Raw genomic sequence first — 57,671 nt, 5'->3', positions numbered from 1 at the left:
CTGGCGCACTCGGCATCTCCATATTGAGCGTGCGTGATGGTCGTCTACTGGGTGCTCGGCACCATACGCCAAAGAATGATCTAGACCTGCCGCCAGAAATGCTGCTGACCGAAGTGGTTAGTCAATACTATTTTGGCCAGCCGCATAACGTACCCGGAGAAGTAATTACTAGCCTCCCGCTGGAAGATAGCACTCTGATTGCCGATGCCCTCTCTCAGCAAGCAGGCAAAAAAGTCAGAGTAGCAAGCCAAGTGCGCGGGCATCGCGCCCAATGGCAGCACCTCGCCATGACCAACGCCGAGCAGCAGCTTGCATCACAGCTGGCCAATAAAACCCAGCTCACTCAGCGGTTTGAGGCACTGCAAAAAGCGCTGGGACTGGAAAAACTGCCAGAGCGGCTTGAGTGTTTCGATATCAGCCACAGCCAGGGCGAAGCCACCGTGGCGTCTTGCGTGGTGTTTGACCATCAAGGCCCGCGTAAAAGGGACTATCGCCACTTCCGCATTGAAGGCATCGCAGCAGGGGATGATTACGCCGCCATGCAACAAGCGCTGACGCGGCGCCTGAAGCGGGTAAAAAGCGGAGAAGCAGTGGCCCCCGATATTCTGATTGTGGATGGCGGCAAAGGGCAGCTCAATATGGCACGCGGGGTATTAAACGACCTTTCGGTCACCAATATCATTCTACTAGGCGTTGCCAAAGGAACCACTCGCAAGGCCGGGCTGGAAACTCTCTTCTTAGAGACCAGCGATAACCCGCTACCTTTAGATCCGGCTTCGCCGGCACTGCATTTAATCCAGCATATCCGCGATGAGTCCCACCGCTTTGCGATTGCAGGCCACCGGGCAGCGCGAGACAAAGCGCGACGCACGTCTACTTTGCAGGATATTCCTGGCATAGGCCCTAAACGGCGGCGTGAACTTCTGCGCTTTTTTGGTGGCCTACAGGGCGTACAAAAGGCCAGCCGTGATGAACTAGCCAGGGTGCCCGGAATTAATGCAGCCCTCGCAGAGAGCATTTATACGGCACTGAATGGATAAACTTGTTCTTAACATGGATGCAATGCGCTAAGGGGGATAGAATAACCCGCACATTACACTCCGACTTTCATGATTCTCCGGCAAGGATCGCGCCCTGCGATGAACATACCCAACATACTCACACTGGCAAGAATCGTCTTTATCCCGCTACTGGTAGTACTGTTTTATCTACCTTTCAGTTGGAGCATGCCGGTTGCCGCTGGTTTATTTGCCCTAGCATCGGTCACCGACTGGCTCGATGGCTATCTGGCCCGCCGCTGGAATCAGTCGACACCCTTCGGTGCCTTTTTAGACCCTGTGGCAGACAAACTTATGGTCGCCGTGGCGCTTGCACTGTTAATTGAGCGTTTTGACACGCTGATCCTGACGCTGCCCGCACTGGTGATTATCGGTCGTGAGATCGTTATTTCAGCCCTGCGGGAGTGGATGGCCGAAATGGGTAAACGCGGCATGGTGGCAGTCTCTTGGGTTGGCAAACTAAAAACCACGCTGCAGATGGTCGCCATTCTGGTGCTGCTGGCCTTCTCGCCAGGGCACGAAATCGCGCTACTGGGCGTGGTTGTTCTGTACGCTGCCGCTGCTCTCACGCTTTGGTCAATGGCTCAGTATCTAAAAGCTGCTTGGCCGCACCTTAGTCGCTCAATGTAGGCAGCATAAATGTCAGCAGCACAGTAGCTCTTTGAACCCGTTGATAAATTGATTGTTTGACAAGCGCGCAGCGATGCGTATAATTCGCCCTCGAGTCGAGCGGGAATAGCTCAGTGGTAGAGCATCGCCTTGCCAAGGCGAGGGTCGAGAGTTCGAATCTCTTTTCCCGCTCCATTTGGTTAACGCCAATGACTTGTTAGGCTGGATGGCAGAGTGGTTATGCAGCGGACTGCAACTCCGTGTACGCCGGTTCGATTCCGACTCCAGCCTCCACTTTCAGTGTAGCGATTGCTGCTAAAGCGCCGATACACTGCCCGGATGGCGAAATTGGTAGACGCAAGAGACTTAAAATCTCTCGGAGGCAACTCCGTGCCGGTTCAAGTCCGGCTCCGGGCACCATGAATTGTTAGTAAGAACATGACGCTGCGAGATCTTCTGATCTACGCGGCTTTTTTGTGTTTAACGCCCACCCGATCAGTTACCTTTCGCTTTTTTGCCTACACCATCGCTAAGCGCCAGTGGTCACGCTATGATGCCATCCTCCCTGTGAAAGCGTGTTGCGCGCGCAGCTTTTGATAGCAAAAAGAAGGAGCGGGCCCCTATGAGCACGCCAACAACCGACCTACTTATTATCGGCGGAGGCGTCGCCGGCCTCACCCTAGCGCTAGAAGTTGCTGACCACTTGTCAGTCACGCTGGTACGTCCGGCAATGGATGATCAAGGAGCCAGCCGCTGGGCACAGGGCGGCATTGCGGCAGTGCTCTCTCCGGATGACAATCTCGACGACCATGTACGCGATACCCTCATCGCTGGCGATGGACTATGCGATGAAGACGCCGTTCGTTTTACCGTCACCCATGGTCCTGAGGCGATTCAATGGCTCATTGACAACGGTGTGCCGTTTACGCCCGATCCGGATCCAAGCGCCCGCTACCCCTACCACCTGACCCGAGAAGGCGGGCACAACGCGCGGCGCATTATTCATGCCGATGACGCCACCGGTCGTGCGGTAGTTGAAACCTTGGTCAATAAAGTCTCTGCCCACCCTGGCATTACTCAGCGCAGCGACCTGACGATTCTCACCCTGCTGAGCAACGCTGAGGGCCACTGCATTGGCGCCCAAGGTGTCGATAGCGAGCAACGCCTACAAGCGTTTTATGCCCATCACACCATTCTCGCTACCGGCGGCGCAAGCGGGTTATACCGGCACACCACCACCCCAGCACCCAGCAGCGGCGAAGGTATGATGATGGCGGCTGAGCTGGGAGCAACTCTTGCCAATCTTGAGTTTCAGCAGTTTCACCCTACCTGCCTATTCGACCCGGATGGCCCAGCCTTTCTGATTAGCGAGGCGGTGCGCGGTGAAGGCGGCCACCTGCTTAACGAAGCTGGCCATCGTTTTATGCCCGAGCTCGATCCACGTGCCGAGCTAGCGCCTAGAGATGTGGTGGCAAGAGCCATTGATGCACAGATTCAGCAAGGCACGCTGGGGCACGTCTGGCTAGATATACGCCATTTAGGTGAAGCCTCTATACGCCATCACTTCCCTACAATTTTGGCTCATTGCGCCTCGCGGGGAATGGATATTACGCGCCAACCGATCCCCGTTGTGCCCGCCGCCCATTATAGCTGTGGCGGCGTCGCTACCGACCACGCTGGCGCTACCAACGTTGCCAACCTTTATGCCATTGGCGAAACGGCCTATACCGGCCTCCACGGCGCAAACCGTATGGCTAGCAATTCGCTGCTTGAGTGTTTGGTTTATGCGCGTAGCTGCGCCCGGCATCTGCTCTCCTTGCCCTCGCCACCCAATGAGCCGCTGAATACAGGAGGTGATCATCAAGCACCTATCATTCAGCCCAGCATTAACGTGGAACTAGAGGCACTTAGAAAGCTCCGCTTTAAGATGCGCAGCGTCATGAGTCAATACGTATCGATAGTAAGAAGCGACCAAGGCCTTGCTGCCGCCAGTGAAGCACTGGCAGAAATCAAAAAAGAATTGGAAAAGCTAGATAAAGCGATGTCGCACCCAGAAAGTATGCGACTAAGGCAAGCCATTATGCTTGCTCAACTCACTGTGCTGGCCGCCTCTCAACGCCACGAGTCTCGGGGCTTGCATTACTCTATTGACTGGCCAGAACATCAGGCCACCTCCGGCCCTTCTCAACTGACACTAGATAGTTTGCGTTTAGCAGGGCTTCCGCACTAACGCCCTGCCAAACTATCGACCAGGCCGATGGAAACATCGGCGCAGGGCGCGCTGACTGTCGCCTGGGAGACTGTCTGGCCATAACCAGAGACGCTGTGATCCCATACGAAGCCCTACTAGCCAAGGCCCTAGATAGTCACAGCTAACTCCTAATGTCGGCCCCGCCTCTCCAGTGGCTAGCAACCAGCATCCCTCTATCTGGCTGCCGTTCTTGGTGAGCTGCAGCGCCCCACATGGCTGCGCACTATAGGAGCAATACACCAACGCCATCCCAATGCTTAGCGTTAATACCCCTAACCAATGGCCTATCGCCCAACCTGCTAGTATCGCCAGCCCCAGCATCAACGCCCCGTAAAGCCCGCCTGCCAGCTTAGAGCGTGCGATAAGCAGTGTTATCGGTGGTTTCAGCATGCTCAACGATCATTTGCACAAGATGGCGCAAGTCAGGGTCTTCAGGCCACTCACGATGCATCAGCCAAACGAACAAATCTTGATCCTCTTCTTCAATCAAACGCTGATACGTCAACTGCTCCTCTTCGCTCAGCGTGTCGAAGCGTTTTTCTAAAAAGGGAATTAACAGCAGATCCAGCTCCCACATACCGCGCCGGGAGTGCCAGTAAAGCCGCTTACGAAGCACAGCGGCGGGGGAAGTATCGTCGCTCAACGTCAGCCTCTCCGAGTAGATGAAAATGAAAAGCCAGTATACCGAAGCTGTGGGGTCGCGCCAGGGCCAAGCTTCGCCTATGCTGTTAATCAGCTTCGTACTAACTTGCCTAGTACCTTGTTTTATCTGAATTGTTTTATGCGGTTATGCGCAGTATGCTGATTTCGAAGTTATCGAGGTCGCATGTGCATTACGGCCTTTAAACGCAGGGAGCCAACCGATGACCAAGTCTGAACTAATCGAACAAATTGCGATGCGTCAACCGGAGCTATCCGCCAAGGATGTCGAAACAGCGGTGCGTATTATCCTAGATGATATGACCGATGCTCTCGCCACTGGAGGACGAGTAGAGATCCGTGGTTTTGGCAGCTTTTCGCTTCATTATCGCGAGCCGCGCACGGGGCGTAATCCTAAAACCGGCGACCCGGTAGATTTAGACGGCAAATACGTACCGCACTTTAAACCGGGCAAGGAGCTGCGCGAACAAGTCGATGCGAGCCGCGCTTTAGGTTACTAAAGCGAGTTAATAGCGCCATCCGACCTTCTGCGGGATGACGTCGCGCCCAGACTCAGACACAATAGCATCATCGTGAACGTCACTGACTAGGAAACTCTCATGCGTTGGATCAAAGGGCTGATTCTGGCCGTCATTTTATTGGTAGTGCTGCTGGTGGGCATTCTGTTTGCTGTGAACAACCAGCAAGCCATTGCCTTAAACCTAATTTGGGCTGAACTGCCTGCCGTATCACTCTCCGTATGGCTACTAGCCACCCTAGCGGTGGGCGTCATTGTTGGCATGCTGGCCATGCTGGGTGTTTATGTTCGCCTGAAAGCACGGCTTGCCCGCAGTGAGCGTCACAATAAACAGCAGCGCAAAGAGCTAGACCGGTTACGCACTCAGGGGTTGAAGGAACTGGCGTAAATGCATGATGCTGTGCTGCTAGGCGTACTCTTGGCAGCCATTGCCATCGGCTTTGGCCTAGGCATCCGTTACGCCTACCGCCGCCAGCAGCACTCCCCCGCCTCGCGTACTCCCGGCTTATCACGGGAATACTTCGTCGGGCTGAACTATCTGCTGAACGAGCAGCCCGACGAAGCGATTAACACCTTTATCCATGCATTGGATGTTAATAGCGACACCATTGATACTCATATTGCCCTTGGCAAGCTTTTCCGTGCCCGTGGTGAAACAGATAAAGCCGTTAGCATTCATCAAAACCTGCTAGCCCGCCCAGCACTCTCTACCACGACTAATGAAACCATTCAGCTTGAGCTCGCCCGCGACTTTATCGCCTTGGGTGTGCACGACCGAGCCCAGCGGCTACTGCGCAGCCTGCTAGAACACTCGGTGAACGAAGCGCTCCGTCTAGAAGCGAAGCGGCTGCTGATTGATTTACTTGAGCGAGAAAAAGAGTGGCAAGACGCGCTAGACGTCGTTCAACCGCTGATTAAGCAGCAACCCGCCATGCGCCGCCCTGCATCACACTGGCTCTGCGAACTTGCCCAACAGGAAATTGATCAATCTAGCCGCGCAATGGCGCGTAAGCACCTCAAAAAAGCGCTCCAGTTGGATGAGCGCTGTATTCGCGCCACCTTAATGCTGGCTGAATTAGAGATGGATAATGGTCACTATGCAAAAGCTATCGAGCGGCTTGATCATATACCCCAGCAGGATATCGCTCACGTACCGACCATGCTACCAGCACTCCAGCGCGCTTATACCCGCAATAACAACTTACCCGGTCTGGAAAGCCACCTGTATAAACTACTAGGCCAAGCGCCGTATACCAGCGTCATTGTGACGCTAGGGGAACTCGTTCATCAAAGAGATGGAGTAGACAGCGCTATCGAGCGAACCGGCGAGTGGCTGAGTGAAGCGCCCAGCCTAGGAGGGCTTGATTACCTAGTTGATCTCTACCTGGAAAGTGAACGGCTCGCTGGTAAAGCCACACCGGATACCCGACTCCTCTTACTAAAACACCATACCGATGCCCTGCTGAAGGGACGCCCCCGCCATCGCTGCCGCCGCTGTGGGTTTAGTAGCGACAGCCTGGCTTGGCAGTGCCCCAGCTGCCGCCGCTGGGGCACTATTAAACCAATTACCGGCGTCGAGGGCGAATAGCTATTGCCCACCTGCCAGCTCGGCCTCAATAGCCGCTAATGCTGCCATAGGGTCTTCTGCTTGCGTGACCGGACGACCTACCACTAGATGCGTGCTACCCGCCTGCATTGCGTCAGCAGGCGTCATGATGCGCTGTTGATCGTTCGCCGCCGCAAAGCTAGGACGAATACCGGGCGTTACTTTTAAGAATGCGCTGCCGCACTGCGCTTTGATCTGCGCCGCCTCCTGCGCCGAGCACACCACGCCGTCTAATCCGCTTTGCTGGGTCAGGGCTGCCAAGCGCATGACGTGCTCAGCAGGGCTTGCAGTAATGCCCACATCCGCCAAGTCTTCCGCCTGCATGCTAGTCAGCACCGTGACCGCAATTAAGTGCGTAGTAAGCTGATGGTCGGATAAGCGCTTTGCCGCTGCCTCCATCATTTTGCGCCCGCCAGAGGCGTGAACGTTTACCATCCAAACGCCCTGCTCTGCCGCCGCCTGAACAGCACTGGCCACGGTATTAGGAATATCGTGAAATTTAAGATCCAGGAACACATCGAAACCACGTCCATGGAGCGCTTCCAGTACGGCAGGGCCACTTCGCGTAAACAGCTCTTTACCGACTTTGAGACGGCACCGAGCAGGGTCAAGCTGGTCTGCCATGCACAGAGCTGCATCAAGCGAAGGGTAATCCAGGGCAATAATCAGTGGGGAATCGGTGGACACGCGCTTACTCCGTGTTCGTGAACGCTTAAAGGGAAATTGCGCCATTGACGCGATGGGTATTGATTAGTGTACCAGCCCCACAGAGCTTGCAGTGTAAGCGATTGGCCATTTCCCTGTAGCAAAAGGCTTACAAAAACCATCGTCGATGACTTACAGCATTCACTGTTCTAAAAAGCTAATTTCACTAAGGCGGCGAATAAAGCTTCACTCCTATCGCTGCGCTCATGGCCTTTCGTGCTGAGTACGCGACTGGCTCAATGGAAAAAAACAGAAGGATGTTAACGATGCAGACAACGTTTAAGCGTATCGCAGCCGCACTACTTATTAGCCTCAGCCTTGGCCTATCAGGAACAGCGCTGGCGCAAGCCATTGCGCCGATTAACGTCAACAGTGCCGATGAGGAACTGCTTGCTGAGCTGCCCGGTATTGGCCCAAGCCGCGCGACAGCGATTATTGAAGAGCGCGAAGCCAACGGTGCCTTTGAAAATGCCGATGATCTGACCCGCGTGAACGGCATTGGGCCAGCCACCGTTGACCGTATGCGTGATCAAATCAAATTTGAAGAGTAAATTTAAAAAGCAACCCACCACATGCCACCGCACGGTTACACATCGGCGGTGGCAGTGCTGACAAGCCGCTTAAATTGTATCGCCGGGCACTCGCACTCGCCCTTCCATTAACACTCGTGCACTGCGGCTCATTACCGCCTGATCAATCTGCCAGCGCCCGTCTACCAGGCTGGCTTTCGCCCCCACCCGAAGTGACCCTGAAGGATGGCCAAACGTCACCGCTTCACGCTCAATGCCACCGGCCGCTAAATTCACCAACGTACCCTGAATCGCCGCAGCAGCACCAATCGCCACCGCCGCTGTGCCCATCATGGCGTGGTGTAGCTTGCCCATCGAGAGCGCACGCACCACCAAGTCAATATCTTCAGCATTGACGGCTTTCCCACTCGATGCCATATAGCTAGCCGCGGGGGCCACAAAGGCCACTTTGGGAGTATGCTGACGGCTGGCAGCCTCCTCCACATGGCTAATCAGCCCCATGCGGACGGCCCCGTGGGCGCGAATCGTTTCAAACATCTCCAGCGCCTTGGCATCCCCGTTAATCGCCTCTTGCAGCTCACACCCGGTGTAGCCCAGCGCCTCAGCATTGACGAACACCGTTGGAATACCGGCATTAATCAACGTTGCTTTCAGCACACCAACACCCGGCACCTCTAGGTCATCGACCACGTTACCGGTGGGAAAAATAGCGCCCTCGCCATCAGCAGGGTCCATAAACGCGACGGGGATTTCTGCTGCTGGAAAGGTCACGCCATCCAACTCAAAATCACCGGTTTCTTGCACCTCACCATCAGTTATGGGCACTTGGGCAACAATGGTTTTCTGAATATTGACCTGCCAAATACGCACTTCTGCGATGCCGTTTTGCGGCACCTTCGCGGGGTCCACTAAGCCGTTGGCGATAGCGTAAGGCCCTACCGCCGCGGATAGATTGCCGCAGTTACCGCTCCAGTCCACGAAGGGCTTATCGATGGAGACTTGGCCGAAAAGGTAATCCACATCGTGATCGGGCGAGTCACTCTTCGAGAGAATCACCGTTTTGCTGGTGCTGGAGGTTGCACCGCCCATGCCATCAATCTGCTTTTCATAAGGGTCGGGGCTACCAATCACCCGCAGCAGCAGCTTATCCCGCGCCTCACCTGGCACCTGAGCGGCGGGGGGTAGATCGCTCAGGGTAAAAAACACACCCTTACTGGTACCGCCCCGCATATACGTAGCGGGAATACTGATTTGTGCCCTATGAGCCATGATTCACCTCTTAAAAAATAGCCTGGCAACCGCCAGGCTATTCGCTATCAATCACACCCTTACCATTGCGCTGAGACCACTAGGCAACGGAGGATTCCAAAAAGTCCTGGGCAAACCGCTGCAGCACGCCACCGGCTGAATAGATGGTCACTTCTTCAGCCGTATCCAATCGGCAAACCACCGGCACGCGCTCGGTGCTGCCACTGGTGCGGTGAATGACCAGCGTTAACGTGGCGCGCGGATCGGGCGTGCCTTCCACATCGAAGACTTCCGTGCCGTCCAGCTCAAGGGTTTTACGGGTAGTGCCCTCTTCAAACTGCAGGGGCATGACGCCCATACCAATCAAGTTCGTGCGGTGGATGCGCTCGAAGCCTTCGGCAACGATCGCCTCTACCCCCGCGAGTGCGACGCCCTTAGCCGCCCAGTCACGGGACGAGCCTTGGCCATAATCCGCACCGGCGATAATGATCAGCGGCTGCTTACGGGCCATGTAGGTCTCGATGGCTTCCCACATGCGGGTCACTTTACCCTCCGGCTCAATACGCGCCAGCGACCCCTGCAGCACCTTGCCCTGCTCGTCGTGGACCATTTCGTTGAACAGTTTCGGGTTCGCCAACGTTGCCCGCTGGGCGGTCAGGTGATCGCCGCGGTGGGTAGCGTAGGAGTTAAAGTCCTCCTCCGGCAGGCCCATTTTGTGCAGGTACTCCCCCGCTGCGCTATCGAGCATGATGGCATTGGAGGGCGAGAGGTGGTCGGTGGTGATGTTGTCCGGCAGAATCGCCAGCGGGCGCATGCCCTTCAGCCCACGCTCTTTCGCCATGTTGCCTTCCCAATAGGGCGGGCGGCGAATGTAGGTGCTCTGGGGCCGCCATTCGTAGAGCGGGCTTACCTGCGTGCGCGCACTCTTATCCAGATCAAACATCGGGATATAAGTTTGGCGGAACTGCTCGGGCTTCACCGACGACTTCACGATGGCATCGATTTCGCTATCGTCGGGCCAGATATCCTTAAGCGTGACCGGATTGCCCTGCTGGTCATACCCCAGCACATCTTTTTCAATATCAAAGCGAATGGTGCCCGCAATGGCATACGCCACGACCAACGGCGGTGAGGCCAAAAATGCCTGCTTGGCGTAGGGGTGAATACGCCCATCGAAGTTACGGTTGCCGGACAGCACCGCCGTGGCGTACAGGTCGCGGTCAATGATTTCCTGCTGAATGTGCGGCTCCAGCGCACCAGACATCCCGTTACAGGTGGTACAGGCGTAGGCCACCACACCAAAGCCGAGGTTTTCCAACTCATCCATCAAGTGCGCTTCTTCTAAGTACATCTTGACGGTTTTGGAGCCAGGGGCCAGCGACGACTTCACCCACGGTTTGCGGGTCAGCCCTAACCGGTTGGCGTTGCGGGCAATCAACCCCGCCGCCACCATATTGCGTGGGTTAGACGTGTTGGTGCAACTGGTGATGGCGGCAATAATCACCGCACCATCCGGCATTCTGCCTGCCTGCTCATCGGCCCGGGCTTTATCCAAGTCGATGGCGATACCCCGCTTTGCCAGCTCGGAAGTAGGCAGGTGGGCATGAGGGTTAGAAGGGCCAGCCAACGTGCGCGCCACGCTTGAGAGATCAAAGGTCAGCACCCGCTCATACTCGGCGGTTTTCAAACTCTCCGCCCACAGGCCGGTATGCTTAGCGTAAGCTTCCACCAGCGCGACCTGCTCATCTTCCCGCCCGGTAAGCTTGAGATACTCAATGGTTTGGTTATCGATGTAGAACATCGCCGCCGTAGCACCATACTCCGGTGTCATATTGGAAATCGTGGCGCGGTCGCCCACGGTCAGCGCGTCAGCCCCCTCGCCGTAGAACTCTAAGTAAGTGCCCACTACCCGCTCTTTACGCAGAAATTCGGTAATCGCCAGCACCATGTCGGTGCCGGTAATGCCCGGCTGTAGTTTGCCGGTAAGCTCGACCCCGACAATATCCGGCAGGCGCATCATGGAGGCGCGACCAAGCATGACGCTCTCTGCCTCTAAACCACCCACCCCCACAGAGATTACCCCGAGCGCATCTACCATGGGCGTATGGCTGTCGGTACCCACACATGTATCTGGATAGGCAATACGCACGCCCTGCTCATCAGGGCGGCACTGCACCACTGGCGACATCTTCTCCAGGTTGATCTGGTGCATGATGCCGTTGCCGGGAGGAATCACGTCGACGTTTTCAAACGCCAGCTTGGTCCAGTTAATAAAGTGGAAGCGGTCATCGTTACGACGATCTTCCACTTGGCGGTTTTTCTCGAAAGCGTCCTTCTCAAAGCCCGCATGTTCGACGGCCAACGAGTGATCGACGATCAACTGAGTGGGCACGACCGGGTTGACCTTGGCCGGGTCACCGCCTTTGTCAGCAATAGCATCACGCAGGCCGGCTAAATCTACCAGCGCGGTCTGGCCAAGAATGTCGTGACATACCACCCGTGCCGGGTACCAGGGAAAATCTAAATCCTGCTTGCGCTCAATGAGCTGTTTTAGAGCATCGGTGAGCAGCTCAGGGTCACAGCGACGTACCAGCTGTTCGGCCAATACTCGCGAAGTGTAGGGCAGTTTGGCATAGGCGCCGTGCTGGATATCCTCGACCGCTTGGCGTGCATCGAAGAACTCTACCGGCTCGCCCTCTACCAGAACGCCCGGTAGCGGCTTGCGATAATTCGTGTTCATAACGCCTCTCACTTAGTCACCGCGCAACCGATTAGTCACGCGCTTCGATGGGTACCCATTCGCTCTTCTCAGGACCGATATAATCGGCGCTGGGGCGAATAATGCGGTTGTTGGCACGCTGCTCAAACACATGTGCAGCCCAGCCCGTCAGCCGAGACATCACAAAAATCGGCGTAAACAGCTTGGTCGGAATATCCATAAAGTGGTAGGCGCTGGCATGGAAGAAGTCTGCGTTGCAGAACAGCTTCTTCTCCCGCCACATTACCTCTTCACAGCGTACCGACACCGGATAGAGCACCGTGTCGCCTACATCTTCAGCTAATTTTTTGGACCACTCTTTGATAATAGCGTTGCGCGGGTCCGACTCACGATAGATGGCGTGACCAAAGCCCATAATCTTCTCTTTACGCTCCAGCATGCCCAGCATTTCCCGCTCTGCTTCCTCTGGCGATGCCCAGTTCTCAATCATCGCCATGGCAGCTTCGTTGGCACCGCCATGCAAAGGGCCGCGCAGTGAGCCAATCGCGCCGGTGATACAAGAGTGCATATCGGAAAGCGTAGAAGCGCATACCCGAGCGGTGAAAGTTGAAGCATTGAACTCGTGCTCGGCATAGAGAATCAGCGAGACGTTCATCACGTGAGCATGAAGCTCGGAGGCTGGCTCGCCGCGCAGCATATGTAGGAAGTGGCCACCTACCGAGGCATCATCAGTTTCGGTATCAATACGCACGCCGTCATGGCTGAAGCGATACCAGTAGCAAATAATCGAGGGCAGCACCGCTAGCAGGCGATCCGCCACGTCCTGCTGCTCGTCAAAGCTCTCTTCGGTTTCCAGGTTGCCCAACATGGAGGCCCCAGTACGCATCACGTCCATCGGGTGAGCGTCTTTAGGAATCTGCTCCAGCACGGTTTTCAGCGCATCAGGCAGGCCACGCAGGCCTTTTAGCTTAGTAATGTAGTGGTCAAGCTCCGCTTGGTTGGGCAGCTTGCCTTTCAACAGCAGGTAAGCGACTTCTTCAAATTTGGCTTTTTCGGCCAGCTCTTTGATATCGAAACCACGATAGGTCAGACCGGAACCGGTTTTACCCACGGTACATAGAGCCGTCACGCCTGCGCTCTGCCCCCGAAGTCCTGCGCCTGCTAGCGGTTTATCAGCCATGTTATCTCTCCTGACGTACTTATTAATTTTATAAGTGTTGTTAGTAAATTAGCGCTGTTAGCTAAAGAGCTCGCTTTCGTTAAGCGTCTTTTTGCTCGGCAAACAGCGCGTCAAGCTTTTGCTCAAAGTCGTGGTAATTCAAAAAGTCGTACAGTTCATCGCGGGTCTGCATGGTGTCGACCACCTCACGTTGATGACCGTTATCTAGGATGCTCTGGTACACCTTCAACGCGGCGGCATTCATGGCCCGGAACGCCGAGAGCGGGTAGAGCACCATACGACAGCCAACCTCGCCCAGCTCCTGCTGACTAAACAACGGCGTCGCGCCGAACTCGGTAATGTTGGCCAAAATGGGAGCATTTACTCGCTGGCAGAACGCCTTATAGTCATCCAGCGTATGTACCGCTTCGGCAAAGATAGCGTCGGCACCTGCTTCCACGCAGGCGTTCGCCCGCTCGATGGCCGCATCCAGCCCCTCTTTTTGGAACGCATCGGTGCGGGCAACCAGGTAAAAATCCGGGTCTAGCTTGGCATCGGCGGCGGCTTTGATGCGGTCTACCATTTCCTGCTGGGACACAATGGCTTTGTTCGGCCGGTGGCCGCAGCGCTTTTGCGCTACTTGGTCTTCCAAGTGAACAGCCGCCACGCCTGCCCGCTGCATCTCTTTCACAGTGCGGGCAATATTAAACGCACCGCCCCACCCTGTATCGATATCCACCAGCAGCGGCAACTCAGTGGCGCCACAGATGCGGTGTGCATCTTCCACCACGTCATTCATGGTGGTCATACCTAGATCCGGCAGGCCAAACGATGCATTCGCCACACCACCACCCGAAAGATAAATGGCTTGATGGCTTACACGCTCAGCCATCATGGCCGTATAGGCGTTGATGGTGCCTAAAATCGGCAGCGGGCGATTGGCTTCAAGCGCGGCACGAAAGCGTGCCCCAGGGGTAAGCTTGGATGATGGTGTGGTAGACATGGGCGTTAGCTCCTTTAGTCGGCAGATGTTGTTGATTGTTGTTCGAGAATGGCGGCATAGCGGTCAGCGACATTGGCACGAGAAGCGCTGACATGGCGGCGCATCAATAGCTCGGCAAGTTCAGCGTCACCGGCTTCAATAGCGTCCACAATACGGTGGTGCTCTACAAATGCCCGCTGGGGGCGCGTACCGCTGGCGCTAAACTGGGTACGATAGAGGCGCACTAGGTAGTAAAGGTCATCGCAAAGCAGGTTCATCAGCATCTTGTTGTGGCTGCCTTGAACAATGCAATAATGGAAATCCAGGTCGCCTTCACGCTGGTAATAGGCTTCACCGCGCTTTAAGTCGCCCTGGCTTTCATGCACCGCCAGTACATCGCGTAAGCCCTGAATCTCCTCAGGTGACATATGCTCGGCGGCCAAGCGGGCAGCCATGCTCTCTAAGGCTTCGCGTACGTCGAAGAGCTCTAGCAGCTCTTTCATGGAGAGTTTGACCACCCGCGCGCCTACGTGGGGCACGCGTTCAATCAAGCGGTGAGCTTCCAGACGTCGCATGGCTTCACGCAGCGGCCCACGGGAGATACCGTAGGTTTTGGATAGCCCTGGCTCGGTAATTTTACTGCCTGGCGCTAGCTCGCCGCGCACAATGGCGCTTTGCAGCTGATGAAACACGCGCTCTGCGAGCGTACGCACCTCAGGTGACACGGGCTCTTGAAGAGTTTCATCGGAAGGCGAGGAGGTTGTAGCAAGTAACGTCATGGCTAATTGTCGACAATTAAGGAATAGAGGAACTTTAGCCCTCTCTATTTCCCTCGTCAACCATGCAAAATAGGCGTTTTTATACGTCTTTCGTTGCAAGCGGGTATGGACCCGGGAAACAACTGTCAACAATCAAATAAATTAGGATAGCTCGCACCTCAAGCGTGAGAAAGTCGTCGATGGCTTCTGCTGGTGCGATGGTGGTACGACCTCTAAAATATGGCGCCCTCACTGGCCTGGCGTTTGCTTCATGACAACGGCGTTGACGATTACAGCCCTGCCCTACTCTTCCGACCCTTTGGCACTGTTTGCCAAACTCAGGCAACGCCCCGGTGCGGTGTTGCTCGATAGCGGCCGTCCGAAGGCCACCACCGGGCGTTACGACATCCTTAGCAGTGACCCCCTCGCTACGCTAAAAATATCACCAGATGGCCACACAGCGTTTGAGTCTGACACGCTGACACTCCCCCCATCGTTGATGGGCAACAGCCATGCACAGCAGCAGTGGCTTTTAGAGCAGCTACCCACAGCCAACCTCAAGAGCGAGCTCCCCTTTTTAGGTGGCCTGATGGGTTACTGGAGCTATGACCTTGGCCGCAACCATGCTGACATACCCAGCCAGCACCCGCCCGTCACCCAGTTACCTTTAGCGCGTTTAGGGCTGTTTGATTGGTGTATCACATTTGACCACGTCACCGAACAAGCGTGGCTGGTAGGCAGCGAACAGCGGCGCAGGCAGGTAATGGAGTGGTTAAGCGAACCAGCAACACCTAGCCACGCCTTTCGGCTCACACAGCCGTTTATAGCCGAACTTAGCCAGGCAGAATATACCGAGCGTTTTGCGGCGGTACAGCGCTATATCCTTGCGGGGGACTGCTACCAAATCAATTTGGCCCAGCGCTTTTCGGCCCGCTATCAAGGAGACGAGTGGCAGGCATACCTTAAACTGCGTGAAGCGACGCCTACGCCCTTTTCAGGCTTTATGGCATGGGGTAGCCAAGCTGTTTTATCACTCTCTCCTGAGCGCTTTATCCAGTGCCGTGACGGCTTGGTGGAAACCCGCCCGATAAAAGGCACCCGCCCACGAGGAAGAACCCCAGAAGAGGATCGTGCCCTGTCGGACGAACTGCTCAGCAGCACTAAAGATCGCGCGGAGAACGTGATGATTGTGGACTTGCTGCGCAATGACCTAGGGCGCGTATGCACACCTGGCTCTATTCGCGTGCCGCAGCTGTGCCAGCTTGAGAGCTATCCCAACGTGCACCACTTAGTCAGCGTGGTACAGGGCCAACTTGCTGCCCAGCACTCACCGCTTTCGCTGCTCACCGCCGCGTTTCCTGGCGGCTCGATTACCGGCGCGCCAAAAATACGGGCGATGCAGATTATTGATGAGTTGGAACCCTGCCAGCGCAGCGTTTACTGCGGCAGCCTGGGTTATATCGATGTTCGCGGCAGCATGGATACCTCCATTGCCATCCGTACCATGGTGGCAGATGCAGGCACACTGCACGTATGGGGTGGCGGCGGGCTGGTGGCGGATTCAAAAGCAGATGAAGAGTACACCGAAACGCTGGATAAGATCCGCCACTTAATAGGCGCTTTGGAATAAGCGATTAACGCTCTTACATCAAAAAGAAATATAAAAGCCTAACCAAACGGTATTGGGGAGAAGCCCCCCGCCTTTGGTAGCCTAGGGGCATTGCACGCTTTTTCACTTAGGAGGCCGCATGTCCTCAACGCTTGAACAGATTAATCGCGACTTTGCCAACAACCCTCAAGAACTGATTGAGTGGGCGTTCAGCCAGGGCGAACGCCCTATCTGCACCACCAACTTCCGCCCCTTCGAAGCGGTCATTCTGCATATGGTGACGCAAGTACGCCCTGATATCCCCATTGTCTGGATGGATAGCGGTTACAACACCGAGGCGACTTACCAGTTCGCCGATGCGCTGATCCAGCGCCTCAACTTAAACATTGTCAGCTTTTTGCCAAAGCGTACTCGCGCCCACCGCGAAGCGCTGGAAGGCCCCATGCCCGGCATTGATGACCCGCGCCATGATGCCTTTACTCAAGAAGTGAAGCTTGAACCATTTGAGCGCGCACTACGCGAGATGCAACCCGATGTATGGTTTACCGCGCTACGTGCCGAAGACACGCCCGAACGGGCTAAAATGCAGGTGGTTAGCCGCAATAGCGACGGCTTACTAAAAGTCGCCCCACTGCTGCAGTGGACCGCTAAAGATATGTACTACTACTTAGAGGCCCACGACCTACCCAACAACTTCGACTACTTCGACCCCACCAAGGTAGAAGAGAAACGCGAATGCGGGCTGCACCTTCAGCACTAAGCTACCAATAAAGCCACCAATACCCAGCACGACGCCCAGGCTCCCCGCCTGGGCTTAAAATGAAATAGTACTTAATACTCAGGCAGTTCTACACCCTCAAACAGCGCTTGCTCAAAGCGCGGGCCGGCCATGAGTGCTTCGTCCACCCGGTCACGGGTTAAGTGAGGCGCAAAGCGAGCCAGGAAGTCGTACATGTAGCCGCGCATAAAGGTGCCACGCCGAATGCCGATTTTAGTGGTGGAGCTGGCAAATAAATGGCTGGCATCCAGAGCCACTAGGTCACTATCTAGCACTGGATCTACGGCCATGTGAGCGACAATGCCAACGCCCATACCTAGGCGAACGTAAGTCTTGATCACATCGGCATCGGCAGCGGTTAGTACCACATTGGGTGTTAAGCCCTTCGCTTTGAATGCATCGTCTAACTGTGAACGCCCGGTAAACCCGAACACGTAAGTCACCAGCGGATGCTCGGCTAGGGCCTCAAGCGTTAGCTGGCCATCCAGCATTGCCAGTGGGTGCTCTTTGGGCACCAGTACGCAACGGTTCCAGCGGTAGCACGGCAGCAGCACTAAATCGGTAAATAGCTCTAATGATTCCGTCGCAATAGCAAAATCTGCCAGCCCTTCGCTCACCATCTGGGCAATCTGCTTAGGCGTGCCTTGCTGCATATGCAGCGCCACTTCGGGGTATTTCAGAGTAAATTCACTGATAATCGGCGGCAGCGCATAGCGAGCTTGAGTATGGGTCGTGGCAATCGCCAGGCTCCCGCGGCGCTCGTCGCTATGCTCTTGCGCAACCTGCTTGATATTTTCGGTCAGCTTAAGTACCTGGCCTGCTAGCTCGATAATCGACTGCCCAGCAGGGGTGACGCGGGTTAAATGTTTGCCACTGCGAGCAAAGATTTCAACGCCTAGCTCATCCTCCAGCAAACGAATCTGCTTTGAGATACCCGGTTGAGAGGTAAACAAACTCTGCGCCGTTGCCGAGACGTTCAGGTTGTGTCGATTGACTTCCCAGATATAGCGAAGTTGCTGTAGCTTCATATCCTCACCCTATAATCTATGCAGGAAGCACGTAAAAGCGCATCCTCACGCTGCCACTGTGTGCTTAGCCAAGCGCGCGGTTTCATGGCTCAATGAGCACATTTTTGAATAAAAAAACGTCTTGTAATTCACTTATAGTATAAAAAATAGAGGCTATGAACATCTATTAATTTTTTCTATTTAAGGACAAATCGCATCAGGAATTTGCCAGCACCCTTCGCGCCCGCTAACATCTGGCAACTTGGCGCGGTGAAAATGCGCTAATATTTCGCGTAATGACCGTTGCTCCATTTGAGGCAACGAAACAGTAAGAGCAACGCAAACGGGAGAAGCAAATGGCTAATAATGTTGATGTCACCAACGCCAATTTTGAGCAAGAAGTCCTCAACGCCGAACAGCCTGTCCTGCTGAAATTCTGGGCCCCCTGGTGCGGCCCGTGTAAAGTCATGGCACCTGTTGTTGATGAAGTAGCAGCAGAGCGCGGCGACAAACTGAAAGTTGTCAGTGTGAACGTTGACGATGCACCTGAAATTGCCGCCGAACAGGGCGTGCGCGGTGTACCCACCGTCATGCTGTTTAAATCCGGCACCAAAGTCGCTTCACTGGTTGGCGCGCAATCTAAGTCGCAGTTGACCCAGTTTATCGACCAAAACGCCTAAGCTGGTAACGTTACCGCTGGCACTGCCAGCGGTATCTCTCTTCTTATTGGCATTGCCTGCCTAAGCGTCGCTTTTTTCTCGCTTCGCCCACTCTCCCCGCTTCCAAGGCGGCCGACGTGCGTCTCCAGGGCGTCTCATCTGCACATTACGCTGCTTACCCGGCCCTAATAGATGGGCTATCCAGCGCGTTTGAGGGTGGCTATCCAAAGCAATCTTTAGCGTCATCGTTAGCACCACCGACAGCAGCATGCCCGCCGCGCCAAAGATCCACCCCCACACCACCAGTGAAAGAAACGCCACAAAGGTGGATAACCCCAGCGCCTGCCCCATCACTCTAGGCTCAATCAAATTGCCCAAAATAAAGTTGATGACCAAGTACGCCGATGCCAACAGCAACGCCTGCAGCACACCGCCATCCTGAGAAACCAACAGCAGCAGTACCGGCGGAATCGCGGCCAACGCCGAGCCAATATTAGGAATAAAGTTAAGCGCAAATGCCAATACGCCCCACAGCAGCGGAAACTCAACGCCCACCAGCAGGCACGAGAGCCAGACCAACACACCGGTTGCCAAACTAATCACGGTTTTAACCGCCAAGTAGCGTTTTAGCGTTAGGCTAAATTCACTAAACCGTTTCAAGCTCGGTGCCGGATTTTCAAGCGCCCGGGACACCTTATCGCGAAAATTCAGCGTCTCGAACAGCATGAAAATCACCAGCAGCGCGACGATACTGCCCTGCATAAACAGCGAGCCAATCTCACCCAGCAGTGTGGCCACCCAGGAGCCGTCCTCCTCCATGGCAAACATCGAACTGAGCTGGTCAGGGTCGATAGCCAACCCACGAGAAGCCAGCGCATTGAGCAAGTCCCAGTAGTGCTCGTAAAGCCTGGATTCAATATCAGGTAGCGCTTCAACAAAGGTACTAAAGCTATTGACCACCAACAGGCCAATCAGCGATATAAAACCCACCAACACCAGTAGCGTAATCAACGCCGACATCCGCCGACTCAAACCGCAGCGATGCAGCCACTGCACGGGTGAGGTGCACACCACGGCAATAAACACCGCCAGCAGTAGCGGCACCAACAGGTCCGCGCCCACTTTCATTCCCGCAATAATCACTACCAACGCGGCAAGCGCTAGTGTGGCATTGAGCGGGATACTTCGATAATCCTCATCCGACAACTTCGACATAGCCCTTTCCTTAGCGTGTTATCCATACATAATGGCTGCTTGCCTGTTATTGCACAAACCATGCAAACATTAAGCAACTGTTTTCCGTCTACTCTTTGCCAGTGAACTTTATGGCAACCTTTCCTTCCAAGCAGCGATACACAATATTAGTTAGCCTACTCTACTCATTGGCTCTCTTAGCAAGGAAGTGACCTATGAATACAGCAACGCAACACTTTAAACGCCTCCGCTACGGCATCGTGGGCAGCGCTTTGTTTGCCCTATTGGCTGCCCCTATGGCTTACGCCGCGCCGCCTGCTCCGCCAAGCCTTCACGTTCAGGCGCAGTCATGGGTGGAAGTTGAACCCGATAAAGCCACGCTCTCTGCGCGTTTGTGGGAAAACACCCCAGCGGTTTCAACCTTAGAAGACACCGATAGCGAAGCCCTGGGCAGCGCCCGCGAGCGGCTTGAGCAGCGTGCCAGCGAGTTGATTGCCGCCATGGAAGAGATTGGCATTGAGCAACGCGCCATCAATGCAGGCTCCCTGAACGTGTATCCTGAGCATGTCGCAGGCCCGCGCAACGACAACGGCGAACAAGAGACGCTGATGCGCACCCGCTTAGAACGTCCCTTCAGCGTTGAGCTAACTAATATAGACCAATTAGGCGATGTGCTGGACGCTTTGATTGGCGCTGGTGTAAATGCGTTAGATGGTGTGCAGTTTGACCTGCAGGATCGCGACGCCGCCACCGACGAAGCATTGACAAAAGCGTTAGAAAAAGCCCGCCATAAAGCCGACCTTATGGCGAGCACGCTAGATGTCACGCTTGGCCCTGTTCAACGCATTGAAGAGACCCAAGCGCCGGTTTTTCAACCCCGCATGATGGCCATGCGTGCTGAAAGCGACGCCATGAGCAGCGGCTCAGCCAGCGACTACCGCCCCGGCACCATTCGTATTGATGCCGGGGTAAGCGTTGAGTGGGCGCTTAGAGGGCAAGACGCTCGAGGCCGCCCAGGTAGGGTTGCAGGGGAGCTGGAACAGTAATCGACCCATCCGCCTGCTGGTGGTTTTCAAGCACCGCCAGTAGGCAGCGCCCTACCGCAAGGCCCGAGCCATTCAACGTATGCAGCAACTGCGGCTTTTTAGCATCCGGATGGCGGTAACGGGCCTGCATCCGACGCGCCTGGAAATCTTCGCAGTTAGACACGGAAGAGATTTCCCGGTAAGTGTTTTGGCTTGGCAGCCACACTTCCAAATCGTAGGTTTTCGCCGCGCCAAAGCCCATGTCGCCCGTACACAGCGTCACCACCCGATACGGCAACTCAAGCGCCTGCAGAATGGCTTCTGCGTGGCCGCGCATCTCTTCCAGCGCTTCGTAGCTCTTCTCCGGCTCCACAATTTGCACCATCTCGACTTTATCGAACTGGTGTTGACGAATCATGCCACGGGTATCGCGCCCATGGGAGCCCGCTTCCGAGCGGAAACACGGCGTGTGGGCGGTCAGCTTCATCGGCAGCGCCGCTAATTCTACAATCTCATCGCGCACAAAATTCGTCAGCGGGACTTCCGACGTGGGAATCAGGTGGTACTCCCGCTCATCGTTCAGCTTGAACAGATCCTCGCCGAACTTGGGCAGCTGGCCCGTACCCATCAGCGAATCCCGATTCACCATATAAGGCACATAGCACTCTTCATAGCCGTGCTGCTGGGTTTGCGTATCCAGCATAAACTGCGCCAGCGCGCGATGCAGGCGAGCGATGGGCCCGCGCATCACTGCAAAGCGCGCGCCGGTTAGCTTGGCCGCCAGTTCAAAATCGAGATAGCCGGACTTCTTACCCAAATCCACATGGTCCAGCACCTCAAAGTCGAACTCACGCGGCGTGCCCCAGCGGTGCAGCTCCACGTTATCATCTTCGCTCTTGCCTTCCGGCACGCTCTCATGGGGCAGGTTGGGAATACCGCTAATTGCGTCATCCCACTCGGCCTGAACTTCCGCCAGCTCGCGCTTGGCAGCATCCAAACGGTCACCTAAGTCGCTCACCTCATCCAGCAGCGGTTGGATATCTTCGCCATTGGCCTTGGCCTTACCAATCGATTTGGAGCGCGTATTCCGCTCGTTCTGCAACTGCTCGGTCTGGGTTTGCAACTCACGACGGCGCGACTCTAGCGCCTGCAATGCCGCTTTATCGAGTTCGAAGCCCCGGCGGGCCAGTTGTTGCGCAGTTGCATCAAGATCGCCGCGCAGCAGTTTCGGATCGAGCATGAGTTATCCCTTGGCCAGAATTCAGTGAAACACGGCTCTCAAAGGCCGTGACAAAGGGGCCTATTGTAGGCAAAAGCGCGAGTTGGGGCTATGGCAGCGCGCCACCATGCTGAACTTAGTCGTTGGCGGGTATACACCATGACCCTTGCGCATGTCCCTCCCCCCTTATTAGCCAAAAGTGATAGAGTGCCCGCCGCTTTAAAGCAAGAACCACTAACAACGGGTTATAGAAAAGGAGAAAGTTTATGCAGGAGACCGCAACGCAAGGAAAATTTGGTTGGTGGCGACGTATCGCTCTATGGCAGAAAATCCTGGCTGGTTTGGCGCTCGGGGTGCTGGCAGGCGCACTGCTCGGCGAAACAGCGAGTGTATTTAAGCCACTAGGCGACATCTTCATTAATGCCATTATGATGCTGATTGTGCCGCTGGTCTTTTCGACGCTGGTGGTGGGTATTACCTCCATGCGCGATCCACAGAAGATGGGCCGTATTGGGGCTCGCACCATTATCCTTTACTTAGTGACCACCGCCTTTGCCATCAGCATTGGCCTTGTGCTCTCTACCCTGCTGCAGCCTGGGGTGGGTGTCGGGCTAAGTTTCGACTCTGAAGTCTCGGCTAACGAAGCACCGTCGCTGATGTCGATTCTCATTAATCTCGTGCCGCGCAACCCGATTGATGCCCTGGCTAATGGCAACATTATGCAGATCATTGTGTTTGCCATTGGCTTGGGCATCTCGCTAACGCTTATCGGTGAAAAAGGCGAGCCGGTGATGAAGGTCTTCGATAGCTTCGCGGAAGCCATGTATAAACTCACTGGCCTCGTGATGGCGTTTGCGCCATTCGGGGTGTTTGGTTTGATTGCCCATGTATCGGGTCAGTATGGCTTAGAAATTTTGCTCCCACTCGCCAAACTGATCGGTGTGGTCTATCTCGCCAGCATTTTGCATGTACTCGTTATCTACTCTGGCTTTATTTCTCTGATGGGTCGTTTGAACCCGGTGCGCTACTTAAAAGGCAGCCTGGATGCCATCGTGGTGGCGTTTTCTTCTGCTTCCTCAGCAGGCACCCTGCCCGTCTCAATTCGCTGCGCACAGAAAAACCTGGGCGTATCGGAAGGGGTGTCCGGCTTTGTACTGCCCGTAGGCGCCACCATCAATATGGATGGCACCGCACTGTATCAAGGCGTGGTGGTGCTGTTTATTGCTCAGATGACCGGCACTGATTTGAGCATGATGGATTACGGCATGATCGTAGCCACCGGCACGCTGGCCTCGATTGGTACCGCAGGCGTTCCTGGTGCAGGCCTGATTATGCTCTCCATCGTGATGGCACAAATTGGCCTACCCCTTGAAGCTATTGCCGTGGTTGCGGGTATTGACCGCATTCTGGATATGGCGCGTACCAGTGTTAACGTCGCAGGAGATCTTATGGTCACCACGCTGGTAGGTAAAAGCGAAGGCGAACTCAACGAAAAAATCTACAACACCAGCCGCTCTTAATAATCGATTAGGCTATCCCTCGCGCCCGCTGCCCTTGCTAGCGGGCGCTTTTTTATACCGAACTACAAGCTGCTAGGATGTCACCTTGACCACTGAACTAAGCGAGCCGATATGTCTTCTGCCTTTGAACACACCCTTGCCGCTATTGATGCGCTTCATGCTCAAGACCCCCGGCCAACCACTCTCGCAGATGGCACTTCTCAGCCACAAGAGCTTATCTATGCCCAGCGCATGAGCCGATGGTTAGAACAATTGCAGGATGCCCCTAACGAGCTGTTAAGCATAGCCGTGCGCGCCCAGCATCTGCAGCGCTGGCAACTGCCGCGAAGCGATTACCCAGAAGGCCGCATTGGCTACTTAACTTGGCGGCGGGACCAAAGTGCCCAGGCAGGTGATACCACGGCGGCACTCATGGAAGAGGCGGGCTATTCCCAAGAGGAGGCCAAACGCGTCGCCAGCATGATTCGCAAGCAAGGCCTGGGGCGCGATAGCGATGTGCAAGCCCTGGAAGACTGCGCCTGCCTAGTGTTCTTAGAAAACTACTTCGCCGATTTCTCACGCAAGGTGGAGCACGACCACATGGTGCGCATTGTGCAAAAGACCTGGGGCAAGATGTCGCCGCAGGCGCATGCGCTAGCCCTGACGCTGCCCATGAACGACGCCTGTGCAACGCTCGTCAAAGAGGCGTTAGACAGCCACTGAGATGCCCCATCAAGATGCACCGCCGCAGTAGCTGCGGTAAAGTAGCGCTATCCCCTACCCGCTTCCAGCAGTGACGGCTTAACCCCCTATGATTGCATCCCTGGATTCTCGCACGGCCCCTTTTGAACGCCTGAACAGCCGCTATGTACGTTTTCTCGACGTCCTCCGCGCCCGCGGGTTCGAAGGTGAAATAGCGCCGGATTATGCCAACCGCACCGTGCTGGCGACGGATAACTCGATTTACCAGCGCCTTCCCCAGGCGGCGGTGTTTCCCAAACACGCCGAAGACTTAGAGCGCCTTGCCAAGCTCGCCTCCGAGCTGCCCCACCGGGATATCGTCCTGACCCCGCGGGGCGGCGGCACCGGCACCAACGGCCAGTCGCTGACCGATGGCATCGTGGTGGATGTCTCCCGCCATATGAACCAAATCAAAGAGATTGACGTGGAAGCCCGCCGTGTGCGGGTACAGGCAGGCGTGGTCAAAGATCAGCTCAACGCCGCGCTGAAGCCCCACGGGCTGTTTTTCGCCCCCGAACTCTCCACCTCTAACCGCGCCACCATTGGCGGCATGATCTCCACCGACGCTAGTGGCCAAGGTAGCTGCCAGTACGGCAAAACCCGCCACCACGTGTTAGAGCTGGATACGATTCTGCTCGGCGGGCAGCATTTACACAGCCGCCCACTCAACGCGGAAGAGGAGCAGCAGGCGTTAGCGCAAGCAGGCGTGCTGGGTAAAGTACACCAAACCGCCGCTGCGATTATCGATCAGCAGCGCGAATTGATTGAGGCGACGTTCCCGCCGCTCAACCGCTGCCTGACCGGCTACGACCTGGCGCATCTACGCGAAGAGGGCCAGCTCAACCTGAATAGCCTGCTGTGCGGTTCAGAAGGCTCTCTGGGCTTTTTGAGCGAAGCCGTGCTCAACGTCTTGCCGATTCCCAAGCACTCTACGCTAGTGAATGTTCGCTACCCGAGCTTTATGGATGCCTTGCGGGATGCCAAGGCGCTGATGACCGCCAGCGCATCGCCCACCTCCATTGAAACCATCGACGACACCGTGCTGCAACTGGCGATGGACGACTTCGTTTGGGACAGCGTGGCGGAATTTTTCCCGGCGGGCAGCACGCCCATTCAGGGCATCAACCTGATCGAGTTCAACGACGATGACCCCGAACAGCTCGCAGCGCGTGTAACGGCGTTTACCCAGCACCTGAGCCAGGATGCCACCGTAGAGCGATTGGGCTACACCCTGGCGGAAGGCCGCCCGCAGATCCAGAAAGTCTACGCTATGCGCAAACGCTCGGTAGGTCTGCTGGGTAACGTTCAGGGGGAGAAGCGTCCGCTGCCGTTCGTGGAAGACACCGCCGTTCCGCCGGAACACTTGGCCGACTTCATTACCGAGTTCCGCGCCGCGCTGGATGCACGCAAGCTCTCCTACGGCATGTTCGGCCATGTGGATGCGGGGGTGCTACACGTGCGCCCGGCGCTGGATATGAAAGACCCCGCCCAGGAAGCTCTGATTCGCGAGATTTCTGATGAAGTCGCTGCGCTCACCCAGAAGTACGGCGGGCTGCTGTGGGGCGAACACGGAAAAGGCGTGCGCTCCGAGTACGGGCCGAAGTTTTTCGGTGAGCTTTACCCCTGCCTACAGCAGGTCAAGGCGGCGTTCGACCCGCACAACCAGCTCAACCCCGGCAAGATCGCTTCACCTTCTGAAAGCACCACGCTGATTGCGAAAGAGAGCGACCCGGAACTACTCACCGTCGATGGTGTTCCCATGCGCGGCCAGCTCGACCGCACCATTGACGAGCGGGCCTGGCAGGCCTATGACGCAGCGGTGTACTGCAACGGCAACGGCGCTTGCTACAACTACGATGTGGACGACCCCATGTGCCCCTCGTGGAAGGCTACCCGCGACCGCCGCCACTCCCCTAAAGGCCGCGCCAGCTTGATTCGTGAGTGGCTGCGCTTGCAGTCGCAAGCGGGCATCGACGTGGTGGAAGAGTCGCGCAAAAAGAAAGCCGAGCGCACCTGGGGCTTTATCAAAAGCTTCCCCAAGCGGGCGATGAACACCGTTAGCCGCCAGCAGCACCACGACTACTCCCATGAAGTCTACGACGCCATGGCGGGCTGCTTGGCGTGTAAATCCTGCGCGGGCCAGTGCCCCATCAAAGTCAACGTGCCCCAGTTCCGTTCGCAGTTTTTGGAGGTGTACCACGGCCGCTACCTGCGCCCGCTGCGCGACTACGTGATTGGCGGCACCGAATTTATGCTGCCTGCGTTAACCAAGATGGCTCCGCTGTATAACGCCGCCCTTGGCCAGCGCTGGGTCGAGCAACTCATGCAGAAAGGGCTCGGCATTAGCGACTCCCCCGCACTCTCCCGTGCTAGCGTGAAAAAGCAACTGCGCGCCTGGGGCGTTGCGGAAGCCACGCCCACATCGCTTGCGCTACTCACCGAGCAGCAGCGGGCCAACAGCGTCGTGATTGTGCAAGACGCCTTCACCACCCACTTTGAAGCCAAGCTGGTGATGGATGTGGTAGAGCTGCTATCGCGGCTGAACCTGCGCGTGTTTGTCATGCCGTTTTCCGCCAACGGCAAGCCGCTGCACGTACAGGGCTTTTTAGGTGCCTTTGAGCGCACGGCAGAGAAGCAGGCCAAACGCCTTCGCGCACTCAGCGAGTTCGAGGTTCCTATGGTAGGCATCGACCCCGCCATGACGCTGACCTACCGCCAGGAGTACGTCAAAGCGCTGGGCCCTGAGCAAGTGCCGAACGTACTGATGCTGCAGGAGTGGCTAGCCACCCGCGTTAACACCCTCGCCCTCGGCCAGCTAACGCTCAAGGACCCAGGCTTTAAGCTGCTTTCCCACTGCACCGAAAAAACCAATGCGCCGGGCAGCCCAAAAGCGTGGCAGCAGGTATTTGCAGCGTTTGGTTTGCAGTTGGAGCTGGCCACCACGGGCTGCTGCGGCATGTCCGGCACCTACGGCCATGAGACCCGTAACGTCGCCACCTCTAAAACGATTTACGCCCAGTCCTGGCAGCCCCAGGTCGAAGCTGAGGAGAACAGCGGTAAGCTACTGGCCACCGGCTACTCCTGCCGCAGTCAGGTGAAGCGCTACTCAGCGCAAACCCTGCCCCATCCTCTGCAAGCTCTGCTGACCAGTATCAAACAGGCCAGCCGCTAACGCGGCTGGCCTGCTGGGGCTTGCTGGTATCCGTGTGGGCGTTTAGAAAAACAACCGCTTGAGGGCCAAACCAGGGTCCTCTTCGCGCATAAACGCTTCACCCACCAAAAAGCCATTGACCTCGTGGTCACGCATTAGCTCTACGTCATCACGCGTGTGAATGCCGGATTCGGTGATCACGGTCACGCCTTCAGGGATACGCGGCAGCAGGTCCAAGGTGGTATTCAGGCTGGTATCAAAGGTGTGTAGGTTGCGGTTGTTAATACCCACCAGCTTCAAATCCAACGCCAGGGCGCGCTCTAGCTCCTCTGCATCGTGAACTTCCACCAGCACATCCATCCCCAATGCGTTGGCCTGCTGGTGCAGGTCGCGCAGTTGAGTGTCATTGAGCGCCGCCACAATTAATAGGATGCAGTCCGCACCGATGGCGCGCGCTTCAGTGACCTGATAACCGTGGGTGATAAAGTCTTTGCGGATCACCGGCAGGTCGCAGGCATCGCGAGCGGCAATTAGGTAATCCTCATGGCCCTGGAAGAAGTCGGCATCGGTCAGCACGGAAAGGCACGCTGCGCCGCCCTGGGCGTAGCTTTTGGCAATATCCGCTGGGTGAAACTCTTCCCGCATCACGCCTTTAGAGGGCGAGGCTTTTTTCACCTCGGCGATCACTGCTGCGTCGCCTGCCGCAATACGCTGATTCAATGCATCAATAAAGCCACGGGGCGCGCTCTGCTTCTCCGCCAGCGCTAGCAGATCAGCCTCAGATACCGCCTGCTGACGCTCAGCGACTTCCTGGTCTTTACGGGCCAAAATGCGCGTTAAAATAGTCGGCGTTGCCTGGTCACTCATTGGAAGTTTTACCCTTTAAAGACGCTAGTGAAGTGCGAAAGCTCTCTGAGCTTTTCAAGCGGTAGTTTGGAGGCCTGGGCATCCTGGGCCACCATCACGCCCTCTTTCAAGCTATCGGCCACGCCCGCGCAGTAAAGCGCAGCCCCGGCGTTGAGTGCCACCATATCTGCCGCCGCTCCTTCACCGCTAAGTGCGGCTTTCACCAAACGCAGGCTATCTTCCGCGCTGGACGCTTTAAGGGTGGCGAGGCTTTGGCGCTCGATGCCCAGGGATTCCGGGGTAATGGTGTACTGGGTAATCTCGCCCTCTTTTAGCTCCGCCACCAGAGTGGGCGCCGCCAGGGAGATCTCATCCAGGCCATCTTCAGAATGCACCACCATGACATGGCGGCTACCCAGCTTGCGCAACACTTCGGCCATCAGCGGCACCAGCTCCGCTGAATATACGCCCAGCACTTGATTGGGCGCACTGGCGGGGTTGGTTAACGGGCCAAGAATATTAAACAGCGTACGCACGCCCATTTCCCGCCGTGGCCCAATGGCATAGCGCATGGCTGGGTGGTGGTTAGGTGCGAACATAAAGCCAACGCCGACCTGCTCAATGCAGCGCGCCACTTGTTCAGGCTTGAGGTCGAGATAGATGCCAGCAATATCGAATAAATCGGCGCTGCCAGAAGAAGAGGAGACGCTGCGATTGCCATGTTTAGCCACATGGGCACCGCCAGCAGCGGCCACAAAACTAGACGCCGTGGACACATTAAACAGGTTCGCGCCATCGCCGCCGGTGCCGACGATATCCACCACGTTCTCGGTGTGTAGCTCGACGCGTTTCATTAAATCGCGCATCACCTGGGCGGCGGCGCTAATCTCTTCAGCGCTTTCGCCTTTCATGGCCAGCCCCACCAGCAGGCCGCCAATTTGCGCGTCGGAGGCTTCGCCGGTCATGATCTGGCGCATCAGTGCGTGCATCGCATTGAAAGAGAGGTCTTCGCGGCGCATCACCGCGTTAATTGCGTCTCGCATTTGCATGAGCAGGAAAGCCCCTAAAGCGTATGAATTTGGCGATCAGCCGCGTTGTAAAAAATTGGCCAATAACGCATGGCCCTGGCGCGTGAGTATCGACTCAGGGTGAAACTGTACCCCTTCCACATCAAGGGTACGATGACGAAAGCCCATGATCAGCCCGGGCGTTACGTCATCCTCGGCGGTCCAGGCGGTCACTTCCAAGCAGTCGGGCAGGCTCTCCTGCTCAACCACCAATGAGTGATAGCGCGTCACTTCCAGCGGGTTTTCCAGCCCGCTGAACACGCCCTGCCCACGGTGTACAACGGCCGAGGTTTTGCCGTGCATCACCTGGGGTGCCCGCACCACTTTGCCGCCGTACACCTGGCCGATGGCTTGATGCCCCAGGCAAACGCCCAAAATAGGCAGTTTGCCCGCAAAATGCTCGATGGCCGCTAGCGAAATGCCCGCCTCGTTGGGTGTACACGGGCCGGGCGAAATCACCAGATGGGTAGGCGCCAGGGCACGCATCTGCTCCAGGGTAATCTCATCGTTGCGATAGGTCATCACCTCGGCATCCAGCTCACCCAGGTACTGGACGATGTTAAACGTGAAGCTGTCGTAGTTATCCAGCATCAACACCCGTTGCACTGCCTGCGCTTGCGCCATCGCCCCGCTTACTCCATCACATAAATAAAACCGCACTGGCAGGATGATACCCCAACCCAGACACTCCTTGCAGGGGCAGCAAGCGCTTAGTGGGGCTGCGGCACTGCTGCCCGCTCCAGTCGGCAGGCAGCGTACTTGAACTCGGGTATTTTACCATAGGGGTCCAGGGCCGGGTTGGTGAGCAGATTGGCGGCGGCCTCGGCATAGGCAAACGGCACAAACACCATCCCATCGGGGATTTTATCGTCCACTCGGGCGGTCAGCGTAATCGTTCCACGCCGCGTGGTTATGGTGAGCTTCTCGCCCGGTGCCACCCCCAGGCGGTTGAGTTCGCCCGGTGAGAGACTGGCAACCGCCTCTGGCTCTAGGGCGTCGAGCACCTGGGCACGCCGCGTCATGGAGCCCGTATGCCAATGCTCCAACTGGCGGCCGGTGGTCAGTACCGTGGGGTACGCGTCATCCACCGGCTCGTCCGGCGGGAGCGGGCGCGTGGGGGCGAATTTAGCCAGCCCGCCAGCGCGCGGAAAGGCGTCGCTAAAGACCACGTCCTGGCCGGGGGCATCCTCGGCTGGGCAGGGGTATGTGACGGAGTTCTCCCGCGCTAGCCGCTCCCAGCTAATGTGATTGAACGAGTGCATGCCCTGCTGCATTTCGGCAAACACTTCTTGCGGGTGCTGATAGCGCCAGCCCAGCCCAAAGCGATTAGCGATCTCTTGGATGATCCACCAGTCCGGCTTAGCTTCTCCTGGCAGCGGTAAGGCCGCCCTGCCCAGCTGTACTTGGCGGTTAGTGTTGGTCACGGTGCCGTCTTTTTCGGGCCACGCAGAAGCAGGCAGAATCACGTCCGCGAACTGAGCGGTTTCGGTGATAAACAGATCCTGCACCACCAAATGCTCAAGCTTACCCAGCGCGGCGCGGGCGTGGGTAAGATCCGGGTCAGACATCGCTGGGTTTTCACCCAAAATGTACATACCGCGCACCTCGCCTGCGTGAATCGCATTCATCACTTCCACCACCGTCAGCCCAGGCTCATCGCTCAGCGGCGTGTTCCATAGCTCTTCAAACGCGGCACGCAGCTGGCTATCGCCCACAGGCTGGTAGTCCGGCAGCACCATGGGAATCAGCCCCGCATCCGAGGCACCCTGCACGTTATTTTGACCGCGCAGCGGGTGCAGGCCTGTGCCGGGGCGACCGGTGTGGCCGCAGGCCAGTGCCAACGAGATCAAACAGCGGGCATTGTCGGTGCCGTGGGTGTGCTGAGAAATACCCATGCCCCAGAAAATCATCGCTTTCTCGGCGTTGGCGTAGCGGCGCGCCACCTCACGAATAGTGTCGGGGGCTACGCCGCACAGCGCGCTCATGGCGTCCGGTGTGCTGTGCGCCACGCTCTGCTTGAGCGCTTCAAAGCCTTCGGTGTGGGCGTCGATATAGGCTTGGTTATACAGGCCTTCCGCGATGATCACGTGGAGCAGCGCGTTGAACAGCGATACATCCGCCCCCGGTGTAAAGCGCACGCTCATGGTTGCGTAAGCATCCAACGCCTGCCCGCGAGGGTCGAGAATAATGATCTCGGTGCCCTGCTTGGCTGCCTGCTTGAAGAATGTTGCCGCTACGGGGTGATTCACCGCCGGGTTGCAGCCGGTGAGAATCACCACATCGGCCTCCAGCGCCTGCATAAACGAAGCGGTCACCGCGCCTGAACCCAGGCACTCCATCAGCGCTGCGACAGAACTGGCATGGCAAAGCCGCGTGCAGTGGTCCACGTTATTGCTGCCAAAGCCGGTACGCACCAGCTTCTGAAATAGCCACGCCTCTTCGTTAGAGCACTTGGCGCTGCCAAAGCCCGCCAATGCTTTGGGGCCTTGCGCCTGCTTAATCGCCATTAGGCCGCCCGCCGCGATTTCCAGCGCTTCGTCCCAGCTGGCTTCGCGGAAGTGGCTAAATGGATTGGCAGGGTCAAAGGTAGAGTCGAGCGTCTTAGGAATACCCGGTAAGCGTATCAGCGGCTTGGTCAGGCGTGTCGGGTGGCTCACGTAATCAAACCCAAACCGGCCTTTCACGCACAGGCGGTTCTGGTTAGCGGGGCCGTTGCGTCCTTCCACATAGGCCAGGGCATCGTCGTTAATATGGTACGTCAGCTGGCAGCCCACCCCGCAGTAGGGGCACACGGAATCCACCTGTCGCTGGCTTTGAGAATCGCCCTGACCTGCGGCATTGACCACGGTGGCGGGCATCAATGCGCCGGTGGGGCATGCTTGCACGCACTCGCCGCAGCCCACGCAGGTGCTCTGGCCCATCGGGTCGGCAAAATCAAATACCACGGTGGCGGCGGCGCCCCGCTGCGCCATGCCGATGACATCGTTACTCTGCACCTCGCGGCAGGCGCGCACGCACAGGTTGCAGGTAATGCAGGCGTCCAAGTCGACGTGCATCGCCGGGTGGCTGGTATCTGGCTGGCTCACCGTTGGCGCAGCCGCTGCATGGTTGACGGCTGCTTTACGGCGTGGCGGCAGCCACGACTTAACGGCCGCTTCGTCGACCGCCAACTGGTCGGCTACTTCCCAGAAGTGGCTGGAGCGGTCAGGGCTTTGGGCGCGGCTGGGCTGGTCGGCCATCAGCAGTTCCAATACCGTTTCACGCGCTTGTGTGGCACGGGGCGAGTGGGCGCTGCGCACCACCATGCCGGGTTTGGCCTCGCGGATACAGCTTGCTGCCAGCACGCGCTCGCCTTCCACTTCCACCATACAGGCCCGGCAGTTGCCATCGGCGCGGTAGCCGGGGGCATCTTTGAAACAGAGGTGGGGAATGGTCTCTCCAGCGCGCTTGGCCACCTGCCAAAGGGATTCTCCGGGGTAGGCAGTGACTTCTTGATCATCCAAGACAATAGTGAACGAAGCGGTCATGGTGCACTCCCTTCAGCGGCATCGCTGACGATAATCTGCTGCTGGGCAAGCGCAGGGCGGAAATCCTTGAGTAGCCCTAACACAGGGTTCGGTGCCGCCTGCCCCAGGCCGCAAATCGAGGCGTCCTGCATCACCTGCGCCAGTCGAGTGAGCGCCTGCACATCCCATGTGGGTTGCTCTAGCAAACTGAGCATTTTCTCGGTGCCTACCCGGCAAGGCGTACACTGCCCGCAGGATTCATCGGCAAAAAAAGCCAGCAGATTGGTGGCCACCGCCTGAAGGTTATCCTGATCAGACAGCACGATAATCGCCGCTGACCCAATAAAACTGCCGTGTGCCTGCAGCGTGTCGAAATCCAGCGGCACATCGGCTTTGCTGGCGGGCAGAATGCCACCCGAGGCGCCGCCGGGCAGGTAAGCGGCCAGCGAATGCCCTTCCGACATGCCGCCCGCATACTCCTCTATCAACTCGCGCAGCGTAATGCCTGCTGGCGCTAAGTACACGCCGGGCTTGCTCACTCGCCCAGAGACAGAAAAACTGCGCAGGCCTCGTCGACCGTTGCGCCCATGCCCAGCAAACCATTCCGCCCCTTTGTGCCAAATGGCAGGAATCCAGTAGACGGTTTCAACGTTATTGACCAGCGTGGGGCGGCCAAACAGCCCCTGTTGGGCTACGTAAGGCGGGCGGTGGCGCGGCTTGCCGGGCTTGCCTTCCAGGGATTCAATGAGCGCCGACTCCTCGCCACAGATATAAGCCCCCGCACCCCGGCGCATGATGATAAATCCAGGCGCCACTAATCCAGCCTGCTCAAGCTCTGCAATCGCTTCATGAAGCACGCGGTGTAGGCCGGGGTACTCATCGCGCAAATAGATATAAAGCGCCTCGGCCTCTATCGCCCAGGCGCTGACCAGCGCGCCCTCAAGAAATTGATGCGGCGCACGCTCTAAATAGTAGCGGTCTTTAAACGTCCCCGGCTCGCCCTCATCAGCGTTAATCACGCAGTAGCGCGGCCCGGCGGCTTGGCGCACGGCCTGCCACTTTTTAAACGTAGGGAAGCCCGCGCCTCCCAAGCCTCGCAGGCCCGACGCTTCAAGCGCCTGCAGCACCTCATCAATGCTGATCTTACCGCTGCGCACATGGGCCAGTAACTGATAACCACCTGCCTGCTGATAGGCGTCAAGCCGCTGCCACAAAATCGCTTCAGGATGAAAGTGGCCGGTATCCACCACGGCTTCGACGCCTTCTGCGGTGGCATACAGCACATGGTAATGGCCCACTTCTGCCACCGGCGCGGTATCGCAGCGGCCCATGCAGGGCGCACGGATCACCCGTACACAGTCAGGATCGACGCGGGCTTCCAACGCTTTGTGTAGCGCACTGGCCCCCGCTAATTGGCAGGAAAGAGAATCACAGACGCGAATTGTGGTATCCGGCGGGGGCGCTTGGTGGTCGTGCACCACATCGAAATGGGCATAGAACGTCGCCGTCTCGTACACCGCTGCCATGGGCAGGTTCATATAGGCTGCCAGGGCGCGCAGTTCCACAAGCGATAAGTGGCCGTGGGCATCCTGAATGGCGTGTAGATGCTCTATCAACAGGTCGCGACGCTTCAGGCTGGGCGTCCGGCGCTCATCGCCTAACAGGTCACGCAGCGCCGCCAGTGCGACAGGCGCTACATCACGCCCTTTAGGGTACCCGCGGCGGCGAGAGGACATACCATTTTGAGAGGTCATGACACGCTATCCAGAAAGCTGTTCAAAAGAGTGATTTAAAAAAAGCTACGCTTGTCAAAAGAAGACTAGGCTTAGGGCTAGGCGAACATAGATAGTAGCTATTTTGTCCACCATGTCGTTATTAAGCGGCATTTTTTTAAAGCATAGAGGTTAACAGGCGTGGGTGAAACCACTTCGTTTGCAGGAGTTGGCACTACGCTTTGCTCTAAAGCAAAGCGCGGCAATGGCTCTAGCAACAAAGCAGGACACTCTTTATGATTTGCCGTCATTTTAATAGGTTAGGAGCGTGGTATGGACAAGCGGGCACCCTGGATAATCACGCTCTTATTAGTGGCGACATTCATCACCCCCCAGGCATTCGCGGCCACTTCGATTAAAGTGATAGCGTCGTTTTCGGTCATCGAAGATTTAGTCAAGCGTGTGGCAGGCGATGATATCAGCATCACGACGATTGTACCGGTGGGCGATGATGTTCACCGCTGGGAGCTGACGCCCCCTAACGTACTTGCAGTGGAAGAGGCCGATATTGTGTTTTACAACGGCCACGGGCTAGAGCCATGGATCCGTCATGTAGAAGCGATGGCCAACGACACGCTAACGCTAATGGCTCTGGCCGAAAGCGCCAACTATGCGCCGCTGACGATTCCAGTGGGTCAGCATAAAGGCAATCCGGACCCCCATATGTGGATGGACCCAAAAGGGGCTGCCGCTTATATCGAGGTAATCACTCACACCCTAAGCGTACGCTATCCCGACAAAGCAGCCGCTTTTCAGGCTCGAGCGGTGCAAGCCAGGGAGGCGCTTGCCCTACTCGACCAGCAGATAAAAGAGCGCCTGGAGGGGATTCCGCAAACCAATCGTATACTCACTACCAGTGAAGCGGCTTTTGGCTATTTTGCCCACGCTTACGGCTTTGAGTATGCCGCGATTTGGGGCCTAGGCAGCGAGACACTGGGCAGCGCCCAGGCTATGGAAATCATGAGCAAACGCTTAACCGACAAACGTCCGCCCGCGCTGTTTTATGAAAGCACGACGCCCTATATCCATATGGATGCCCTAGCGCGAGAGGCTGGCCTTACGCTAGCAGGCCCGCTCTATGTGGATACGCTGAGTGATACCGATGGCCCCGCCTACAACTACCCGGCGATGCTGCGCCACAATGCCGAGCTGTTGCATGAAGCGCTGGGAGGTGCCAGGGCCGAGGAGTAGGCGCTAGCTAACCAGCTCGCGAAGCGATGCCACTATCAGATCCGGGTGGCTCTGCTCGATGGGGTCGCCGTGGTTATAGCCATATGGCAGTGCCACCGTCGTAAAGCCCGCCGCCTTACCCGCCGCGATATCATGGCGAGAGTCCCCCACCATCACGCTCGCCGAGGGGGCAATATCCAGCGTATGGGCAACATGCAGAAGCGGCAACGGGCTGGGTTTTTTCTCAGCCAGCGAGTCGCCGCCCACGGTAGACGTGAACAGCGCCAGCACACCAAAGTGGCTTAAAATAGGCGCAATGAACCGCTCGGGTTTATTGGTAATCAAGGCCAGCACAAAACCCGCCTCATGCAGCGCATGAAGCGCCTCAAAGGCACCCGGGTAGAGTTTGGTTAATGCATTGGGTGCGGCCCCGTAGTGGCGCATAAACGCTTCATAGGCGTTTTGTTGCAGCATCGCCTCAGGTGCGACGTTCAGCGCCCACGTCAGGGCTCGCTCTACCAGTACCTGCGCGCCGTTGCCCACCCAATCGCGCACCTGATCTTCACTCGGCTGCGCCAGCCCAACTTCTTGCAGCGCCCGCTGCACGCCAACGGCCAAATCGGGCACTGAGTCAATTAACGTGCCGTCTAAATCAAAGGCGATTAACCGCTTTCCTTGCAAAATGGTATGCACGCGTGGCCTCACTTATGTGTTTCGGCTGCTAGTTAGCAATAATGTCGATTAATTTGATCATCTTACCTACTTAGCCCTTCGTCATACACTGCAGAAGGTTCTATGCTGTGGCTATATTTGCCAAGGAGAGAGTAATGGCCATTCCCCGAATTGTGATTGTGGGCGGCGGCGCGGGCGGGCTAGCCCTAGCCACCCGTCTTGGACATACGCTAGGTAAAAAAAAGCGCGCTGAGATTGTCCTGCTTGACCGCAACGCCACCCACGTATGGAAGCCGCTGCTGCATGAGCTGGCCACCGGGGTGCTGAACTCCAGCATGGATGAAGTGGATTATCGCGGGCACTCCTCGGCCCACTACTACCGCTATCAGCGCGGCTCGCTCAACGGTCTGGATCGGGAACAGAAGGTCATTCACCTGGCGCCCATTGAAGACGAAGATGGCGTGGAGGTGCTGCCCGCCCGCCAGCTCACTTACGACTATTTAGTGCTGTCACTTGGCAGTATCTCGAATGACTTTGGTACCAAGGGGGTCGCAGAGCACTGCCACTTTATTGACTCCCCACAGCAGGCCAAAGCCTTCCAGCGGGATATGATTAATACCTTCCTGCGCTATACCGACCCCAATTTGCGCCAGAATACCCAGCTCACCATTGGGATTGTGGGTGGCGGTGCAACAGGGGTGGAGCTTTCGGCGGAATTGTTAGACGCCTCGCGCCTGCTCAATGCCTATGGCGTCACGGCGGTGGATCACCAAACGATCAGTGTGCATTTGATTGAAGCGGCACCGCGCCTGCTCCCCGGCTTGTCTGAACGCATCAGCCAGACCGTTCAGCAGGAGTTGGAGAGCATGGGGGTGACCGTGCATGTGGGCACGGCGATTCAAGAAGCCCAGGAGTACCAGCTGGTGACAGGCGACGGAGAGGTGATTGAAACCGATCTCAACGTATGGGCCGCAGGCATTAAAGCGCCGCCGTTTCTCACCGAACTGGGCTTAAGCACCAACAAGCGCAACCAGATTAACGTCAAACAGACGCTGCAGAGCGTAGACGACCCCTATATTTTTGCGATGGGCGACTGCGCTTGCTGCCCCCAGGGCAGTGATGCCACAGTGCCGCCTCGCGCTCAGGCCGCCCACCAGCAGGCGAAGTTACTCGCCAAAAACCTGGAGCATTGCCTGGATAAAAAGCCTCTACGCGACTTTCAATATCGCGATCACGGCTCGCTTGTATCCCTCGCCCGTTACGACGCGGTAGGCAACCTCATGCGCAGCTCCGCCTCTCGCGGCTTGTTTTTGGAGGGCTGGCTGGCGCGGCAAGCCTATGCATCGCTCTACCGCATGCATCAGCTCTCTATTCACGGCGCACCAAAAACCGGGCTTGCATGGCTGGTGGATAAACTGAACCGCTACCTCAAGCCACGTATGAAACTGCACTAAAGACATGCAAAGGGCGGGATCAGCCCGCCCCTCTTGTGTCTTAGCGCGCCTTCCGTATCAGCGAACCTTAGCCAGCTCCGCGCGCATCTGCTGAATTACGCTGTCGTAGCCGTGGGGGTCGCTTGCCTGGTGGGCGTTAAAGATCGCTGAACCCGCTACAAAGGTGTCGGCACCGGCGGCGGCGATCTCGGCAATGTTGTCGACTTTCACGCCACCATCAATCTCCAAGCGAATGGGCAAGCCCGAAGCGTCAATACGCGCCCGTGCCTCACGCAGCTTGTTCAGCGTGCCGGGGATAAACGACTGGCCGCCAAAGCCGGGGTTGACGCTCATCAGCAGCACCATATCGACCTTGTCCATTACGTAATCAAGATACGAAAGCGGCGTGGCCGGGTTAAACACCAGCCCCGCTTTACAACCACCATCACGAATCAGCTGCAGCGAACGATCAATATGCTCAGAGGCTTCGGGGTGGAAAGTGATGTAGCTGGCACCCGCCTCAATAAAATCGCTAATCATGCGATCCACCGGCTTCACCATCAGGTGCACATCGATGGGTGCCGTTACGCCATGGTCGCGCAGCGCCTTACATACCATCGGCCCAATAGTCAGGTTCGGCACGTAATGATTATCCATGACGTCGAAATGAACCACATCGGCGCCGGCCGCTAGCACGTTGTCTACCTCCTCGCCCAGCCGCGCAAAGTTAGCGGAGAGTATCGAAGGGGCAATCAAAAAATCCTGTGCAGCGCTCATGAAGGGGTCCTCAGGTAATAAAAATAAAGGGGCCATCTTACCAGAGCCACACACGAAGCCCTATTACACGTGACGGTCATGCAGCACGCTTGCCGTCAATGCATATCCTTAAACAGATATTTCCAAATAGAATATAAAACACAATTGTAATTCCACAATCCTAGGTTTAACCTTAACGGCATCGCGACTAAATCGCCCCCAGAATTAAGGAGTCTGCAATGACGCTATCCTCTGCATTCCGTACTGGCCTTCGCCGTAGCCTACTGGCCGTTGCCGTTGGCACCGCCGTTTCTGGCATGACCTTCTCCAGCGCCGCCGTCGCTCAGGAGCGCGAGCTACTGAACTCCTCCTATGACATCGCCCGCGAGCTGTTCGCCGCGATTAACCCGGAGTTCCAGGCGTGGTGGGAAGAGGAGCATGGCGAAGAGATCGCTATCAGCCAGTCCCACGGTGGCTCCTCTGCCCAGGCGCGCGCCATTATGCAGGGCCTGCGTGCGGACGTAGTGACGTTTAACCAAGTCACCGACGTTCAAGTACTAGCCGATGCAGGCTTGGTGGCTGAGGATTGGCAGGATGCGTTTGAGAACAACGCTTCGCCCTACTACTCCACCACCGCTTTCCTGGTGCGCAAAGGCAACCCGAAAGGCATCGAAAGCTGGGATGACCTCGTTAAAGAAGACGTGCAGATGGTCTTCCCGAACCCGAAAACCTCCGGTAACGGCCGCTACACGTACCTGGCTGCCTGGGGCTTCGCCGAGAATGAATTCGATGGAGATGAAGAGAAGATCCAAGACTTCATGCGCACCTTCCTGCGCAACGTAGCGGTATTCGACACCGGCGGTCGCGGTGCCACAACCAGCTTTATCGAGCGCGGCATTGGCGACGTACTGATCAGCTTTGAGTCTGAAGTGAATAACATCCGCAGCGAATACGGCAGCGATGACTACGAAGTAATCGTCCCGCCGGTGAGCATTCTGGCGGAATTCCCGGTCGCGGTGGTGGGTGAAAACGCCGAACGTAACGGCAACAGCGACTTAGCCCAAAGCTACTTAGAGTACCTCTATACCGAAGACGCCCAGCGTCAGCTGGCAGGCTTTAACTACCGTGTCCATAACGACACTGTGGTAGAAGAGTTTGCCGACCAGTTCCCCGATACCGAACTGTTTGAAGTCGAAAACGTGTTCGGCAGCTGGGAAGAAGCGATGGAGAACCACTTCGAAGGCGGTGCTCTGCTTGATCAACTGCAACGTCGTTAACGGAACCCCATGAGCCAATTAGCATTTTGGCGATCCGGCAGCACACGCGTGCTGCCGGGTTTTGGCCTATCTATGGGTATCAGCGTGCTATTTATTTCGCTGGTACTGCTACTCCCCATTACCGGGCTGTTTGGCCAGCTTTCTGAACTAAGCCTGGCCGAGTACTTTGCCATCATCACCGAAGGCCGCGTCGTCGCCAGCTATATGGTCACCATCGGCGCGGCAGCCGTGGCGGCGCTGGTGAACGCAGTGTTTGGCCTACTGTTGGCGTGGGTGCTAGTGCGCTATGAGTTCCCTGGCAAACGCCTGCTCGATGCCTTGATGGACCTCCCCTTCGCCCTGCCCACTGCCGTGGCTGGCATCACCCTGGCCACGCTCTATGCGGGTAATGGCTGGGTAGGCAGTATCATCGAGCCGATGGGGCTTCAGATCGCGTATACCTGGGTAGGGATTGCCCTGGCGATGGCCTTCACCAGTATTCCCTTCGTGGTGCGCACGGTGCAGCCGGTGCTGGAAGATTTGCCTGCCGAGGTGGACGAAGCCGCGATGTCCCTGGGTGCTACCGACGGCGTGGCGTTTCGCCGTGTGATTATGCCGCATCTATGGCCCGCGCTCGTCACCGGCACCGGGCTTGCCTTCGTACGCTCATTAGGTGAGTTCGGGGCGATTATTTTTATCGCAGGCAATATGCCTTACGAAACCGAAATTACCGCGCTGATGATCTTCGTCAAACTGCAGGAGTATGACTACGCCGGGGCGTCTGCCATTGCCTCGGTGGTGCTGTTTGTTTCGTTGGCGCTGCTGCTCGCCATCAATATCTGGCAGGGCCGCTTTGTGCGTCGCCTGCATGGAGGTAAAGGATAATGCGCCGGATTGGTGATGCGCCTTTAGTGCGGCGCTTATTAATTGGCGCAGCCCTACTGTTGTCTGCGCTATTTTTACTGCTGCCGTTGGTGGCTATTTTTGCTCAGGCGTTCTCCCAAGGTGTGGCGGTGTTTTGGGAGAACGTGAGCAATACCTTCACCCTCCACGCCATTGGCCTTACGCTGGTCATTGCGTTAATGACTATCCCCATTTGCTTGGTGTTTGGCGTCGCGCTGGCGTGGCTGGTGACGCGCTTTAGCTTCCCAGGGCGGCGCATTCTGCAAACGCTGATTGATATTCCGTTTGCCGTTTCTCCTGTGGTCGCTGGCTTAATTTATCTACTGCTGTATGGCCGCAACGGCTGGATTGGCAGTTGGCTCGATACTCACGATATTCAGTTGATGTTCGCTTGGCCGGGCATTCTGATGGTCACCATTTTCGTCACCTGCCCCTTTGTGGCGCGAGAGTTAATCCCGCTCATGCAGGCCCAAGGCTCACGGGAAGAAGAAGCCGCCGTAACGCTGGGCGCTTCCGGCTGGACGACGTTTTGGCGGGTCACGCTACCCAACATTCGCTGGGCACTGCTCTACGGCATCATCCTTACCAACGCCCGCGCGGTGGGTGAATTTGGCGCGGTCTCGGTTGTCTCAGGGGCCATTCGTGGGCAAACCAACACGCTACCGCTGCACCTTGAGCAGCTGTATCAGGATTACAACGCCGTGGGTGCGTTTGCGAGCGCCGCCCTGCTGGCCCTGATTGCCCTGTTAACTCTTGCGGCCAAGGCAGGCCTTGAATGGCGCGCATCGCGCCGGGAGGCATACACATGAGTATTCGCTTACAGAATATTGCCAAGCACTTTGCCAACACCCAGGCGCTTGAACCGATTAACCTGGATATTCACGAAGGTGAATTAGTAGGTCTGCTAGGTCCTTCTGGTTCGGGCAAAACCACCCTGCTGCGTATCATTGCTGGCTTAGAGAACGCCGATAGCTCGCCGCAGCCGGGTAAAATTCTTTTTGGCGACCGCGACGTGACCAATGTGCATGTACGCGACCGCCGCATCGGCTTTGTTTTTCAGCACTACGCCCTGTTTCGTCATATGAGCGTTTATGACAACGTGGCGTTTGGCCTTACGGTGATGCCGAAAAAGCGCCGTCCCTCCAACGGTGAAATTCGGGCGCGAGTCTTCAGGCTCCTTGAGATGGTGCAGCTACAGCACTTAGCCAACCGCTTGCCTGCCCAGCTCTCGGGTGGGCAACAGCAGCGCGTATCGCTGGCGCGCGCGCTTGCTGTAGAGCCTGACGTCCTGCTGCTGGACGAGCCGTTTGGCGCCCTGGATGCCAAGGTTCGCCAAGACCTTCGCCGCTGGCTGCGCCGCCTGCACGACGAACTGAACTTTACCAGTGTGTTCGTCACCCACGACCAGGAAGAAGCGCTGGAGCTTTCTGACCGTGTGGTGGTGATGAGTAACGGCCGTATCGAGCAAATCGACACGCCAGACACCCTCTACCGCGCGCCGAAGAACCGCTTTGTATTTGAGTTTTTGGGTGATGTGAACCACCTAGAGGGCCGCGTGCGCAATGGCATGCTGACCTGCGGCGATGCGCATCTCAACGTGGACTTACCCGATGGCGATGAAGAGCTGCTGCTGCGCCCCCATGAGGTGCGGTTGGCGGAAGAACCCAGCGCTGAAAGCCACCTGCCGGTGACGATTACCGCTATCTCCCCGGTCGGTGCCGAAGTACGCGTGGAACTCGAGGCCGACTGGCTGGCAAAACCGTGGCTAGCCACCGTTCGCCACGCCGATTTTGAGCGCCTGCACATGCGCCGGGGGCAGCGCTTGTTTGCTCACCCGCGCCAGTGGCATCGCTTTAAAGAAGACGCTAAAACACCTGAGCAGCAGGCACGAGTGGCTTAAGGATTGCTAGCGCGGCAGGCTAGCACAACGCTATACTGCCGCGATTATTGCCATGCCTTGTTTCTTAACGCTTTGCTTTTTAATACCTTGTTGCGACAGGTATGTTTATCGTTTAACCACAATGATTGCGGAGAGTTTTATGCGTCGGCGTCACTTTTTACGCGCGTCTGGTGCGTTGTTAACCACCCTATTGCTGGCAGGCTGTGCAAGTCCTCAATACCTACAGCTAAACCCCACCCGTAGCGCTAACGTGCCGCAAACCGGCTCGGGTCAGCAAGTGACCGTGGTGGCCGTCGATGCGCGGCCAGGCGAAGTGATTGGCACGCGCACGGGCGGCAACATGTCGACGGCGCAGATTACCGTAAGCAGCCATGAATTGATTCCGCGCCTACAGGCCGAAGCGGAGCGTGCCGCACGCGATATGGGGTTTACCCCCACCCGTGAAGCCGCCCAAGGCCGCCCCAGCCTGACTCTGGAACTTGCCAGCTTGCACTATGGCCGCGGCGACAGCGGGCAGCCGCTAATTGATGAAGCGCGTATTGAAGGGGTTTTCCGGGCCATCGCGCAGAACCAGGGCACGACGTATACCGGGACATATACGTCACGTCGCACCCAAGGTTATGCGCTTAAACCGGGTGAAGATGCCAATACACGGATGTTGAACGACTTGCTTAGCGATGGCCTAAACCGGGCGTTCAGCGACCCAGAGCTGGGTCGGCTTCTCGCCCGTTAAGGGGGATAATTAAACCCGTGGCCCGCGCCGCTCAAGCGCCCAGATGCTTTCGCTTCGGCCACGGGCATCGGCGGGTAGGTGCGCTAATCGCTCGATACGGAAATTGGGCGCCATCAGGCGCTCAATTTCCTCATCCGGCACGCTAAATGGCGGCCCGGCATCGCCATCGGCGTGGGTTAACCCCACCAGCAGCCCTTTCGCTCCCGGTGGCACCAACTGAGCCAAGTGGAAAGCGTAGCGTTCGCGGGTAGCCGGTGGCAGCGCAATCAGCGATGCACGATCGTAAAAAGCCTCCACTTCCGCCGCCTGCTGAATATGCAGGTGAAAGAAGTCACCGCACCATAGCTCTACACTGCCTTGGCGGGACACATCAAAGCCTGCCTGAGTATAACGAGAGATACCGCCACTACGCTGGGCCAAAAATTGCTCGATAGCCTCCGGGGCAAGTTCTATGCCCAACACCGGGTGCCCTTGGTCCGCGAGCCAGCGCATATCTAAGCTCTTTCCACATAGCGGCACCAACACCTTGGCTCCAGAGGGCACGCCTAGCGTTGGCCAATACTTCAACAGTGCCGGGTGGGTCTCCTCCAGGTGAAAGCCTATCCGGCCCTCTTGCCAACGCTGCCGCCAGGAATTCTCCATGGACATGCCCTCTTACTATCCTAAAAACCTAACTGCTTACTATCCTAAAAACCTAACTGTTTAGAACCAGCGGTCACGCTTTTTACGACGGCGCGGCAAGTGCGGCACAATCAGCCCCACCAGCAGGCCAGCGCCCGCCACACCGCCACCGTACATAAAGTAGCGCATCAGCAAGTCTTCCTCTTGAGTGTCCAGACGTGCCTGCAGCGCTCGCACCTGCTGGCGAGACTGCTCTGCCTCGTTATCCAGCTCAAGGTTCCTCGCTTCCAGGTCTGCGATGCGCTGCTCGCGAACATCAAGCGTGGCGGTCATGGAAGAGACCCGCTGCTCCCACGTGCCATTGATACCGTCAAGCTCTTGGGTCAGCTCTTCCACCTGGGCCTGCAGCTCGGGCAATTGCTGACGAGCACTAGGCGTTTGCTGAAGCTCATTGCTCAAAACCCACACCGTATCGCCGCTATTGCTGCGCACCCGGGTGTAATCACCGCTGGTTTCCAGCACTTCCACCTGCTCGCCTGCATTGAGCGTTCCCACAATGCGATAACCATCTGTCGGCCCACTGCGCACGTAGGTACTTAGCTCATCGCTGACCCAGGCTTGGTTATCGGATTGAGCGAATGCCGCTTGGCTGCTCATGCTTAGCAGCATGCCAACTGCGGCGGCATAACAATTACTGCGAAATTTATCTACTTGCATGACGTCATGTCCTGATCATAAAAACGCGCGTGGCCGACGAAGCCACCGCGCGTATCGCTCAAAGCGTTGCGCGTGTCTAAAGCGCTTACCCTTCCCCGCGGGGCGGTAACGGGAAGGGACGAGGAAACTCTGCGACGCGAGCATCACTTTTCACGGCCTTCAGGGGGCCTTCACGCTCTACCTCATCAATCCGCACAATGGCGTTAAGAGGCAGGTAACTACGCTTCACACCCTCAAAGGTTCGCTGCAGTTTTTCCGCTCCTGGATCCACCACCACTCGCGACGCATCGTCAAAGACAAACTCCTCGACTTCAATAAAGCCCCAGAGTTCGCTCTGAAAGATCTCTCTGACGTATAAATCCCAAATTTCACCCTGCTGGTGAACCACCACACGGTAGATCGGCTTGGCCGCCATCTTGGCCTATTCCTCTTGCCACTTGAACGTAATGTTAAGCAGCAAGCCTACCATACTCGCGGGTTGCCCTTTAGCAGACATCACCAAAGGGAGCTAATTCCCTGCCATTTTCGCTTCAGAGTGTGCTAATTAGCCGATGATGGCCCTGGTCGTGTATGGTGAAGTGAGTGGTTGGCAAGAAAATTCATCTACCCATAGGAGTCACCATCATGCAAAAGGATCCCAATAAGGGCTATATCGCCCTCTTAGGCTGGAGCCTCAATGCGATCGAAGCTGCGGAGAATTTTGACCGCCGCTACATCGTGGTTGCACCCGACTGGGCGGAAGAGTACTGCCAAAAACACGACATCCCGTATGTACCCTGGAATTTCGAGCGCCTGAATGACCGCTCCATGGAAATCGCCGAAACGCTGAAAGAGAAAGGCGTCGACGTTGCCATCCCCTTATTCGAGGAAACCGTTGAGTGGGCAGGTGCCATTAACTCGGTGCTGCTGGATAACCCACGCCTTTACGGCCAGTCACTGCTGCTGCGTGACAAAGCGCTAATGAAGCGCCGCGCCCAGCTTGGCGGCATTCGCGTGGGTATTTTTGAAGAAGCCCACGATAAAGAGGACGTGATTCGCTTCCTCAAGCGTGTCAACCAGACGCTGCTGAAACTCGATGGCGACCCCAACGACCCCATCCACCTAAAAGCGTTTGATAAAGCGGGCTGCCTGGGCCACCGGGTCATTCGTACCCCCGATGAAGTCGATACCATCCCGGATGAAGAGTTTCCGGTACTGATGGAGTCGCACCTGGATGGCTGGGAATTTGCGGTAGAAGCGTGGATTCACGATGGCAAAATCGCCTTCCTGAACATTTCAGAGTACGTCACGCTGGGCTACTCGGTGTTTGTGCCTGCCTCGCCAGAGCTGGAAAAGTACCGCGAGCAGATCACCGCACAGATCGAAAAACTGATCAAAGCGTTTGATATTGAGTTTGGCCTGATCCACCCCGAATACTTCGTGACCAGCGACGGTGAGATGTACTTTGGCGAAGTGGCCTATCGTCCGCCGGGCTTCAAAGTGTTTGAGCTACTGGAGCGGGTCTACGGCTTCAATGCTTATCAAGCCTCCATGCTGGTCTTCGATCCGAAAAGCACCAAAGAAGAGGTGGCCGCGTTCTTCCCGAAAGAGATCGTCGATGCCGACGGCTTCGCGGGCTGCTTTGGCGTTTATCCGCGCCGCCGGGTAGTGAGCCGCTTAGAGATTCCAGAAGAGACAGAAGATCACCCTTACTTCGAGTCTCACGAACTGACCTCGCCGGTAGAAGAGACCGTCACGAAACGCACCGCCTTTGGCACTCACTGGGGGTTGATCTACTTTAAAGGCGAGGATGCGCATACAATTCGCGATCTGCTAAAACGCCAAGAAGATCTCGACTTCTATGTATAATCCTTGCCAAGGCTGGGATAAGGAGTCACCGTGACGACCAAGCAAGAGGCCTCTTCCACTGAAGATGGCAAGCTCAATGGATTGCTGAGCAAATTTGATGATGCGGTGCGCCTGCTTTCGCAGGCGCCTGCCTTTTCTAAACCCGCAAAGCTGCCACGCGTACTTGATACTGCCCGTCGCGTACTCATGCAAGCGGGCGGCTGCGCCGCTCTTGAGCAGCGCGCGGCGGATTTTGAATCCGCTGGCATTTTTGCCGGGTCGGATTGGGAAACCCCACAGTACCTAATCCCCACATTGACGACCTACTCGCTTAAAAGCGCCGATGCCAATGTGGTGGTGATTGAAGCGCTGAGCGAACTGCGGCTGTTGGCCGTGGCAAAAGACAATTACGCCCACACCTTAATTTCTCAAGAGCATGCCCACCACTACCTGACCCAGGTAATGGCGATCAACCTATGGCTGCTTTTCAATGCGCCCAGCGAAGCCGAGCGGGAAACCCAAGGGCGCTTGGCGAATATCTCCCGCCAACTGTTTCAGCACTTAGCCGAGCGCATCGGCTATGAGCACGTTATCGACCAGCTGATTGATGAGATCTGGCGCATTCTCAAGCAGCGCCCCATCCAGGTCGATGCGATTAAACAAATGATCACCCAGATCGCGCTGTGCCAGGCCAACCCGGAGATTGACCTGGGAGCCAGCGGACAAGGAGCTGACAGGTTAGTTAGCTCGCTGTATGGCCCCACCCAGGCCTGCCGCGAAGATCCAGGCCTTGAGGTGTATCGCGCTCGCCTTGAGCGCATGGATAACGCTACGCTCCAGGCGGAATCCACCGGCTTTGCCCGTGCCATGCACGACACCGGCTTAGTATCCCCCTACCATGCCGTGCTTTTACGCTACCTGCTGGAAGAGGGCGACCATCTGCTCTCAGAGGCGCTGGGGCTCTCCTCTACTGGCCGCGACTGCCTGCTGTGCTACCGCGAGTTGGTGCATGCGCTGATTCGCAGCGGCGTCTACCCGGCGACGGCACAAGCGGTGTATGGGCTGGCCTTATTGTTAGAACGCGGCATTCTTTATCAGCCACCTGTGGCACCGGCCATGTGGCGTCAGCTCAACCTTCAGCTCTCTGAGTGGGCAGAAGGACGCCTGACGCTTGCCTATGGCGAGGTTGCCTCACCCCGCGCCCGACTCATCGAAGGAGTGCTGTGCATGCTGGGCCTGCCGCTGGGCGTGGGCCAGGGCAACAACCCCACCTGCCAATCGGCGCGTGCTCTCTCCATGTGGGCCTATAACGATCCGGACTACCTGTTACAGATGGTGACCTGGGCCGCTCGGGATGATGAGATTATTATGCACTTCGAGGGGCAGCCGATCTCCTCTAACGAGAGCGTATCTGGCGTGGCCGCCCAGTTGCCGATGGATCTTGATCCGGTATCACTAATCGTGGTGCCTCACCTGGACCGTATTTACGCGGAGATGGGCAGGCGCTGCATTGGCCGGGAAGGCGATCCCCACCGCTGGGTGAATCCCGAATTTCACGGCTGGTGGTCTGGCCGCGGGTTCAGTATTAACGTCGATGTCGCCACCGGTAAGCTCTGTGAAGTGGATACATTCATTCGTCACTTCTACGCCAGCTACCACCCCTACTACAACGGCAACCAGCCGCTGATTCATCCGCAGCCTGCCGGTATCGCAGTCACCGATAGCGCTGCGCGGTTTATCGGCTGGCATGCCATTACGATTTTGCGGGCCTCCCTCGACCCCAACGACGTGATGCGGGTCTACTTCTACAACCCCAATAACGACAGCGGTCAGGATTGGGGCGACGGCGTTAAGGTCAGCACGTCCGGCAACGGCGAGCGCTTTGGCGAAGCCTCTCTGCCATTTGAGCAGTTCACTTCGCGTCTCTATATCTACCACTACGACCCGTTGGAAAGAGGCGAGCTAGCCACAGTGACCGATGAAGAGCTAGCGCGCGTAAAAGGGTTTCTGCACCGCAGCTGGGGGGCGACCCGCATTCCACCGACCGACCTGCAGGCCGACCAAGGGCCCCGTTAACACGGGGCCTTCCAAACACTACAGACACGACCAAGATGATACGACTCGATCAACTGCTGGTCAGCCAAGGGCTGGCCAGTTCTCGTACCCGTGCCCAGCGGCTGATCAAAAACGGGCGCGTTTTTTTAAGCGACGGCACCTTGCTGAGCAAACCCTCTGAAAAATGGCCGACCGATGCCCCGCTCCGCGTGGAAGAGGACCCAGAAGAGCGCTACGCCTCACGCGCAGGGCTAAAGCTAGAAGGCGTTCTACAGGCGTTAGCCATGCGCTTAGAGGATAAAGGCGTGCTGGATATTGGCCAGTCCACGGGCGGGTTTACCGACTGCGCCCTGCATTTTGGCGCACGCCACGTAATAGGCGTGGAAGTCGGCCACGACCAGCTGGCAAGCCACTTACGCAGCGACCCACGAGTAACCTGCCTGGAAGGACTCAATGCCCGTCATATGAGCACCTCAGAGGCACTTTTGAGCACGCTTGCCGAACGGCCGATTGATCTTGCGGTGATGGATGTATCGTTTATATCCCAGACGCTGATTCTGCCTGAGATTGCCGCCCTACTGCCGCCTAGCGGGCAGCTGCTTTCGCTGGTAAAACCACAGTTTGAGCTAGACCCCGGTGCGCTGGATAAACGCGGCGTCGTGCGCGACCCTCGTCGCTACGCGGAGGTGGAGCAAAAAATACGCACCGCCTGCGAGCAGTGCGGGCTCGCCATCAGCCACTGGCAAGAGAGCCCAATTACCGGCAGCGACGGCAATCGGGAGTTTCTTCTTCTCGCCAGCAAGCCCTAGCGGTTAGCTCAACGTAGCAGGCGGGAGAGTTGGCTTGGACTGCACTTTCACCGACTCTCCCTGCTCAGGATGCAGCCAAACATCCAGCTGTTCAAAGGCAATCCGCACGCCCGCCTCTTTGAACAGCTCATCCACCCGGCAATTCACCTCATCGGCCGCAAACAGGCGGTCTAACAAGTCATTGACGAAAATACGCAGCTCAAAATTGAGGCTGTGAGGGCCGTAACTTAGGCAGAACACCTGCGGCTCAGGGTCATCCAGCACGCGGGCATTTTCATCGGCCGCTTGACGCAAAAGCTTATGCACCAGAGGCAAATCTGAACCGTGTGAGACCCCGTAAGTGAGCACCACGCGGGTCACATTGTCGGAGAGCGACCAGTTAATGAGCTGATCCGTGACGAAAGTCTTGTTGGGAATAATGATCTCTTTGCGGTCGAAATCGGTCACCGTGGTGGCCCGAATACGAATCTGACTCACCGTGCCGTGCAGGTTGCCTATGGTAATGGTGTCACCAATACGAATAGGGCGCTCAAACAGAATAATTAGGCCGGAAATAAAATTGGCAAAAATTTCTTGTAAACCAAAGCCTAACCCGACGCTCAACGCCGCCACCAGCCACTGCAACTTATCCCAGGACACGCCTAAGGTCGCCAGCGACATCACGATGCCGGTTCCCACAATGGTGTAAGAGAGCAGCGAGCTGATGGCATAGGCGCTCCCCTGCTTGAGCGCCAAGCGCGATAACACCATCACCTCCAGCAGGCCAGGCAGATTGCGAGCCGAAATAAAGGTGATGGCCACCACCAATAGCGCCGTGACAAAGTCCGAGATCGATAGCGCGTTGTCGACCAAATCTCCTTCAGCCGCATTCCAAAGCGATACCTGATCTAAATACCCCAAGACAGCGAGCAGGTCCGACCACACCAGATAGAGCAGCGCGCTAAAACCTATTAATAAAATAAGCTTAGAGAGCCGCAGCGACTGGGCGTTGATTTTTTCCATATCCAACGGCGGCTCTTCGACCACCTCTAGCCCACCTTCAGCACCCTCTTGTACCTGCGCACGGCGGCGGGCTAACGCACGGCGATAAGCTAACCGACGGGCGGCCACTGCCAAACTGCGCACCACCGTCGCCTCTACCACCACCCAAAGCCCCAGTAAATAGAGTGTAATGGCAAAGCGTGCCACTAATCTGAGCGCCGTATACTCATATCCCCACGCCACTAACCCAAGCAGCACCAAGGGCACAGCCGCCATCGCCAGACCCAATATCAGCCTGAAAAGCCGCACACCAAAAATCGGCACATGGGCAAGAATAAGCTGCGCCAGCCACCAGGCCATCGCAAGCAGCCCGCCCATGAACAGCGCCATCGCCACCGGGCGCTGAGCCAGCGGTGTTTCCATCTGCTCGGACATGGCAGCAATAGCAACCACCGGCACCAGGGCAATCCCCAGGCCGATCAACAGGCGGCGCAGCCGCACATTGTAAGCAGGCGCCCAGGTGAAGTGACGCTCTGCGACACCATCAGGCACCAGTAACCGCCGCCCGAGCGCAACAACGAACCAGCTCAGCCCAAGCTGCAGCAGGGCGGGCGCAAGCCCCAGCGCAAGGCCGCCTTCCGCAGTACGCAGGGCTACCCCCGTCCCTGCCAGCGCCAGCGGCCCAGGCAGCGCCAGCAGCGCATTGAGCAGTACCGCTTTGGGGGTGTGTAGCTGGGTATCGCTTTTCAAACGACCAATTTGTGAGTGAATCAACGCCAAGCGGGTTTTAATGCGTCCCCGCAGGGCAAGCAATATCACACCGAAAAGTAGCAGCGGCGCGCCTACCAACATATCCCAAGAGAGCCCTCGCCAGCGGGTAGGCAGTACCGCGCGCCACTCCCCTTCATGCCACTCCTGAGTGAGATAACTGGGCAGTTGACGTAGCCAGTTCACATCCAACGGGCGGCTGTTGGCTACCCAAAACAGCTGCTCATCAATGGTGGCGCGTAGATCATGAGTAGTGGAGAGCAGCTGCTGCTGATTGAGCTGTAGCTCGATGGCTGAACTCAATAGGCTGCCGTAGGCCTGCTCGAGCTGCTCCACCAGCTCACGGCGGGACTGATAAAGCCGCGTCAACGAGTCCACCAGCCCTGGGGTTACCTCGACCCCCGCCTCTTCAAGGCGCTGGGCAGCCAACCGCTCCCCTTGGCGGAGCTGGTCGCGCTGGCGAATAAGATCGAACTGTTTCAAGCGCAGGTCGGCAATCTCATCCTGCAAATCGCGCCGGGGCACTACGGCAGGCAGCGACTGGCGCTGCTCGCGGAGAATACGAGAGAGCAACTGACTACCGCGAATGGCCTCCATCTGCTCATTAAGGCTGCGCTGAAGCTGACGAACATGCTCTAACTGACGCTGCGCCTCGATGTTTTCACGCACAATGCCATTGGCACGGTCCGTCGCCCGCAGCAGCTCCAGGCTTAGCGTTTGATTGACCTGCTGAGCATTCAGCACGACGGGATGACCTTCCGCGATGAGCGGGTCATTTTTGGCGGCGTCGGCGATGGCCTGCTCAGACTGAAGGCGTCGCTGGCGGTCGATCACGCCCTGCAGCAGGCTAAGCTGCTGCTCTTGCTGATCGATCTGCAGGGCCAGCAGGTCACGGCGCTGTTGAGCCAGTTCACGCAGGCGGCTGTTGGCACTTAATTCACGCTGGTTCAGGCTGACCTCTTGCTCTGCCAGCGCTCGCTCTAAGCGCCACTGGATGAGCTGTGCATCCTCGCGAGCCGAAAGCTGACGATCCGCCAGCAGCGCAGCCCGAGTATCATGCTCACGGCGTAGCGTTTCAGCGCGCTGTAGCGCATCGGAAATGGCCTGCTGTGCCCGTTCGGGTAGCGTTTGAGCAGCTAACAGCTGGGAGTTCACCTCTGCCATCTGGCTCTGCAGTTGCTGCAGCTCCATCACGGCGTCAGCCTGCTCGGCTTCTAATGCCTCTAACGGCATATCACTGAGGTTATTGACCGAAAGCTGTTGGCTCTCCTCTTCGGCCTCATTAAGCTCGCGCTCTAAACGCAGCAATAATTCTGGTGCCTGATTCACCCGCTGCTCTAGCGCCTGCTGGCGCTCTTCGATGGCCTTGAGGCGCTCATAGGCCTGCAGTGCTGCGGTCAGCGCCGCCTGGTCACGCTTTTGGTCGGCGGTTAATTCGGCATCTAGCGACTCAATGGCCGCCAAGCGCTCAGTTAGCTCTGCTTCAGGAGGGACGCGCTCAACCGCAATAGTTTGAGCGGTTGCGGGACCAGCCAGCATCGCTACCATGTATAGGCAGCAAATGACGGCTTTCATGGCATTTCTCACCACGTTACTTATGCCTCATTGACATGTAAGCCCGCCGAATCGGGCAAGATTCCCATTGTCGGGGGTTATCAGTCGTTGCGCAATCCAGTTAGCTAGCGGGATATCGACAGTTGACTTGCACGAGCGGCATGTATAGAAACGACGCTGGCACCTCTTTCCTTAATTTGTGAGCCACGTTGATGGTTATCCAAAAACTGTTGTTAACCGGCCTAGTGGTGGTGGTAAGTGCTGATATGCTCAGCCAGAGCGCCCAGGCCGACACCCAAGAAGAGATTGAAGCGCGTATTCGTGCACTGAATACCGAGCTTTATCAACTGCGCCAGCAACTGCAGCAAATTGACGCACCTGAGGAAGCAGCCCAAGGCGTTCCTCCTAAGCAGTTGCCGGAAGAAGTTGCTCTGGAGGACCTGAGTGATCGTCGCCAGTTGGAGCAGGAGTCGTCGCGTAACCCGTTTGCAATCACCACACACCGAACCAACTATCTTTTTCCTGTCAGCTATAACACCAATAAGAATGCTGAGGACTTCCGCAGCATTTCTGAAGACGTAAGGCCTAATAGCGGAGAGGTGAAGTTCCAATTTAGCGCCAAATTTAATATGGCTGAAAATGTGTTTGGTGATATCGGCGATGTCTATTTTGCCTACACTCAGCGCAGTTGGTGGCAAGCGTACAATACCGATGCTTCCTCCCCCTTCCGGGAAACCAACTACGAGCCCGAAATATTTATCGACTTTGATAACGCTTGGAGCGCGCTGGGCTGGGTAAATACTCGCAACCGGATCTCTTTTATTCACCAATCCAATGGTCGTTCCGACCCGCTTTCGCGTAGCTGGAATCGTGTCTATCTGGAGAGCACCTTCCAGAGCGGTGACTGGGCGCTAACGCTGGCTCCTCACTGGCGCGTACCTGAGTCTGAAAGCGATGACGACAACCCGGATATCGAGCGTTTTGTCGGCTATGGGGATATTCGTCTTGCCAAGCGTTTACAAAATAACCATGAATTCGCGGGGCAACTGCGTGGCAATCCAAGCACGGGTAACTACGGCACCCAGGTTGACTATAGTTGGCCAGCGTTTAACGGTGTGCGCGCCCATGTACAGTACTACTATGGCTACGGTGAAAGCATGATTGATTACGATAATCGCGTGCACCGTTTAAGCCTTGGTTTTAGTCTTAACCCACTATTTAGCGCCACCGGGCTGAACCGTTAAACGACAAGGGTTGTCTATCAGGTGGCGGCTGCTATGCTGAAGTCGTCACTCATTTACTCGTCAAAGGAAGACATCATGGCAAAACGTAATACAGATACCTCCGCACGCGCTGACCAGTTGAAAGAAGACCTGCGTCACCTCAGCGAAACAGTCGAAGAGCTGATGAACGCAACCTCCAAAGACGCCAGCAGCGAAATGCGCGATCTGCGTGAGCGTGCCGAGCGACGTTTAAAAGATACTCGCACTCGCCTAGAAGCCCGCGGAGAACGTTTCTACGAAGACACCCGCGAAACGCTCTCCGAACAGGCAGAGTGTTGTGACCGTTATGTCCATGAAAACCCCTGGACCAGCATCGGTATTGGCGCCGCCGCTGGCCTTGTCGTTGGTATGCTGCTCGGGCGTCGCTAATGGCTTTGGGTCCCACCCAACGCGTCTTTTCTGCCGCCAAACGCCTGCTGAAATCACTGGTAGCTAACAGTGAAACGCGCCTGCGTTTGGCGGTTTTAGAGCTAGAAGAGGAGCGCGCGCGTTTACTGGTTTTGCTGTTACTTGCGGGTGCCAGTCTACTGCTCCTGCTATTAGGCGTTGCCACGCTTACGGCGCTGGTGGTGGTTCTCTTCTGGGATACTTATCGATTAACGGCAATTAGCGTCAGTGCTGGTATACTGATAGCTCTCAGTATTTTGCTGGCAGTTATTGCCCTGCGTCAGGCCAAGCGCCATACACTGCTAAAAGAGACGTTAAAGCAGCTTGCCGCCGACCGTGCACTGCTGGAGGTGAATGAGGATGACTCGTCACAACAGCGCCGCTAAACTACCGAGCCGAGCAGAACGCAAAGCAGCCCTGCTGGCGGAACTGGAACAACAGCGTATCGATATCTTAGTCGATAGCGACACGCTACAGCGGGCATCATCGCCGCTGGACAGAAACTGGAAAAGCCTCAAGCTTCCCCTGTACGCCATTGGCGGCATTGCGGCCCTGCGCATTATGCGCCACCCGGGCGGCGCCATGGTCGTAGGCCGAAAAGCCCTAGCGGGCTATATGCTGCTGCGTAAGTTCAAGCTGTTGGCTAAAATAGCTACCTAGCGTCTCACTGCTCTATCTTTAAGAACCATTTTAAGAACTACTAGGTTAAGAACTACTAGGGCCTTAAGTACTTCTAAAAGCCGTTACGGCATCACCGTAGCGGCTTTTTTAGTAGCTCCATTTTAGCAAGTTAGCACGCCTGGCCGCAGGCCACACCGCTTGCCCAGGCCCACTGAAAGTTATAACCGCCTAGTTGGCCCGTCACATCCAGCACCTCCCCAATAAAGCGCAGTTGAGGTAGATCCTTTACTTCAAAGGTTTTGGATGAAATGGCGTCGGTGCTGACACCACCCATCGTCACCTCGGCCGTGCGCCACCCTTCGGTGCCTGCAGGTTTTAGCTGCCACTGATTTAGCCGCTGGGCCCAAATATCTAGCGCTTCGTTGCTATATTGCGCCAGCGGGCTAGTTAAATGCTGATCGGGATACCACTCTAATAGCGCCTGAGCAAAGCGCTTGGGGAAACGCTCGCCTAGCCAGGTCGACAGCAGCCGCTTAGGGGTTTCCTGGCGCGCATGGCGCAAAGCGTCAGCCGCGTCTTCGCCCGGCAAGAGGTCGATAGAGATAGCGTTTCCCGGCTCCCATACGCTGGAAATTTGTAGCATAGAAGGGCCGGATAGCCCCCGATGGGTAAACAGCATCGGCTCGACAAAGCGCTTCTCTTTGCAGCTCACCGCCGTGGGTACGCTAACCCCGGAAAGCCCGGCGGCCCGCTCTTTCCAGCTATCGCTTAGGGTAAACGGCACCAAACCTGGGCGGGTAGGCAGCACCTCTAAGCCAAACTGGCGGGCAATATCGTAGCCAAACCCTGTGGCCCCCATAGTGGGAATGGAAAGCCCTCCGGTCGCCACGACCACCACCCCTGCATCAATCGTGCCCAGGGACGTGGTCAACCGCATCCCCTCACCCTGACGCTCCAGCCGAGAAACGGATGTGCTCAGTTTAATCTCCGCCCCGGCCCACTCACATTCGGTCAAGAGTACCCGCACGATCTCTTTGGCGGAATCTGCGCAAAATAGCTGCCCTGGCGCTTTTTCCACATACTCAACGCCATGGGTTTCTACCAGCGATACAAAGTGTTCTGGGCGATAACGTTTTAATGCAGAAATGCAAAAATAAGGATTTTCAGAGTAAAAGTGTCCAGGCGCTGTATCAAGATTGGTAAAGTTACAGCGGCCTCCCCCAGACATAAGAATTTTTTTACCCGCTTTGTTCGCATGGTCGACCACCAAAACGCGTCGCCCGGCATAGCCAGCCTGTGCCGCGCACATTAAACCAGCGGCACCTGCGCCAATGACTACGACGTCGTAGACCATAACTGAGGCTCCCAGAGTGAAAAGGCGGGCATTTTAACAGGTAAGAAGCGCCAAACTACTGTACATTTTAAAAACTCATGTATAAGAATCGCACAAGATACTGCCTATTCGCCTCAACAATGTTGCAGGTAATGACTTACTATCATCGCCGATTGCGGAATATTTCAATAATACTGAGACACTTATGATCGCTTTTAAACGCTCCTTTTGCTGCCTCTTGCTACTCCTTGGATGGGCTTCTATTGCCAGCGCACAATCAAAGCCGCCTGTGATTGGTTATTACGTTGAGACAGAGACCTGGTCCGACCCGCTGGAAGCACTAGGCACCTTACGTGCTGATGAAAGCGTGACCTTATCGGCCACCGTAACCGACACCATTGCAGAGATTAACTTCGATGATGGCGAGCAGGTAGAGCGCGGTCGTTTACTGGTTCGTTTGGAAGACGCCGAAGAGCAAGCACTGCTAAGAGCCGCCCAGGCCATTACCGATGAGCGGCGAAACGCTTCTGACCGCGCTTCGCAGCTGCAGCAGCGCAACTTAGCGGCTAGAGCAGACGTAGAAGACACTCAATCCCAGCTGCGCCAAGCACAAGCCGATGCCCAAGCTCTGGAAGCTAGACTGGAAAATTACCGGATACACGCGCCGTTTAGCGGCCGCGTAGGATTTCGTGACGTCAGTGTGGGCACCCTCGTCACCCCCGGCATGGCGTTGGTGACGCTAGATAAGCTAGATGTAATGAAACTCGATTTTACCGTACCAGCGGTATTTTTGGGGCGGCTATCCGCCGGGTTAAGTCTTAGTGCCACCACGGCGGCGTACCCAGACGAGGTATTTCGCGGCGACGTTGCCAGCATTGGCACAAGGATTGACCCGGTATCCCGTAGCGTTAGCGTGCGTGCCGAGTTGGCCAATCCAGACTTAAAGCTGCGGCCCGGCATGCTGATGGAGGTCATTGTTCAGCAGCGCGTACGCAACACGCTGGTGCTGCCTGAAGC

At 56.7% G+C, this 57,671-nt stretch carries 51 protein-coding genes and 3 tRNA genes (1 of these 54 running past the window's edge); 32 read left to right on the top strand and 22 right to left on the bottom strand.

The genetic code is table 11. The features are described from left to right. From uvrC to nadB, 6 genes are all read left to right on the top strand, one after another. A protein-coding gene (gene uvrC, locus BIS10_RS00600; RefSeq protein WP_253501285.1) for an excinuclease ABC subunit UvrC crosses the window boundary here: on the top strand, positions 1-1,040 show its 3' portion. It extends 775 nt beyond the left edge of the window; only the last 1,040 of its 1,815 coding nucleotides appear in the window; its start codon lies off the left edge, out of view; its stop codon occupies positions 1,038-1,040. Positions 1,041-1,139: 99 nt separating this feature from the next. Continuing rightward, entirely contained in the window at positions 1,140-1,688 is a 549-nt protein-coding gene (gene pgsA, locus BIS10_RS00595) for a CDP-diacylglycerol--glycerol-3-phosphate 3-phosphatidyltransferase (RefSeq protein WP_253501282.1), read from the top strand. Between the two features lie 99 nt (positions 1,689-1,787). Then, positions 1,788-1,862 (top strand) — tRNA-Gly (locus tag BIS10_RS00590). A gap of 25 nt (positions 1,863-1,887) precedes the next feature. Further along, a tRNA-Cys gene (locus BIS10_RS00585) sits at positions 1,888-1,961 on the top strand. A 39-nt stretch (positions 1,962-2,000) separates the two neighbouring features. Further along, positions 2,001-2,087, top strand: a tRNA-Leu gene (locus tag BIS10_RS00580). 202 nt (positions 2,088-2,289) lie between these two features. Further along, positions 2,290-3,897 (top strand): L-aspartate oxidase, encoded by a 1,608-nt coding sequence (gene nadB / locus BIS10_RS00575; protein ID WP_253501279.1) that lies wholly within the window; start codon positions 2,290-2,292, stop codon positions 3,895-3,897. A 370-nt stretch (positions 3,898-4,267) separates the two neighbouring features. Here nadB and BIS10_RS00570 read toward each other — a convergent pair whose 3' ends face one another. Continuing rightward, the gene (locus tag BIS10_RS00570) at positions 4,268-4,561 is read right to left on the bottom strand and encodes a succinate dehydrogenase assembly factor 2 (protein ID WP_044628108.1); all 294 of its coding nucleotides are present in this window, start codon (positions 4,559-4,561) and stop codon (positions 4,268-4,270) included. A gap of 220 nt (positions 4,562-4,781) precedes the next feature. Between BIS10_RS00570 and BIS10_RS00565 the strand changes: the two genes are divergently transcribed. The 3 genes from BIS10_RS00565 (at position 4,782) to lapB (ending at position 6,683) form a co-directional block, all read left to right on the top strand. Further along, complete coding sequence (locus BIS10_RS00565) at positions 4,782-5,078, top strand: integration host factor subunit beta (protein ID WP_253501276.1); 297 nt, start codon at positions 4,782-4,784, stop codon at positions 5,076-5,078. Between the two features lie 99 nt (positions 5,079-5,177). Beyond that, a complete protein-coding gene (locus tag BIS10_RS00560) occupies positions 5,178-5,483 on the top strand; it encodes a lipopolysaccharide assembly protein LapA domain-containing protein (RefSeq protein ID WP_253501273.1) in 306 nt (101 codons plus the stop codon). After that, positions 5,484-6,683 carry a lipopolysaccharide assembly protein LapB gene (gene lapB / locus BIS10_RS00555; protein WP_253501270.1) on the top strand — a complete coding sequence of 400 codons (1,200 nt, stop codon included), beginning with the start codon at positions 5,484-5,486 and terminating at the stop codon, positions 6,681-6,683. It begins immediately after the preceding gene. Here lapB and pyrF read toward each other — a convergent pair whose 3' ends face one another. Then, on the bottom strand, positions 6,684-7,388 hold the full coding sequence (gene pyrF / locus BIS10_RS00550; protein WP_083024582.1) for an orotidine-5'-phosphate decarboxylase: 705 nt from the start codon (positions 7,386-7,388) through the stop codon (positions 6,684-6,686). It abuts the gene before it with no gap. Between the two features lie 284 nt (positions 7,389-7,672). Between pyrF and BIS10_RS00545 the strand changes: the two genes are divergently transcribed. Then, positions 7,673-7,957 (top strand): ComEA family DNA-binding protein, encoded by a 285-nt coding sequence (locus BIS10_RS00545; protein WP_253501267.1) that lies wholly within the window; start codon positions 7,673-7,675, stop codon positions 7,955-7,957. A 69-nt stretch (positions 7,958-8,026) separates the two neighbouring features. On the opposite strand, the gene prpF is transcribed toward BIS10_RS00545, so the two are convergent. The 5 genes from prpF to BIS10_RS00520 form a co-directional block, all read right to left on the bottom strand. Next, entirely contained in the window at positions 8,027-9,205 is a 1,179-nt protein-coding gene (gene prpF / locus BIS10_RS00540; protein WP_253501264.1) for a 2-methylaconitate cis-trans isomerase PrpF, read from the bottom strand. A 79-nt stretch (positions 9,206-9,284) separates the two neighbouring features. Further along, positions 9,285-11,924: a Fe/S-dependent 2-methylisocitrate dehydratase AcnD gene (acnD, locus tag BIS10_RS00535; protein WP_253501261.1), complete on the bottom strand. Its 2,640-nt coding sequence runs from the start codon at positions 11,922-11,924 to the stop codon at positions 9,285-9,287. 31 nt (positions 11,925-11,955) lie between these two features. After that, positions 11,956-13,083, bottom strand: coding sequence for a 2-methylcitrate synthase (gene prpC / locus BIS10_RS00530; protein ID WP_253501258.1), 1,128 nt, complete (start codon positions 13,081-13,083; stop codon positions 11,956-11,958). A gap of 79 nt (positions 13,084-13,162) precedes the next feature. Beyond that, entirely contained in the window at positions 13,163-14,065 is a 903-nt protein-coding gene (gene prpB, locus BIS10_RS00525; protein WP_253501254.1) for a methylisocitrate lyase, read from the bottom strand. Between the two features lie 14 nt (positions 14,066-14,079). Further along, on the bottom strand, positions 14,080-14,823 hold the full coding sequence (locus BIS10_RS00520; RefSeq protein ID WP_253501251.1) for a GntR family transcriptional regulator: 744 nt from the start codon (positions 14,821-14,823) through the stop codon (positions 14,080-14,082). Between the two features lie 250 nt (positions 14,824-15,073). On the opposite strand from BIS10_RS00520, the gene pabB reads away from it, so the two are divergent. Continuing rightward, positions 15,074-16,432 carry an aminodeoxychorismate synthase component I gene (gene pabB / locus BIS10_RS00515; RefSeq protein ID WP_253501248.1) on the top strand — a complete coding sequence of 453 codons (1,359 nt, stop codon included), beginning with the start codon at positions 15,074-15,076 and terminating at the stop codon, positions 16,430-16,432. A 118-nt stretch (positions 16,433-16,550) separates the two neighbouring features. Then, positions 16,551-17,171, top strand: coding sequence for a phosphoadenosine phosphosulfate reductase family protein (locus BIS10_RS00510; RefSeq protein ID WP_044628120.1), 621 nt, complete (start codon positions 16,551-16,553; stop codon positions 17,169-17,171). A 71-nt stretch (positions 17,172-17,242) separates the two neighbouring features. Here BIS10_RS00510 and cysB read toward each other — a convergent pair whose 3' ends face one another. After that, positions 17,243-18,217 (bottom strand): HTH-type transcriptional regulator CysB, encoded by a 975-nt coding sequence (gene cysB, locus BIS10_RS00505; protein WP_253501245.1) that lies wholly within the window; start codon positions 18,215-18,217, stop codon positions 17,243-17,245. A gap of 335 nt (positions 18,218-18,552) precedes the next feature. Between cysB and trxA the strand changes: the two genes are divergently transcribed. Further along, a complete protein-coding gene (gene trxA, locus BIS10_RS00500) occupies positions 18,553-18,876 on the top strand; it encodes a thioredoxin (RefSeq protein ID WP_253501242.1) in 324 nt (107 codons plus the stop codon). A gap of 60 nt (positions 18,877-18,936) precedes the next feature. Here trxA and BIS10_RS00495 read toward each other — a convergent pair whose 3' ends face one another. Then, entirely contained in the window at positions 18,937-20,070 is a 1,134-nt protein-coding gene (locus tag BIS10_RS00495; protein WP_253501239.1) for an AI-2E family transporter, read from the bottom strand. Between the two features lie 194 nt (positions 20,071-20,264). Here BIS10_RS00495 and BIS10_RS00490 point away from each other — a divergent pair, with 194 nt between their 5' ends. Then, a complete protein-coding gene (locus tag BIS10_RS00490) occupies positions 20,265-21,095 on the top strand; it encodes an SIMPL domain-containing protein (RefSeq protein WP_253501238.1) in 831 nt (276 codons plus the stop codon). Here BIS10_RS00490 and serS read toward each other — a convergent pair. Further along, complete coding sequence (gene serS, locus BIS10_RS00485; RefSeq protein ID WP_253501235.1) at positions 21,037-22,314, bottom strand: serine--tRNA ligase; 1,278 nt, start codon at positions 22,312-22,314, stop codon at positions 21,037-21,039. The two genes, BIS10_RS00490 and serS, sit on opposite strands and share 59 nt — an antisense overlap. A gap of 245 nt (positions 22,315-22,559) precedes the next feature. Here serS and BIS10_RS00480 point away from each other — a divergent pair, with 245 nt between their 5' ends. From BIS10_RS00480 to BIS10_RS00470, 3 genes are all read left to right on the top strand, one after another. Further along, on the top strand, positions 22,560-23,813 hold the full coding sequence (locus BIS10_RS00480) for a dicarboxylate/amino acid:cation symporter (protein ID WP_083024595.1): 1,254 nt from the start codon (positions 22,560-22,562) through the stop codon (positions 23,811-23,813). Positions 23,814-23,924: 111 nt separating this feature from the next. Further along, positions 23,925-24,515, top strand: coding sequence for a DUF4202 domain-containing protein (locus tag BIS10_RS00475; RefSeq protein ID WP_253501232.1), 591 nt, complete (start codon positions 23,925-23,927; stop codon positions 24,513-24,515). Positions 24,516-24,603: 88 nt separating this feature from the next. Beyond that, complete coding sequence (locus BIS10_RS00470) at positions 24,604-27,705, top strand: FAD-binding and (Fe-S)-binding domain-containing protein (RefSeq protein WP_253501229.1); 3,102 nt, start codon at positions 24,604-24,606, stop codon at positions 27,703-27,705. Between the two features lie 42 nt (positions 27,706-27,747). On the opposite strand, the gene trpC is transcribed toward BIS10_RS00470, so the two are convergent. The 5 genes from trpC to BIS10_RS00445 all read right to left on the bottom strand — a co-directional run bounded on the left by trpC (position 27,748) and on the right by BIS10_RS00445 (position 34,857). Continuing rightward, entirely contained in the window at positions 27,748-28,551 is an 804-nt protein-coding gene (trpC, locus tag BIS10_RS00465; RefSeq protein WP_083024598.1) for an indole-3-glycerol phosphate synthase TrpC, read from the bottom strand. Positions 28,552-28,559: 8 nt separating this feature from the next. After that, the gene (gene trpD, locus BIS10_RS00460) at positions 28,560-29,579 is read right to left on the bottom strand and encodes an anthranilate phosphoribosyltransferase (protein WP_062374264.1); all 1,020 of its coding nucleotides are present in this window, start codon (positions 29,577-29,579) and stop codon (positions 28,560-28,562) included. 36 nt (positions 29,580-29,615) lie between these two features. Next, a complete protein-coding gene (locus BIS10_RS00455; RefSeq protein ID WP_083024600.1) occupies positions 29,616-30,221 on the bottom strand; it encodes an aminodeoxychorismate/anthranilate synthase component II in 606 nt (201 codons plus the stop codon). An 86-nt stretch (positions 30,222-30,307) separates the two neighbouring features. Beyond that, the gene (gene fdhF / locus BIS10_RS00450) at positions 30,308-33,124 is read right to left on the bottom strand and encodes a formate dehydrogenase subunit alpha (RefSeq protein WP_253501226.1); all 2,817 of its coding nucleotides are present in this window, start codon (positions 33,122-33,124) and stop codon (positions 30,308-30,310) included. Then, positions 33,121-34,857, bottom strand: a complete 1,737-nt coding sequence (locus tag BIS10_RS00445) for an NADH-ubiquinone oxidoreductase-F iron-sulfur binding region domain-containing protein (RefSeq protein ID WP_253501223.1) — start codon at positions 34,855-34,857, stop codon at positions 33,121-33,123. Before BIS10_RS00445 ends, fdhF begins: the two co-directional genes overlap by 4 nt. A gap of 291 nt (positions 34,858-35,148) precedes the next feature. Between BIS10_RS00445 and BIS10_RS00440 the strand changes: the two genes are divergently transcribed. After that, positions 35,149-36,066, top strand: coding sequence for a metal ABC transporter solute-binding protein, Zn/Mn family (locus tag BIS10_RS00440; protein WP_253501207.1), 918 nt, complete (start codon positions 35,149-35,151; stop codon positions 36,064-36,066). A 3-nt stretch (positions 36,067-36,069) separates the two neighbouring features. Here BIS10_RS00440 and BIS10_RS00435 read toward each other — a convergent pair whose 3' ends face one another. Next, positions 36,070-36,738: a phosphoglycolate phosphatase gene (locus BIS10_RS00435; RefSeq protein WP_253501203.1), complete on the bottom strand. Its 669-nt coding sequence runs from the start codon at positions 36,736-36,738 to the stop codon at positions 36,070-36,072. A gap of 134 nt (positions 36,739-36,872) precedes the next feature. Here BIS10_RS00435 and BIS10_RS00430 point away from each other — a divergent pair, with 134 nt between their 5' ends. Further along, positions 36,873-38,171: an NAD(P)/FAD-dependent oxidoreductase gene (locus BIS10_RS00430; RefSeq protein WP_253501201.1), complete on the top strand. Its 1,299-nt coding sequence runs from the start codon at positions 36,873-36,875 to the stop codon at positions 38,169-38,171. A gap of 57 nt (positions 38,172-38,228) precedes the next feature. Here the strand turns inward: BIS10_RS00430 and rpe are convergent, their stop codons facing one another. Beyond that, entirely contained in the window at positions 38,229-38,927 is a 699-nt protein-coding gene (gene rpe, locus BIS10_RS00425) for a ribulose-phosphate 3-epimerase (RefSeq protein ID WP_253501199.1), read from the bottom strand. 218 nt (positions 38,928-39,145) lie between these two features. Between rpe and cysP the strand changes: the two genes are divergently transcribed. The 5 genes from cysP (at position 39,146) to BIS10_RS00400 (ending at position 43,698) form a co-directional block, all read left to right on the top strand. Continuing rightward, positions 39,146-40,183, top strand: coding sequence for a thiosulfate ABC transporter substrate-binding protein CysP (gene cysP, locus BIS10_RS00420; protein WP_301281920.1), 1,038 nt, complete (start codon positions 39,146-39,148; stop codon positions 40,181-40,183). A gap of 9 nt (positions 40,184-40,192) precedes the next feature. Beyond that, positions 40,193-41,047, top strand: coding sequence for a sulfate ABC transporter permease subunit CysT (gene cysT / locus BIS10_RS00415; protein ID WP_062374276.1), 855 nt, complete (start codon positions 40,193-40,195; stop codon positions 41,045-41,047). Then, entirely contained in the window at positions 41,047-41,874 is an 828-nt protein-coding gene (gene cysW, locus BIS10_RS00410) for a sulfate ABC transporter permease subunit CysW (RefSeq protein WP_253501197.1), read from the top strand. Before cysT ends, cysW begins: the two co-directional genes overlap by 1 nt. Then, on the top strand, positions 41,871-42,965 hold the full coding sequence (locus BIS10_RS00405) for a sulfate/molybdate ABC transporter ATP-binding protein (RefSeq protein ID WP_253501195.1): 1,095 nt from the start codon (positions 41,871-41,873) through the stop codon (positions 42,963-42,965). Before cysW ends, BIS10_RS00405 begins: the two co-directional genes overlap by 4 nt. Positions 42,966-43,104: 139 nt before the next feature. Continuing rightward, positions 43,105-43,698 carry a YajG family lipoprotein gene (locus BIS10_RS00400; protein ID WP_083024609.1) on the top strand — a complete coding sequence of 198 codons (594 nt, stop codon included), beginning with the start codon at positions 43,105-43,107 and terminating at the stop codon, positions 43,696-43,698. 9 nt (positions 43,699-43,707) lie between these two features. Here BIS10_RS00400 and BIS10_RS00395 read toward each other — a convergent pair whose 3' ends face one another. The 3 genes from BIS10_RS00395 to BIS10_RS00385 all read right to left on the bottom strand — a co-directional run bounded on the left by BIS10_RS00395 (position 43,708) and on the right by BIS10_RS00385 (position 45,451). Further along, entirely contained in the window at positions 43,708-44,340 is a 633-nt protein-coding gene (locus BIS10_RS00395; RefSeq protein WP_083024610.1) for a thiopurine S-methyltransferase, read from the bottom strand. Positions 44,341-44,400: 60 nt separating this feature from the next. Beyond that, the gene (locus BIS10_RS00390) at positions 44,401-45,036 is read right to left on the bottom strand and encodes a TIGR04211 family SH3 domain-containing protein (RefSeq protein WP_083024612.1); all 636 of its coding nucleotides are present in this window, start codon (positions 45,034-45,036) and stop codon (positions 44,401-44,403) included. 85 nt (positions 45,037-45,121) lie between these two features. Beyond that, positions 45,122-45,451 (bottom strand): DUF1820 family protein, encoded by a 330-nt coding sequence (locus tag BIS10_RS00385; protein ID WP_009100748.1) that lies wholly within the window; start codon positions 45,449-45,451, stop codon positions 45,122-45,124. A gap of 209 nt (positions 45,452-45,660) precedes the next feature. Here BIS10_RS00385 and BIS10_RS00380 point away from each other — a divergent pair, with 209 nt between their 5' ends. Genes BIS10_RS00380 through BIS10_RS00370 form a run of 3 tightly spaced genes read left to right on the top strand, consistent with a single transcriptional unit; the run spans position 45,661 to position 49,727 of the window. After that, positions 45,661-46,884, top strand: coding sequence for an acetyl-CoA carboxylase biotin carboxylase subunit family protein (locus tag BIS10_RS00380; RefSeq protein ID WP_253501193.1), 1,224 nt, complete (start codon positions 45,661-45,663; stop codon positions 46,882-46,884). Positions 46,885-46,914: 30 nt separating this feature from the next. Next, on the top strand, positions 46,915-48,939 hold the full coding sequence (locus BIS10_RS00375; RefSeq protein WP_253501191.1) for a hypothetical protein: 2,025 nt from the start codon (positions 46,915-46,917) through the stop codon (positions 48,937-48,939). Positions 48,940-48,974: 35 nt separating this feature from the next. Further along, entirely contained in the window at positions 48,975-49,727 is a 753-nt protein-coding gene (locus BIS10_RS00370; protein ID WP_253501188.1) for a TlyA family RNA methyltransferase, read from the top strand. A 3-nt stretch (positions 49,728-49,730) separates the two neighbouring features. Here BIS10_RS00370 and mscK read toward each other — a convergent pair whose 3' ends face one another. Continuing rightward, complete coding sequence (gene mscK, locus BIS10_RS00365) at positions 49,731-53,051, bottom strand: mechanosensitive channel MscK (RefSeq protein WP_301281919.1); 3,321 nt, start codon at positions 53,049-53,051, stop codon at positions 49,731-49,733. A gap of 191 nt (positions 53,052-53,242) precedes the next feature. On the opposite strand from mscK, the gene BIS10_RS00360 reads away from it, so the two are divergent. From BIS10_RS00360 to BIS10_RS00345, 4 genes are all read left to right on the top strand, one after another. Beyond that, positions 53,243-54,274 (top strand): phospholipase A, encoded by a 1,032-nt coding sequence (locus BIS10_RS00360; protein ID WP_083024615.1) that lies wholly within the window; start codon positions 53,243-53,245, stop codon positions 54,272-54,274. A 75-nt stretch (positions 54,275-54,349) separates the two neighbouring features. Beyond that, complete coding sequence (locus BIS10_RS00355) at positions 54,350-54,682, top strand: YqjD family protein (protein WP_083024616.1); 333 nt, start codon at positions 54,350-54,352, stop codon at positions 54,680-54,682. After that, the gene (locus tag BIS10_RS00350; RefSeq protein WP_083024618.1) at positions 54,682-55,086 is read left to right on the top strand and encodes a phage holin family protein; all 405 of its coding nucleotides are present in this window, start codon (positions 54,682-54,684) and stop codon (positions 55,084-55,086) included. The genes BIS10_RS00355 and BIS10_RS00350 overlap by 1 nt, the downstream gene beginning before the upstream one ends. Beyond that, positions 55,061-55,360 (top strand): YqjK family protein, encoded by a 300-nt coding sequence (locus tag BIS10_RS00345; RefSeq protein WP_083024620.1) that lies wholly within the window; start codon positions 55,061-55,063, stop codon positions 55,358-55,360. Before BIS10_RS00350 ends, BIS10_RS00345 begins: the two co-directional genes overlap by 26 nt. 130 nt (positions 55,361-55,490) lie before the next feature. Here the strand turns inward: BIS10_RS00345 and BIS10_RS00340 are convergent, their stop codons facing one another. Then, entirely contained in the window at positions 55,491-56,675 is a 1,185-nt protein-coding gene (locus tag BIS10_RS00340) for an NAD(P)/FAD-dependent oxidoreductase (protein ID WP_253501185.1), read from the bottom strand. Between the two features lie 184 nt (positions 56,676-56,859). Between BIS10_RS00340 and BIS10_RS00335 the strand changes: the two genes are divergently transcribed. Then, positions 56,860-57,671 (top strand): efflux RND transporter periplasmic adaptor subunit (locus BIS10_RS00335; protein WP_253501182.1); only part of this gene is annotated, 812 nt, incomplete at its 3' end.

The sequence above is a fragment of the Halomonas sp. 707B3 genome, assembly GCF_024158645.1.
Classification (GTDB): domain Bacteria; phylum Pseudomonadota; class Gammaproteobacteria; order Pseudomonadales; family Halomonadaceae; genus Vreelandella; species Vreelandella lionensis.
The sequence above is the reverse complement of the archived record's forward strand: the minus strand, read 5'-3'. Positions and strand labels throughout refer to the sequence as shown.

Bases quoted from the DNA above. Each gene is read 5' to 3' on its own strand.
- BIS10_RS00340 (WP_253501185.1), bottom strand. From the start codon at position 56,675: ATGGTCTACGACGTCGTAGTCATTGGCGCAGGTGCCGCTGGTTTAATG.
- serS (WP_253501235.1), bottom strand. From the start codon at position 22,314: ATGCTCGATCCGAAACTGCTGCGCGGCGATCTTGATGCAACTGCGCAA.
- BIS10_RS00390 (WP_083024612.1), bottom strand. From the start codon at position 45,036: ATGCAAGTAGATAAATTTCGCAGTAATTGTTATGCCGCCGCAGTTGGC.
- BIS10_RS00495 (WP_253501239.1), bottom strand. From the start codon at position 20,070: ATGTCGAAGTTGTCGGATGAGGATTATCGAAGTATCCCGCTCAATGCC.
- cysB (WP_253501245.1), bottom strand. From the start codon at position 18,217: ATGAAGCTACAGCAACTTCGCTATATCTGGGAAGTCAATCGACACAAC.
- BIS10_RS00445 (WP_253501223.1), bottom strand. From the start codon at position 34,857: ATGACCTCTCAAAATGGTATGTCCTCTCGCCGCCGCGGGTACCCTAAA.
- BIS10_RS00520 (WP_253501251.1), bottom strand. From the start codon at position 14,823: ATGACGTTACTTGCTACAACCTCCTCGCCTTCCGATGAAACTCTTCAA.
- BIS10_RS00360 (WP_083024615.1), top strand. From the start codon at position 53,243: ATGGTTATCCAAAAACTGTTGTTAACCGGCCTAGTGGTGGTGGTAAGT.
- BIS10_RS00560 (WP_253501273.1), top strand. From the start codon at position 5,178: ATGCGTTGGATCAAAGGGCTGATTCTGGCCGTCATTTTATTGGTAGTG.
- fdhF (WP_253501226.1), bottom strand. From the start codon at position 33,124: ATGACCGCTTCGTTCACTATTGTCTTGGATGATCAAGAAGTCACTGCC.
- trpD (WP_062374264.1), bottom strand. From the start codon at position 29,579: ATGCAAATGCGAGACGCAATTAACGCGGTGATGCGCCGCGAAGACCTC.
- pgsA (WP_253501282.1), top strand. From the start codon at position 1,140: ATGAACATACCCAACATACTCACACTGGCAAGAATCGTCTTTATCCCG.
- acnD (WP_253501261.1), bottom strand. From the start codon at position 11,924: ATGAACACGAATTATCGCAAGCCGCTACCGGGCGTTCTGGTAGAGGGC.
- BIS10_RS00380 (WP_253501193.1), top strand. From the start codon at position 45,661: ATGCAAAAGGATCCCAATAAGGGCTATATCGCCCTCTTAGGCTGGAGC.
- trxA (WP_253501242.1), top strand. From the start codon at position 18,553: ATGGCTAATAATGTTGATGTCACCAACGCCAATTTTGAGCAAGAAGTC.
- lapB (WP_253501270.1), top strand. From the start codon at position 5,484: ATGCATGATGCTGTGCTGCTAGGCGTACTCTTGGCAGCCATTGCCATC.
- nadB (WP_253501279.1), top strand. From the start codon at position 2,290: ATGAGCACGCCAACAACCGACCTACTTATTATCGGCGGAGGCGTCGCC.
- BIS10_RS00405 (WP_253501195.1), top strand. From the start codon at position 41,871: ATGAGTATTCGCTTACAGAATATTGCCAAGCACTTTGCCAACACCCAG.
- pabB (WP_253501248.1), top strand. From the start codon at position 15,074: ATGACAACGGCGTTGACGATTACAGCCCTGCCCTACTCTTCCGACCCT.
- BIS10_RS00345 (WP_083024620.1), top strand. From the start codon at position 55,061: ATGACTCGTCACAACAGCGCCGCTAAACTACCGAGCCGAGCAGAACGC.
- BIS10_RS00355 (WP_083024616.1), top strand. From the start codon at position 54,350: ATGGCAAAACGTAATACAGATACCTCCGCACGCGCTGACCAGTTGAAA.
- BIS10_RS00440 (WP_253501207.1), top strand. From the start codon at position 35,149: ATGGACAAGCGGGCACCCTGGATAATCACGCTCTTATTAGTGGCGACA.
- prpF (WP_253501264.1), bottom strand. From the start codon at position 9,205: ATGGCTCATAGGGCACAAATCAGTATTCCCGCTACGTATATGCGGGGC.
- BIS10_RS00385 (WP_009100748.1), bottom strand. From the start codon at position 45,451: ATGGCGGCCAAGCCGATCTACCGTGTGGTGGTTCACCAGCAGGGTGAA.
- cysP (WP_301281920.1), top strand. From the start codon at position 39,146: ATGACGCTATCCTCTGCATTCCGTACTGGCCTTCGCCGTAGCCTACTG.
- rpe (WP_253501199.1), bottom strand. From the start codon at position 38,927: ATGAGCGCTGCACAGGATTTTTTGATTGCCCCTTCGATACTCTCCGCT.
- BIS10_RS00350 (WP_083024618.1), top strand. From the start codon at position 54,682: ATGGCTTTGGGTCCCACCCAACGCGTCTTTTCTGCCGCCAAACGCCTG.
- BIS10_RS00480 (WP_083024595.1), top strand. From the start codon at position 22,560: ATGCAGGAGACCGCAACGCAAGGAAAATTTGGTTGGTGGCGACGTATC.
- BIS10_RS00470 (WP_253501229.1), top strand. From the start codon at position 24,604: ATGATTGCATCCCTGGATTCTCGCACGGCCCCTTTTGAACGCCTGAAC.
- BIS10_RS00370 (WP_253501188.1), top strand. From the start codon at position 48,975: ATGATACGACTCGATCAACTGCTGGTCAGCCAAGGGCTGGCCAGTTCT.
- BIS10_RS00400 (WP_083024609.1), top strand. From the start codon at position 43,105: ATGCGTCGGCGTCACTTTTTACGCGCGTCTGGTGCGTTGTTAACCACC.
- trpC (WP_083024598.1), bottom strand. From the start codon at position 28,551: ATGAGTGACCAGGCAACGCCGACTATTTTAACGCGCATTTTGGCCCGT.
- cysW (WP_253501197.1), top strand. From the start codon at position 41,047: ATGCGCCGGATTGGTGATGCGCCTTTAGTGCGGCGCTTATTAATTGGC.
- BIS10_RS00545 (WP_253501267.1), top strand. From the start codon at position 7,673: ATGCAGACAACGTTTAAGCGTATCGCAGCCGCACTACTTATTAGCCTC.
- BIS10_RS00455 (WP_083024600.1), bottom strand. From the start codon at position 30,221: ATGGCGCAAGCGCAGGCAGTGCAACGGGTGTTGATGCTGGATAACTAC.
- BIS10_RS00475 (WP_253501232.1), top strand. From the start codon at position 23,925: ATGTCTTCTGCCTTTGAACACACCCTTGCCGCTATTGATGCGCTTCAT.
- cysT (WP_062374276.1), top strand. From the start codon at position 40,193: ATGAGCCAATTAGCATTTTGGCGATCCGGCAGCACACGCGTGCTGCCG.
- mscK (WP_301281919.1), bottom strand. From the start codon at position 53,051: ATGAAAGCCGTCATTTGCTGCCTATACATGGTAGCGATGCTGGCTGGT.
- prpB (WP_253501254.1), bottom strand. From the start codon at position 14,065: ATGTCTACCACACCATCATCCAAGCTTACCCCTGGGGCACGCTTTCGT.
- BIS10_RS00565 (WP_253501276.1), top strand. From the start codon at position 4,782: ATGACCAAGTCTGAACTAATCGAACAAATTGCGATGCGTCAACCGGAG.
- BIS10_RS00430 (WP_253501201.1), top strand. From the start codon at position 36,873: ATGGCCATTCCCCGAATTGTGATTGTGGGCGGCGGCGCGGGCGGGCTA.
- BIS10_RS00395 (WP_083024610.1), bottom strand. From the start codon at position 44,340: ATGGAGAATTCCTGGCGGCAGCGTTGGCAAGAGGGCCGGATAGGCTTT.
- prpC (WP_253501258.1), bottom strand. From the start codon at position 13,083: ATGGCTGATAAACCGCTAGCAGGCGCAGGACTTCGGGGGCAGAGCGCA.
- BIS10_RS00490 (WP_253501238.1), top strand. From the start codon at position 20,265: ATGAATACAGCAACGCAACACTTTAAACGCCTCCGCTACGGCATCGTG.
- BIS10_RS00510 (WP_044628120.1), top strand. From the start codon at position 16,551: ATGTCCTCAACGCTTGAACAGATTAATCGCGACTTTGCCAACAACCCT.